The 57,671-nt window shown below is 67.8% G+C and carries 49 protein-coding genes and 1 pseudogene (2 of these 50 cut by a window edge); 20 read left to right on the forward strand and 30 right to left on the reverse strand.

The features are described from left to right. From A5696_RS10600 to A5696_RS10615, 4 genes are all read left to right on the forward strand, one after another. On the forward strand, positions 1-840 hold the 3' portion of the coding sequence (locus A5696_RS10600; protein ID WP_067877537.1) for an NAD(P)/FAD-dependent oxidoreductase. Its footprint begins 357 nt before the window's first position; the window shows 840 of its 1,197 coding nt (coding positions 358-1,197); its start codon lies beyond the left edge, outside the window; it ends in the stop codon at positions 838-840. Then, positions 837-1,739 carry an RNA polymerase sigma-70 factor gene (locus A5696_RS10605; protein WP_067877540.1) on the forward strand — a complete coding sequence of 301 codons (903 nt, stop codon included), beginning with the start codon at positions 837-839 and terminating at the stop codon, positions 1,737-1,739. The genes A5696_RS10600 and A5696_RS10605 overlap by 4 nt, the downstream gene beginning before the upstream one ends. Positions 1,740-1,757: 18 nt before the next feature. After that, positions 1,758-3,011 (forward strand): aminodeoxychorismate synthase component I, encoded by a 1,254-nt coding sequence (locus A5696_RS10610; protein ID WP_067877543.1) that lies wholly within the window; start codon positions 1,758-1,760, stop codon positions 3,009-3,011. 146 nt (positions 3,012-3,157) lie between these two features. Next, positions 3,158-4,120, forward strand: a complete 963-nt coding sequence (locus A5696_RS10615) for a hypothetical protein (protein ID WP_082956673.1) — start codon at positions 3,158-3,160, stop codon at positions 4,118-4,120. On the opposite strand, the pseudogene rsmI reads toward A5696_RS10615, so the two are convergent. After that, positions 4,072-4,970 (reverse strand): annotated as a pseudogene (gene rsmI, locus A5696_RS10620) (16S rRNA (cytidine(1402)-2'-O)-methyltransferase). The gene A5696_RS10615 and the pseudogene rsmI overlap by 49 nt on opposite strands. A 25-nt stretch (positions 4,971-4,995) precedes the next feature. Between rsmI and A5696_RS10625 the strand changes: the two are divergent. Continuing rightward, positions 4,996-6,561 (forward strand): dolichyl-phosphate-mannose--protein mannosyltransferase, encoded by a 1,566-nt coding sequence (locus tag A5696_RS10625; protein WP_067877552.1) that lies wholly within the window; start codon positions 4,996-4,998, stop codon positions 6,559-6,561. A 77-nt stretch (positions 6,562-6,638) separates the two neighbouring features. Here the strand turns inward: A5696_RS10625 and arcA are convergent, their stop codons facing one another. Then, positions 6,639-7,850, reverse strand: coding sequence for an arginine deiminase (arcA, locus tag A5696_RS10630; RefSeq protein WP_067877555.1), 1,212 nt, complete (start codon positions 7,848-7,850; stop codon positions 6,639-6,641). A gap of 58 nt (positions 7,851-7,908) precedes the next feature. Between arcA and A5696_RS10635 the strand changes: the two genes are divergently transcribed. Then, complete coding sequence (locus tag A5696_RS10635; RefSeq protein ID WP_197516939.1) at positions 7,909-8,514, forward strand: alpha-ketoglutarate-dependent dioxygenase AlkB; 606 nt, start codon at positions 7,909-7,911, stop codon at positions 8,512-8,514. On the opposite strand, the gene A5696_RS10640 is transcribed toward A5696_RS10635, so the two are convergent. The 4 genes from A5696_RS10640 to A5696_RS10655 all read right to left on the reverse strand — a co-directional run bounded on the left by A5696_RS10640 (position 8,515) and on the right by A5696_RS10655 (position 12,075). Further along, a complete protein-coding gene (locus A5696_RS10640; protein WP_067877561.1) occupies positions 8,515-9,168 on the reverse strand; it encodes a DUF5642 family protein in 654 nt (217 codons plus the stop codon). Between the two features lie 27 nt (positions 9,169-9,195). Next, a complete protein-coding gene (locus tag A5696_RS10645; RefSeq protein WP_067877564.1) occupies positions 9,196-9,864 on the reverse strand; it encodes a DUF5642 family protein in 669 nt (222 codons plus the stop codon). Positions 9,865-9,870: 6 nt separating this feature from the next. After that, complete coding sequence (locus A5696_RS10650) at positions 9,871-10,815, reverse strand: GNAT family N-acetyltransferase (protein WP_156738338.1); 945 nt, start codon at positions 10,813-10,815, stop codon at positions 9,871-9,873. Positions 10,816-11,112: 297 nt separating this feature from the next. Beyond that, a complete protein-coding gene (locus tag A5696_RS10655; protein ID WP_082956679.1) occupies positions 11,113-12,075 on the reverse strand; it encodes an endonuclease/exonuclease/phosphatase family protein in 963 nt (320 codons plus the stop codon). Between the two features lie 171 nt (positions 12,076-12,246). Between A5696_RS10655 and A5696_RS10660 the strand changes: the two genes are divergently transcribed. The 8 genes from A5696_RS10660 (at position 12,247) to A5696_RS10695 (ending at position 22,535) form a co-directional block, all read left to right on the forward strand. Next, positions 12,247-13,365 (forward strand): glycosyltransferase family 2 protein, encoded by a 1,119-nt coding sequence (locus A5696_RS10660; RefSeq protein ID WP_067877570.1) that lies wholly within the window; start codon positions 12,247-12,249, stop codon positions 13,363-13,365. After that, complete coding sequence (locus tag A5696_RS10665; RefSeq protein ID WP_067877573.1) at positions 13,358-14,920, forward strand: GMC family oxidoreductase; 1,563 nt, start codon at positions 13,358-13,360, stop codon at positions 14,918-14,920. The genes A5696_RS10660 and A5696_RS10665 overlap by 8 nt, the downstream gene beginning before the upstream one ends. Continuing rightward, positions 14,913-15,803, forward strand: a complete 891-nt coding sequence (locus A5696_RS10670) for an NAD(P)-dependent oxidoreductase (protein ID WP_067877576.1) — start codon at positions 14,913-14,915, stop codon at positions 15,801-15,803. The genes A5696_RS10665 and A5696_RS10670 overlap by 8 nt, the downstream gene beginning before the upstream one ends. Positions 15,804-16,009: 206 nt before the next feature. After that, positions 16,010-17,176 carry a low specificity L-threonine aldolase gene (locus tag A5696_RS10675; protein ID WP_082968981.1) on the forward strand — a complete coding sequence of 389 codons (1,167 nt, stop codon included), beginning with the start codon at positions 16,010-16,012 and terminating at the stop codon, positions 17,174-17,176. Next, entirely contained in the window at positions 17,173-18,990 is a 1,818-nt protein-coding gene (locus A5696_RS10680; RefSeq protein ID WP_067877579.1) for an FAD/NAD(P)-binding protein, read from the forward strand. The genes A5696_RS10675 and A5696_RS10680 overlap by 4 nt, the downstream gene beginning before the upstream one ends. Before the next feature lie 4 nt (positions 18,991-18,994). Then, the gene (locus A5696_RS10685; RefSeq protein WP_067877581.1) at positions 18,995-20,278 is read left to right on the forward strand and encodes an acetyl-CoA carboxylase biotin carboxylase subunit family protein; all 1,284 of its coding nucleotides are present in this window, start codon (positions 18,995-18,997) and stop codon (positions 20,276-20,278) included. 3 nt (positions 20,279-20,281) lie between these two features. Then, complete coding sequence (locus A5696_RS10690; RefSeq protein ID WP_067877585.1) at positions 20,282-21,253, forward strand: homoserine O-succinyltransferase; 972 nt, start codon at positions 20,282-20,284, stop codon at positions 21,251-21,253. A 4-nt stretch (positions 21,254-21,257) separates the two neighbouring features. Then, positions 21,258-22,535: an O-acetylhomoserine aminocarboxypropyltransferase/cysteine synthase family protein gene (locus tag A5696_RS10695; protein WP_067877588.1), complete on the forward strand. Its 1,278-nt coding sequence runs from the start codon at positions 21,258-21,260 to the stop codon at positions 22,533-22,535. An 11-nt stretch (positions 22,536-22,546) separates the two neighbouring features. Here A5696_RS10695 and A5696_RS10700 read toward each other — a convergent pair whose 3' ends face one another. The 6 genes from A5696_RS10700 to A5696_RS10725 form a co-directional block, all read right to left on the reverse strand. Next, complete coding sequence (locus tag A5696_RS10700; protein ID WP_156738331.1) at positions 22,547-23,863, reverse strand: phenylacetate--CoA ligase family protein; 1,317 nt, start codon at positions 23,861-23,863, stop codon at positions 22,547-22,549. Positions 23,864-24,013: 150 nt separating this feature from the next. Beyond that, positions 24,014-24,661: an FMN-binding negative transcriptional regulator gene (locus A5696_RS10705; RefSeq protein WP_231964284.1), complete on the reverse strand. Its 648-nt coding sequence runs from the start codon at positions 24,659-24,661 to the stop codon at positions 24,014-24,016. 13 nt (positions 24,662-24,674) lie between these two features. Further along, the gene (locus A5696_RS10710) at positions 24,675-25,412 is read right to left on the reverse strand and encodes a hypothetical protein (RefSeq protein ID WP_067877594.1); all 738 of its coding nucleotides are present in this window, start codon (positions 25,410-25,412) and stop codon (positions 24,675-24,677) included. A 48-nt stretch (positions 25,413-25,460) separates the two neighbouring features. Next, positions 25,461-27,002 carry an amino acid adenylation domain-containing protein gene (locus A5696_RS10715; protein WP_197516940.1) on the reverse strand — a complete coding sequence of 514 codons (1,542 nt, stop codon included), beginning with the start codon at positions 27,000-27,002 and terminating at the stop codon, positions 25,461-25,463. A gap of 22 nt (positions 27,003-27,024) precedes the next feature. Then, positions 27,025-27,783 (reverse strand): GNAT family N-acetyltransferase, encoded by a 759-nt coding sequence (locus A5696_RS10720; RefSeq protein ID WP_067877600.1) that lies wholly within the window; start codon positions 27,781-27,783, stop codon positions 27,025-27,027. Between the two features lie 42 nt (positions 27,784-27,825). Next, positions 27,826-28,758, reverse strand: a complete 933-nt coding sequence (locus A5696_RS10725) for a TIGR03621 family F420-dependent LLM class oxidoreductase (protein ID WP_197516941.1) — start codon at positions 28,756-28,758, stop codon at positions 27,826-27,828. 76 nt (positions 28,759-28,834) lie between these two features. Here A5696_RS10725 and A5696_RS10730 point away from each other — a divergent pair, with 76 nt between their 5' ends. From A5696_RS10730 to A5696_RS10745, 4 genes are read left to right on the forward strand one after another with little or no spacing between them, the layout of a single operon-like run. Further along, positions 28,835-29,758 (forward strand): phytanoyl-CoA dioxygenase family protein, encoded by a 924-nt coding sequence (locus A5696_RS10730; RefSeq protein WP_197516942.1) that lies wholly within the window; start codon positions 28,835-28,837, stop codon positions 29,756-29,758. 34 nt (positions 29,759-29,792) lie between these two features. Continuing rightward, the gene (locus A5696_RS10735) at positions 29,793-30,038 is read left to right on the forward strand and encodes an acyl carrier protein (protein WP_197516943.1); all 246 of its coding nucleotides are present in this window, start codon (positions 29,793-29,795) and stop codon (positions 30,036-30,038) included. After that, complete coding sequence (locus A5696_RS10740) at positions 30,038-30,499, forward strand: holo-ACP synthase (RefSeq protein WP_082956677.1); 462 nt, start codon at positions 30,038-30,040, stop codon at positions 30,497-30,499. Before A5696_RS10735 ends, A5696_RS10740 begins: the two co-directional genes overlap by 1 nt. 7 nt (positions 30,500-30,506) lie before the next feature. Next, positions 30,507-31,211: a hypothetical protein gene (locus A5696_RS10745; RefSeq protein WP_156738332.1), complete on the forward strand. Its 705-nt coding sequence runs from the start codon at positions 30,507-30,509 to the stop codon at positions 31,209-31,211. Positions 31,212-31,243: 32 nt separating this feature from the next. Here the strand turns inward: A5696_RS10745 and A5696_RS10750 are convergent, their stop codons facing one another. The 6 genes from A5696_RS10750 to rfbG (A5696_RS10775) all read right to left on the reverse strand — a co-directional run bounded on the left by A5696_RS10750 (position 31,244) and on the right by rfbG (A5696_RS10775) (position 40,879). Next, positions 31,244-32,470 carry a cytochrome P450 gene (locus tag A5696_RS10750; RefSeq protein ID WP_067877614.1) on the reverse strand — a complete coding sequence of 409 codons (1,227 nt, stop codon included), beginning with the start codon at positions 32,468-32,470 and terminating at the stop codon, positions 31,244-31,246. A gap of 36 nt (positions 32,471-32,506) precedes the next feature. Next, on the reverse strand, positions 32,507-34,294 hold the full coding sequence (locus A5696_RS10755; RefSeq protein WP_067877617.1) for a hypothetical protein: 1,788 nt from the start codon (positions 34,292-34,294) through the stop codon (positions 32,507-32,509). A gap of 101 nt (positions 34,295-34,395) precedes the next feature. After that, positions 34,396-37,017 (reverse strand): amino acid adenylation domain-containing protein, encoded by a 2,622-nt coding sequence (locus A5696_RS10760; RefSeq protein ID WP_197516944.1) that lies wholly within the window; start codon positions 37,015-37,017, stop codon positions 34,396-34,398. A 211-nt stretch (positions 37,018-37,228) separates the two neighbouring features. Further along, the gene (locus A5696_RS10765; protein WP_197516945.1) at positions 37,229-38,200 is read right to left on the reverse strand and encodes a cytochrome D1 domain-containing protein; all 972 of its coding nucleotides are present in this window, start codon (positions 38,198-38,200) and stop codon (positions 37,229-37,231) included. 239 nt (positions 38,201-38,439) lie between these two features. Continuing rightward, positions 38,440-39,699, reverse strand: coding sequence for a glycosyltransferase family 2 protein (locus tag A5696_RS10770; protein ID WP_082956668.1), 1,260 nt, complete (start codon positions 39,697-39,699; stop codon positions 38,440-38,442). Positions 39,700-39,859: 160 nt separating this feature from the next. After that, complete coding sequence (gene rfbG / locus A5696_RS10775) at positions 39,860-40,879, reverse strand: CDP-glucose 4,6-dehydratase (protein ID WP_067877884.1); 1,020 nt, start codon at positions 40,877-40,879, stop codon at positions 39,860-39,862. A 276-nt stretch (positions 40,880-41,155) separates the two neighbouring features. Between rfbG (A5696_RS10775) and rfbF (A5696_RS10780) the strand changes: the two genes are divergently transcribed. Then, entirely contained in the window at positions 41,156-41,932 is a 777-nt protein-coding gene (gene rfbF / locus A5696_RS10780) for a glucose-1-phosphate cytidylyltransferase (protein WP_067877628.1), read from the forward strand. 19 nt (positions 41,933-41,951) lie between these two features. Here rfbF (A5696_RS10780) and A5696_RS10785 read toward each other — a convergent pair whose 3' ends face one another. The 5 genes from A5696_RS10785 to rfbG (A5696_RS10805) form a co-directional block, all read right to left on the reverse strand. Then, entirely contained in the window at positions 41,952-43,532 is a 1,581-nt protein-coding gene (locus A5696_RS10785; RefSeq protein WP_231964287.1) for a GMC oxidoreductase, read from the reverse strand. A gap of 140 nt (positions 43,533-43,672) precedes the next feature. Next, on the reverse strand, positions 43,673-44,662 hold the full coding sequence (locus A5696_RS10790; RefSeq protein ID WP_067877632.1) for a UDP-glucuronic acid decarboxylase family protein: 990 nt from the start codon (positions 44,660-44,662) through the stop codon (positions 43,673-43,675). A gap of 16 nt (positions 44,663-44,678) precedes the next feature. Further along, positions 44,679-45,998, reverse strand: a complete 1,320-nt coding sequence (locus tag A5696_RS10795) for a UDP-glucose/GDP-mannose dehydrogenase family protein (RefSeq protein ID WP_067877636.1) — start codon at positions 45,996-45,998, stop codon at positions 44,679-44,681. Beyond that, a complete protein-coding gene (locus A5696_RS10800; RefSeq protein ID WP_082956667.1) occupies positions 45,995-47,212 on the reverse strand; it encodes a glycosyltransferase family 2 protein in 1,218 nt (405 codons plus the stop codon). The genes A5696_RS10795 and A5696_RS10800 overlap by 4 nt, the downstream gene beginning before the upstream one ends. Positions 47,213-47,372: 160 nt before the next feature. Next, positions 47,373-48,392 (reverse strand): CDP-glucose 4,6-dehydratase, encoded by a 1,020-nt coding sequence (rfbG, locus tag A5696_RS10805; protein ID WP_067877884.1) that lies wholly within the window; start codon positions 48,390-48,392, stop codon positions 47,373-47,375. A gap of 276 nt (positions 48,393-48,668) precedes the next feature. Between rfbG (A5696_RS10805) and rfbF (A5696_RS10810) the strand changes: the two genes are divergently transcribed. Then, positions 48,669-49,445, forward strand: a complete 777-nt coding sequence (rfbF, locus tag A5696_RS10810) for a glucose-1-phosphate cytidylyltransferase (protein ID WP_067877628.1) — start codon at positions 48,669-48,671, stop codon at positions 49,443-49,445. Between the two features lie 62 nt (positions 49,446-49,507). On the opposite strand, the gene A5696_RS10815 is transcribed toward rfbF (A5696_RS10810), so the two are convergent. The 7 genes from A5696_RS10815 to A5696_RS10845 all read right to left on the reverse strand — a co-directional run. Continuing rightward, complete coding sequence (locus A5696_RS10815; RefSeq protein WP_067877893.1) at positions 49,508-51,199, reverse strand: GMC oxidoreductase; 1,692 nt, start codon at positions 51,197-51,199, stop codon at positions 49,508-49,510. After that, positions 51,196-52,203 (reverse strand): aldo/keto reductase, encoded by a 1,008-nt coding sequence (locus tag A5696_RS10820; RefSeq protein WP_067877641.1) that lies wholly within the window; start codon positions 52,201-52,203, stop codon positions 51,196-51,198. Before A5696_RS10820 ends, A5696_RS10815 begins: the two co-directional genes overlap by 4 nt. After that, positions 52,200-53,357 carry a hypothetical protein gene (locus tag A5696_RS10825; RefSeq protein ID WP_067877644.1) on the reverse strand — a complete coding sequence of 386 codons (1,158 nt, stop codon included), beginning with the start codon at positions 53,355-53,357 and terminating at the stop codon, positions 52,200-52,202. Before A5696_RS10825 ends, A5696_RS10820 begins: the two co-directional genes overlap by 4 nt. Before the next feature lie 40 nt (positions 53,358-53,397). Next, a complete protein-coding gene (locus A5696_RS10830) occupies positions 53,398-54,822 on the reverse strand; it encodes a lipopolysaccharide biosynthesis protein (protein ID WP_067877647.1) in 1,425 nt (474 codons plus the stop codon). Beyond that, entirely contained in the window at positions 54,809-55,567 is a 759-nt protein-coding gene (locus A5696_RS10835; RefSeq protein WP_156738334.1) for a hypothetical protein, read from the reverse strand. The genes A5696_RS10830 and A5696_RS10835 overlap by 14 nt, the downstream gene beginning before the upstream one ends. Further along, positions 55,557-57,467 (reverse strand): glycosyltransferase family 39 protein, encoded by a 1,911-nt coding sequence (locus A5696_RS10840; protein ID WP_156738335.1) that lies wholly within the window; start codon positions 57,465-57,467, stop codon positions 55,557-55,559. The genes A5696_RS10835 and A5696_RS10840 overlap by 11 nt, the downstream gene beginning before the upstream one ends. 142 nt (positions 57,468-57,609) lie before the next feature. After that, on the reverse strand, positions 57,610-57,671 hold the final stretch of the coding sequence (locus A5696_RS10845; RefSeq protein ID WP_067877655.1) for a PPE family protein. Its footprint extends 1,375 nt past the window's final position; only the last 62 of its 1,437 coding nucleotides appear in the window; the start codon falls outside the window, past its right edge; the stop codon is at positions 57,610-57,612.

Consider the following 57,671-nt stretch of genomic DNA (forward strand, 5'->3'; position numbering starts at 1 on the left):
GCCGAGTTCGCGCACTCGGTCGCCGACCTGGAGAGCGCGCAGCGGCTGCACCACACGCTCGCCGACCTGCCGCTGAGCGCGCCGATCACGGTCGTAGGCGGCGGGCTGACCGGAATCGAGACGGCCTCCGAGCTGGCCGAGCTGGGCCGCCCGGTGACCCTGGTCTGCGGCGGTGTCCTGGGCCCGTCGCTGAGCGGGCGGGGTCGGCGTTCGGTGGCCAGGCAACTGCGCGGCCTCGAGGTCGACGTGCTCGAATCCGCCGCGGCCGCCGAGGTGCGCCCGGACGCGGTGGTGCTCACCAACGGCGCCGCGCTGCCCAGCGCCGCGACGGTGTGGACGGCCGGGTTCACCGTGCCGGACCTGGCGGCGCGCAGCGGGCTGAGCACCGACGCGGTGGGCCGGCTGCTCACCGATGAGACGCTGACCAGCATCGACGACGGCCGTATCGTCGCCGCCGGCGACGCGGCCGCCCCGTCGGGCCGGCCGCTGCGGATGAGCTGCCAGGCCGCCGGACCGTTGGGCGTCCAGGCCGCCAACACCGTGCTCAGCCGCATCGCCGGAGAGACCCCGGCGTTGCTGAACCAGGCGTTCACGGGCCAGTGCATCAGCGTGGGGCGCTCGCACGCCACCATTCAGCTCGCCCGCAAGGACGACACCCCGGTGGACCTGTACGTCGGCGGGCGCATCGCGGCGTCGGTCAAGGAGACCGTGTGCAAGGCCACGCTGTGGGCGATCCGGCGCGAGGCCGCCAAGCCGGGCTCGTACTTCTGGCTCAAGGGGGGCGCGCGGCCCGCGCAATCCCCGGCCGACGAGCGGGTCGGGCTGCGGGGACCGCGGTGACCCGCTCGTCCGAGCACGCCGACCGGTTCACGTTGCTGCGGCCGCTGCTGTTCACCATCGCCTACGAGATCCTCGGCTCGGCGACCGAGGCCGACGACGTGCTGCAGGACAGCTACCTGCGCTGGGCGGCCGTGGACCTGTCGGCCGTGCGCGACACCAAGTCCTACCTGGCCCAGCTGGTCACCCGGCAGGCGCTCAACGCGCTGCGCGCCGACGCCCGCCGCCGCGAGGAGTACGTGGGGCCCTGGCTGCCCGAGCCGCTGCTGCTCGACGACCAGGATCCCTCGGCGGATGTCGTTCTGGCGGAATCGGTTTCGATGGCGATGCTGGTTCTGCTGGAAACCCTGAGCCCCGACGAACGCGCGGTGTTCGTGCTGCGCGAGGTGTTCGGTTTCGACTACGGCGAGATCGCCGAGGCGGTCGGCAAACCGGCGCCGACCGTCCGCCAGGTCGCCCACCGCGCCCGCGAACACGTGCGGGCGCGACGCAAGCGGTTCGACGCGGCGGATCCCGAGCGCAACGCCGAGATCACCGCCCAGTTCCTGTCCGCGGCGGCCACCGGCGACGTGGAGGCGCTGATGGCGATGCTCGCGCCCGACGCCACCTGGACGGCCGACAGCGGGGGCATCGTCAGCGCCGCGCGCAGGCCGGTCGTCGGCGCCGACCGGGTGGCCCGGGCCATCGCCGGGTTGATGCGCCGGGCCGCGGCCATGGCGGGGGCGCGCGTCGCCATGGTCACCTGCAACAGCGCCCCGGCGGTGCTGCTCTACCTCGGCGAACAGCTGGAAGGGCTGATCACGCTCGAGATCGCCGACGGCAAGATCACCAACTTCTACGTGATGCGCAACCCGCACAAGCTGGCCGCCCTCGCCAGCGCCCGCGACATCAGCCGCGGTTAACTCTGTCAAGCTAGGGCGGTGCGAATCGACCGGCTTGGCGACCTGGGCGCCGCGCCCCGCGTGCTGCGCGCCGTGGGTGCCGCCACCGCGCGGCTCGGCTTGCCGCCGCCGGCCGCGCTGACCGGCGAGTGGTTCGGGTCGCTGGCGCTGATCGCACCCAGCCTGTCGGCGCGGCCGGTGCCCGCGGGCGACGCCTTCGCCGTCCCGCAGTGCCCGTCGGCGCGCGACTCGGCGGCGGTGGGCGGCGGCTGGGTCGGTTACCTGTCCTACCCCGATCCCGGCGCCGACGGGAAGGGGAACCGGATCCCCGAGGCCGCGGGCGGCTGGACCGACTGCGTCCTGCGCCGCGATCGCGACGGGATGTGGTGGTACGAAAGCCTGTCCGGTGCGCCCATGCCCGACTGGCTGACCGCCGCGCTGACGGCCGCGCCGGCGCCGGCGCGCGCCTGCCGGATCCACTGGGGCGCCGCCGACCGGGAAACGCATCGCGGCGGCGTCCTGTCCTGCCTGGCGGCCATCCGCGCCGGCGAGGTGTATCAGGCCTGCGTGTGCACGCATTTCACCGGCACGGTCACCGGCGCCCCGCTGGACTTCTTCACCGACGGCGTCGCGCGAACCGCCCCGGCCCGGGCGGCCTACGTCGCGGGCGCGTGGGGCGCGGTGGCGTCGCTGTCCCCGGAGCTTTTCCTGCGGCGCCGCGGATCGGCCGTGACGTCGAGCCCGATCAAGGGCACGCTGCCGCTGGACGCCTGGCCGTCGGCGTTGCGGGCCTCGGCCAAAGAGGTCGCGGAAAACATCATGATCGTCGACCTGGTCCGCAACGACCTCGGCCGGGTCGCGCTCGTCGGCACCGTCACCGTGCCCGAGCTGCTGGTCGTCCGGCGCGCCCCCGGCGTGTGGCACCTGGTTTCCACGGTGGCCGCGCAGGTCCCCGTCGAACTCCCGACGTCGGCGCTGCTGGACGCCGCCTTCCCGCCTGCCTCGGTCACCGGAACCCCGAAACACCGTGCCCGGCAACTGATTTCACAATGGGAACACAGTCGCCGCGGAATATATTGCGGCACAATCGGTTTGGCTTCGCCGGTCGCCGGCTGTGAGCTGAACGTCGCGATCCGGACCGTCGAGTTCGACGCCCGCGGCAGCGCTGTACTGGGAGTCGGCGGCGGGATCACCGCCGACTCCGATCCCGACGCCGAATGGCAGGAGTGCCTGCACAAAGCCGCGCCGATCGTCGGGCCGCCCCGCGTGGCGGCCGCGGCGTCCGTTGGTTAGCAGGTGGGCCAGCAGAGATCGGTTAGGTGAAACATCAGCGCCGCCGCCGTGAATTTCGGATAATGCCCCACGCCACGCGTCACGTTTGCCTAAGCTTCAGGGATTGACGCGCGCCGATCGCGCGTAGACAGCTTGAGGGGGCCGTCATGAGAATTGCCGTTCTGGGCGCCGCAGCGTCCGCCCTGATGGGCGGGACCCTGGCGGTGACGCCCCTGACCTCGGTCAGCGCGCCGCTGCCCGCCTCGGGGACGTGCGGCCCGGGCGGGGCCGTATGCGAGAAGGTGGCGTCGGTTCTCATGCCCGAGACGCCGAAGCCGTCGGGACCGGGTCCCGCCGCGTCGGCCGGCGGCCCGACAACACCGTTCTCCGAGGCCAGCAACGTGATCGCGCCCGGTGGTCCACCCCAGCCCGGCGGGCCCGCGGCCGCGGCCGCGGTGCCGGGGGTGAGCTCGCCGGGAGCCGGCATCGGCGGCGCACCGAGCGCCGGCGTGGGCGTTCCGGGGGCCGGCCTGGCCGTGCCCGGGGCGCCCGACCTGTCCGGCCTGCCCGACGCCAACCTCGTGCTGCCCGCCCTGGCCGGGCTGCCCGCCGCCGCTGCGATACCCAACGACGCGGCTGTGGCCCTGTCGGTGGTCCAGGGTGTCGTGGGCGTGGGCGGCAGCGTCGTCGGCATCGGAAGCAGCGCCGTGGCCAGCCTGAGCACCGCCGCCATCGCGCTGGTCTACCTCAAGAACGCCGGCCTGCTGCCGGCCAACTTCAGTTTGGGCGTTCCGGGGGTGGGTCTCCCGGCCATCCCGGGGGTGCTGCCCGTCGCGGCTGCCCTCCCGGCAGCGGCGGCGGCCATTCCGGCCGGCCTCCCGGCCGTGGCCCTCCCGGCGGCACCGCCGCTCCCCGCGGCGCCCCCGCTGCCGGCATTGCCCGCGGTCCCCGCGGCCCTGCCCGCCCTGCCGGCCGCTCCACCGCCACTTCCGGCGTTGCCGCCGCTCCCCGCGGGGCCGCCCCCGCTGCCGGCCCTGCCGCCGCCTCCGCCGCTGCCCCCACTCCCGCCGCTGCCGCACCCTCAGGTGTGCACGCCGGGGATCGGCGTCCTGAAGGCCTGCACGCCCTGAGCCGGCCGACCGCTCACTCGCGGCGTGATTGCAGGACCGCGTCGTAGAGCAGTCGCGTACGCACGTCCGGGTGCCCGACGGCCACCTCGCTGCAGGCGTCCTTGACGCGCACCCCTCCGGCGACGAGCCGCTCCACCTCGTCCACCAGGGATTGCAGGTCGGCGCGCGGCGTCGCGCCGGCGAGCACGACGGTGATCTCGCCGAGCACCCCGTCGTCGGCCCACGCCGCCAGCTCGCCGAGCGACCCGCGCACCACTTCCTCGTGCACCTTGGTCAGTTCCCGGCACACCACCGCGCGGCGCTCGCCGCCGAGCTCGTCCGCGGCGTCGCGCAGGCAGGCGGCCAGCCGGCGCGGGGATTCGAAGAACACGCAGGTGCGCCGCTCGTCGGCCAGCGAGGCGAACCAGCTTCGGCGTGCCGCCTTCTTGCGCGGAGCGAATCCCTCGAAGCAGAACCGTTCCGACGGCAGGCCGGAGACGGCGAGCGCGGTCGTCACGGCCGACGGCCCGGGGAGGCAGGTCAGCGGGACCCCGGCGTCGACGCAGGCCGCGACCAGCCGGTAGCCGGGGTCGCTGATCAACGGCATTCCGGCGTCGCTGACCAGGAGCACGGTCGCGCCGGACTTCATCGCGTCGACGAGGCCGGGTACCCGCGCGGCCTCCACCCGGTCGTAGAGGCTGACCAGGCGGCCGGTGATGGCGACGTCGAGCGCCTTGGCCAAGACCCGCACCCGCCGGGTGTCCTCGGCGGCCACCACGTCGGCGCGGGCCAGGGCGTCGATCAGGCGCGGCGAGGCGTCCGCCGGCCGGCCCAGGGGCGTCGCGGCCAGCAATAGTCGGCCAGGAGTCATGACCGACAGCCTACGATCGACACCGATGTCCGCCCCGCCCCGCGAAAGCCCCGTCGTCTTTGAAAACCGGGACGAGCGCGTCGTCCCCGTGGTCAGCCCGGGGCCGCTGGCCCCGGTCGCGGACTTCGGGCCGGCCGACACCATCCGCGGCTGGGTCGTGACCGGCGTGGTCACCCTGCTGGCGACGGTCACCCGGTTCCTCAACCTGGGCTCGCCGACCGACGCCGGCACCCCCGTCTTCGACGAGAAGCACTACGCGCCGCAGGCCTGGCAGGTGCTGCACAACCACGGGGTGGAGGACAACCCCGGGTTCGGGCTGGTGGTCCACCCCCCGGTGGGCAAGCAGCTCATCGCGATCGGCGAGGCGCTCTTCGGTTACAACGGCGTCGGCTGGCGGTTCGCCGGCGCCCTACTCGGCGTCGTCATGGTGGTGCTGGTCATGCGGATCGTCCGGCGGATCAGCCGCTCGACGCTGGTCGGCGCGATCGCCGGCGTGCTGGTCATCTGCGACGGCGTCAGCTTCGTCACCGCGCGCACCGCCCTGCTCGACGGCATCCTGACGTTCTTCGTGGTCGCGGCGTTCGGCGCGCTCATCGTCGACCGCGATCAGGTGCGCCTGCGGCTGCACGTCGCCCTGTCGGAGGGCCGCAGCGCCGAGACCCTGTGGGGCCCGCGGCTGGGTGTGCGCTGGTGGCGTTTCCTGGCCGGCCTCATGCTCGGATTGGCTTGCGGGACAAAGTGGTCCGGCCTGTACTTCGTGGTGTTCTTCGGCGCGATGTCGCTGGCGTTCGACGTGGCGGCGCGCCGCCAGTACCAGGTGACCAGGCCGTGGCTGGGTACGCTTCGACGCGACCTGATCCCCACGGCGTATGCGTTGGCGCTCATCCCGTTCGGGGTCTACCTGGCCAGCTACGCGCCGTGGTTCGCTTCCGAGACCGCGATAGACCGCCACGAGGTGGGCCTGTCGATCGGCCCGCACTCCGTCGTTCCCATGCCCGACGCGATCCGGTCCCTGTGGCACTACACCGCCAAGGCCTTCCAGTTTCACGCGGGCCTGACGAACTCCGCCGGCAACTACCACCCCTGGGAATCCAAACCGTGGAGCTGGCCGATGTCGTTGCGGCCGGTGCTGTATGCGATCGACCAGCAGAACGTGCCCGGCTGCGGGCCGCAGTCGTGCGTCAAGGCGGAGATGCTCGTGGGCACCCCCGCGATGTGGTGGCTCTCCGTTCCGGTGCTGCTGTACGCCCTGTGGCGCATGATGATTCGCCGCGACTGGCGCTACGCGGCCGTGCTGACCGGTTATTGCGCGGGGTGGCTGCCCTGGTTCGCCGACATCGACCGGCAGATGTACTTCTTCTACGCGTCGACGATGGCGCCGTTTCTGGCCATGGGCCTCGCGCTGATCTGCGGCGACATTCTCTACGCGCGCCGGCAGAATCCCGAGAGGCGCACGCTCGGGCTCATCGCGGTCTCGTGCTACGTGGCGTTGGTCGTCACCAACTTCGCCTGGCTGTTCCCGGTACTCACCGGCCTGCCCCTCTCCCAGCAGACCTGGAACATGGAGATCTGGCTGCCCAGCTGGCGCTGACCATCACGCCGAGCAGACGCAAAAGCCCCCAAAACGCCGCGGTTTAGGGGGCTTTTGCGTCTGGTCGCGGTACTGCGCTACAACGGATCCCGCGCGACGGGGCAGGACATGCACCGCGGCCCGCCGCGGCCGGTGCCCAATTCCGACCCCGCAATGGTGAGCACCTCGATGCCCGCGTCCCGCAGCCGGGCGTTGGTCTGCGCGTTGCGTTCGTAGGCGACCACCACGCCGGGCGCCAGGGCCAACGTGTTGTTGCCGTCGTCCCACTGCTCGCGTTCGGCGACAAGCGGATCCAGCCCGGTGTCGATCACCCGCAGCTTGTCGATCCCCATCGCCCTGGCGGCGGCCTCCAAGAACGGCGTCTCGTCGCTGATGGTGATGCCGCCGGGCGTCGGCTGGATCGTGAACGCCGACAGCGCGTCGATGATGTTGGCGTACATCAGCACCGTGTCGGTGTCGACCATCGTGCACACCGTGTCCAGGTGCATCTGCGCGCGCCGCTGCGCGATCGGCACCGCCAGCACCGTGTTCGCGAGGTCGTCGTCAAACAGGCTGCGCGCCAACGCTTCCGCCCCGGCCGGCGTGGTCCGCTCACCCACCCCGACGGCGACCACACCGGGGGCGAGCAGCAGCACGTCGCCGCCCTCGACGGGAGCGGTGCGCGACTCGTAGGCGCGCCGCACCCCGGTGAACCGCGGGTGATGCGCGTAGATCAGATCGCTCAGCGAGGCCTCGCGAACGCGGGCCGGCAGCGCCAGGGTCGGGATCACCACGCGCGGGCCGATCCAGATCGCCGAGTCGCGGGTGAACACCAGGTTGGGCAGCGGGTCGATGACGAAGTCCGCCCCGTGGTGCATCCGAAGGACCAGCGAGACGTCGGCGCGGGTATCCGCCGGCAACTCGTTGAACGTCATCCCGCCCATCAGCACGGTGGCCAACCGCACCGGATCCAGGCCCCGCAGGTAGGCCGAAAGCCGTTGGGCCAGGGGTACTCCGAGCCGACGCGCGTCCACCGCGGCGGCAACGCCCTGCATCCGGGCGGCCCCGCTGTGGCTGAGGGCCTCGGTGAGCAGGTCGGACAGCAGCAGCACCTCGACGCCGCGCGAACGCAGCAGGTCCGCGAACTGGTCGTGCTCCTCCTGTGCCCGCGCCACCCACGGCAGCCCGTCGAACAGCAGCTGGTCGTTGTTGCGCGGGTTGAGGCGCAGCAGCTCGCCGCCGGGGCGGTGCAGGATGACGACCCGCAGCGCGCCCACCTCGGAATTGGTGCCCAGCTCGACAACGGCCACGCAGGAAACGGTAGCCGGTCCCCGCTCGATCGAACGGGTGTGCGATAAACTGGGGGCCGTGGGCATCGCGGTACAGGGCTCGCTGTTCGAGCACACCGAGCGCAGGGAGCTCGGTGACGGCGCCTTCATCGAGATCCGCGCCGGCTGGTTGACCGATGCCGACGGCCTGCTCGTCGAACTGCTGTCGACGGTGCCGTGGCGCGCCGAGCGCCGCCAGATGTACGACCGGGTGGTCGACGTGCCGCGGCTGGTCAGCTTTCACGACCTGACCGTCGAGGACCCTCCGCACCCGCTGCTGGGACGGCTGCGGCGCCGGCTCAACGACATCTACGCGGGCGAGCTGGGCGAGCCCTTCACCACCGTCGGATTGTGTTGCTACCGCGACGGCTCCGACAGCGTCGCCTGGCATGGCGACACCATCGGTCGCAGCAGCTCGCAAGACACCATGGTGGCCATCGTCAGCCTCGGCGCGACGCGCACCTTCGCGATGCGCCGGCGCGACCGGAATCTCGGGGGCCCGTCGCTGCGGCTGCCGCAGGCGCACGGCGACCTGCTGGTGATGGGCGGTTCGTGCCAGCGCACCTGGGAGCATGCGGTGCCCAAGACGTCGGCTCCGACGGGGCCGAGGGTGAGCATCCAGTTCCGTCCCCGCGACGTGCGCTAGCTAGCCGCGGACCGCGGCCACGGCCTTGACGAGAAGGTCGCGGGCGCGCTGGGTGTCGATCTTGGCCACCGGCTGGTCCGGTATGACCAGCGGGTTGGCGATGACGATCACCTGGTAATCGCCGAATTGAGCCGAGTAGTCATACAGCTCCCCGGTGCGGGCAGCCCCGGACACCACCGCCTGCAGCACCCGGTGCACGCCCGTGGTGTGGGCCCCGTCGATGTGCGGCGCGTCGATCACCTCGAGGCCGCCCCGCACCCCGCTGCCGGCGAACGCGACCTTTGCGCAGTCTTTCCCGGGATCGTTGAACGGCAGGGCCTTTGAGGTCTCGATGGCGATGACGACGAACCTGTTCCCGTTACCCTCCGCGGACACGGCGGCCATGTTGCCCTGCAGGTCCGGCGGCATGTCCGGCCCCACCGCAACTTTCGCGCAGCTCGCCGGATCGAAGGTCAGGCCTTCGGGCAGCTTGCGGGCCGAAAGCAGCTTGGGGTCGATCGCCCGTTCGGAGATGTCGGTGACCTTGTACTCGGGCCCGAAGCTCGACTTGACTTCGGCCACCTTGCCGATGTCGGCCTTGACAGCCGGATCACCACCCGATGAGCAGCCGGCGAGCACGCAGACGGATGCGGCCGCGAGCAACACCTTGGACACCGTGGCCAATCTACCCAACGCCGGCGCTCAGCCGCGCAATGTGGACACCGTTTTGACGAGCAGATCGGCGGCGAATTGGGGCGGCAACGCGGGCAGCGCCGAACCCGGGTCCGTGGTCAGTGTGGTGAAGGCGTAATAGTTGCCCAGGTAGGCGATGAAGGTGTATGTGCGCGAATCGATTTCGGTGCCCGACTCGACGGATGACCTGGTGTCGGCCACCATGCCGAGGGTTTCGGCGTGGTCGATGTGCGGGGCGTCGACGAGGCCGACGTCGGCCGTGGTGTGCCCGTCGCTCATGGTCCACCGCGCGCACGCCGCCACGATGCCCGGGTCGAGGTCAACCGGGCCGGGCAAAGTCACCACGACCGTGTCGACGATGCCGCCGGCGCCCGAGGCGGAGAAGCCCTGTGCGCTTTGGTCGCGCCCGCCGCCGGGGTCGGCGAGCGCAACGCATTGCGGCGGACGGGTCCGCGCGTCGGCCCCCAGGCTCCAGATCACCCGCGGGGAGGCCGCGCCGGGGACGCCGGTGGCCACCTCGTAGCCGGGCGGCAGCTCGCGCACGACCCGCTTGATGTTGGCGGGATTGACCGCGGTGTCGCGGGTGGTCGTCGTTGCAGGCTTCGGCGGCGTGGACACGGGCGACTGCGCGCATGCGGCCAGCAGCACCGCGATGACGCCAATTGCCAACGGACGCATGCCCGTTCAGCCGACCGCTTCGATCACCTGACGGGCGACGCGTTTGATCTGATCGGCCATGTGACGGCTGAAGGCCGGCCGGCGCGGCACATCGATGACGGTCGTGATGACGCCGACGTCCTCGCGCTGCCAGACCGCGCCGTGGTGGTCCATGATCGCGCGCATCGGCATGTTGTCGGAAAGCATTCGCGCGGAGAATCTTTCGACACCGTCGACCCTGGCCGCGATCGACAGCGCGTCGATCAGAAAGCTGCCGATCCCCCGGCCCTGATAGGCGTCGGCGACGGTGAAGGCGATCTCGGCGACCGTCGGGTCGTTCTCGTCCCGAACAAAGCGGCCATCGGCGACCGGGTAGTCCCCGTCGGTCACCACCCACACGAAGTGGTCGACGTAGTCGACCTCGGAGAGGTAGTGCAACAACGCCGGGGTCGGGATGCGGGCCGTCATGAACCGCCGATACAGCGTCTCGCTGGAGAATTGGATATGGCCGTGAACGGTCCGCTCGTCGTCGCCGGGCAGGACCGGGCGCAGCATCAGGTGGGTCCCGTCGCGGACGCGTATCGGGATCGGCGTGATGTATGCGGCCAGACGCTGGCGCACCGTGCGCAGCAGTCGCGGCATCACGCCGGGCAGATGCAGCATCCGGGTGAAGGCCTCGTTGTCGCCGATCCAGCCGGTCAGCGGTTCGGCCGTGGTGACCGTGGCGATGCGCGGGATGTCCCGCAACAGCGCGATCTCGCCCACGATCATGCCCGGCGACACCTGCCCGGAGATGATCGTGCCGTCGCGATCGATGCGGCGGATCTCGGCTTTCCCCGACGAAATGAGCAGGAACGACACGGCCCGCTCGCCCTGCTGCATCAGCACTTGGCCCGCAGCGGCGCGTAGCGGTTGAAGGCGGGCCGCCAGGGGCACCAGGTCCTCGATACGGCAGCCCTCGAAGACGTCCATCGTCGCGAGCTCTTCAGCTCGCGCCCCGGTCAGTTCGGCCACCGCGATGCCCCGCCGATCGTTCAGCCGTCTACCGCGTCAGGTCGGACACCCCGCGGTCGGATGTTGCCCAGGTTATGGGGTGTGTTCCGGACGCGGCAAGGATGCGGGCAAAGCGTCCACCCACGGCTCGGCCGATGCCGGGCCCGGTCAGCCTGTTGCGGGGCCCGCGGGCAGAAGCGTGCCATCGCCACCGAATTTCACCGCCGGCCTTCCCACTGCGCGCGGTGGACCGTTTTCGCCTCGTGCGGGGTGGGGTCAGGGCCGCGCCGACGACTTCGGAATGGCTATCGTCACGAGAAGGCCGCGGTGGTCCGACCCCGGAATCGTGAGCGTGCGCAGCGAGGTTGCCGCGCAATTGCGGGTGAGTATGTGGTCGATGGCGATGAACGGCGGCAGCCACGAATCGGCCGGGAAGGTCGGCTTGAAGCCCGTTCCGGATTGCTCGGCGGCGTCGGAGTAGCCGTGGCCCAGCAGAGCGCGGAAGGGTCGCATGTCGGTTGTGCTGTTCATGTCGGCGGCGACGATCACCGAACCCGCGCCGGCATGCTCGCCGACTTCCGACAAGGTGCTCGGCAACCGACTCATGTCGCGGCGCCAGTCGTCGATGGGCACCGGCCAGGGACCGGCCATGTGCGCCACGACGACGGTGGGGGCTACCGAGACACCCGCCACCCGTATCCGCGCGGTGAGGAACGCGAAGGTGTAACCGCCGATGCGCTCGGGTGCGTCTATCGCAAACCGACTCCACACGCCGGCTCCCCCGGGGCCGTCGCGCGGTTCAAGCCACCGATAGGGAAACGTTGCGTCCAGCCCGGCGCCGGCAAGCCGATCGGCTTCGTCCTGGGTGAGTTCCTGGAATGCGATGACGTCCGCCTGCTCGCGAGCCAGCCTCACGACATCGCCGGGATCGGCCTGGCCCAGGCGGAGGTTCGCCGAGATGACTCGAAGCCCCAGACTCGCAGGTCCAGCGGCGTTCGAGCCGCGGTACAAGGGCAGCTGGACCGCCAGCATCGCCATGGCCAAGCCCACGGCGACGATCGCGAGAGTCCAGCGTCGCCCCCAGAGAAGCAATGCCGCCGACACCGGCGCGCAGAGCATCAGGTATGGCGACAGCGCCGCCGTGATCAAGGTGGCATGGCAGGTGATCGACAAATAGCGTGAGGCGAAGGCGCAGCCGGCAACGACGAGCGCGACGAGGCCGATAGCTGTCTGGGGCATCCTGTGAATCTTCACCGGTGCCGTTCGGCGTCTGGACTCAACCCTCGATCGGATACCACAAGCATAGTCAAAGGCTTATCATCATCCTTTGAGTATGTATAATCGGGTCTGCAGTGTAGTATCGGTTCGGCCTCGTCGCCGGTCCGGTTCTTTTTAGGGAGAAGAAGCCCCGTGTCGTTCATAAGCAGCCAACCCGACGCCGTGATGACCCCGATGACCCCGGCCGGGCCCGCCGGCGCGACCGCGCTGCGCGCGGACGTTGTCATCTGCACCTACACCCTGGATCGGTGGGAGCTGCTGGTGCGGGCGGTCGAGTCAGCGCTCGCCCAGAGCGTGGCGCCACAGCGGCTGATCATCGTCGTCGGTCACAGCGCACCCGGCGCGGAAAACATCAATCATGAGTTGCTCGCCCGCTGCCGGCAGGAATGGGGCGCTGATCGCGCCGGCTCGCCCACCGAGATCCTCATCGTCCCAAGGCGGTTCGGAGGCACGAAGGGCTCGTCGCTCAACACCGCGCTGCTGCTCACCCGCTCCGAGATCGTCGCCTTCCTCGACGACGACGCCGAAGCGGCGCCGGACTGGCTGGAGCGGAAGCTTGCCGTGTACGCGACCCACCCGAAAGTTGCTGCCGTCGGCGGTGCGCCACGGCCGGACTACGCGGCGCCCCGGCCGTCCTGGTTCCCGCCCGATTTCGACTGGGTGTTCGGCTGCCACTACCGCTCCCTGCCGGACCGGCTCGCCCCCATACCCCACCTGATCGGCACGAGCATGAGCGCACGTCGCGACGCCATCCTCGCTGTCGGCGGTTTCCACGCCGACTGGCACGACGACATGGACCTCTCGCACCGGATCGGCCACGCCTACGGCCCCGCGGCCGTCTGCTACGAACCGTTGGCCGAGGTGCGTCACCACGTACCGGCGGAGAGATTGACGTGGTCCTACTTCTGGCGGCGCTGCTTCTACGTCAACCGCAGCAAGGTCAGCGCGTTCGCCGACATGGGCGAGGCCGGCAACATCGGCGCCGAACTGCGCTTCGCGGTGAACACGCTGCTGGGGATCGGGCCGGCGCTGGTCGCGGTCGTGGCCGGTCGGCCCGAGCGACTGCTCCAGGCACTGGTGGCACTGTTGGGAGTCGCGCTGGCCGGGTGCGGATACGTCGCCGGCAGGGTCCAGCTCGCGCGGGGTCACCGGTCGGAGGTCCTGACAAACGGCCTCAGCGCGGCTGACGTGCGCGAAGCCCGCGCCGCCGTCCCCGCGACCGCGGGCGTCTTCGCGATCAGCGATGCATAACCTCATCGTCGGGACGGGCCCGGCCGCGGCAGCGGCCGTCCTCGCCCTCGCCGACGACCCGTCCGAGCAGATCACCGTCGTCGACATCGGCGAACGGCTGGCCGGCGACACGGCCGCGGCGCTCGACCGGATGAGCGTGCTGGCGCCGGCGCAGTGGGCCCGCGCCGACCGCGAGCTGGTCACCGTACAGCCGGCGGGGCTCACCGGATCGGCGCTCCCGGAGAAGCGCGCGTACGGCTCGAATCACATGTTCGTCGACCGCGGCCAGCAGCGCGGGCTCACGATGCCCGACCGCGGCAATCACGCGGCGGTCTCCGGGGCGGTGGGCGGCTTCTCGACGGTCTGGGGCGCGCAGATCATGCCGTTCTCCCGGGCCACGTTCCACCGGTGGCCGTTCGGGTGGGACGAGATCGAACCGCACTACCGCGCCGTGCTGAACGAGGTGCCGCTGGCGGGCGAGGACGACGACTACGCCGAGGACTTCCCCTTGCTCTCGGCGCGTGCGCAGCTGCCACCGGTGTCCGCACGCACCGCCGACGTGCTCGACCGGTACCAGCGCCATCGCGACGCCATCCGGGCGGCGGGCATCGTCGTCGGTAAGGCACGCCTCGCACTGGCGGCGAACTCGTGCGTGAACTGCGGGCTCTGCATGACGGGTTGCCCCTACTCGCTGATCTACTCCGCGCGACAGACGGTCGACCGGTTCGTCGCACGCGGTCGGGTGCGGCACATATCGGGCGTGCTGGTCACCGCGGTCGATCAGCCGGTCGGATGCGCGCCATCCATCCGGGGGACCGACCTCGCCAGCGGGCGCGAGGTGCGCCTCGAGGCCGACCGCGTCTTCGTGGGCGCCGGTGGGCTGGGCAGCACGCGGATCGCGCTCAACTCGCTGCCCCTGCCGCCGAGCCAGGTGGCGCTGCAGGAGTCCGTACAGTTCCTGGTGCCTTTCGTATCCCGCCGCTCCACCGGCGATCCCCGCGGACAGCACGACTTCACGCTCAACCAGTTCAACCTGCTGCTCAAGTACGACGATGAGGCGTACACGACGTCCCAGGTGCACTGCTATCCGTACAACCCGGCGATTGCCGAGGCGCTCCCGGGCTGGCTGCCTCCGTCGTTGAGCGGCGCCGTGCTCGGCCGCGTCACCGCCGGGCTCGGATACCTGCCCTCCTGGCGATCGCCGCAGCTCCGAGTCGCCTTGCGCGCCCGGCACGAGGGCGCTCTGCCCGACATCGAGGTGCGGGTGGTGTCCGACCGGCGCCCGGCGATGCTCGCCTCGGTGCTGCGCCGGCTGAGCGCGCTGGGGCCCAAGCTCGACCTCTTCCCGGTACTGCCGATGGTGCGGCTCTCCGGCCCGGGCAAGAGCTACCACTTCGGCTCCACGTTCCCGCACGGCGGCGGCCCCAATGGCTCGGATGCGCTCGGTCGCATCGGTGATTTCCGCAACGTGCATCTCATCGACGGCTCGGTCCTGCCTTCGGTGCCGTCGACCACGTTCACGCTCACGGTGATGGCCAACGCCCACCGAATCGTGTCGGCGAGCCGGCATGTCTGACGCGGGCTCCCGGGCCGTCGCGATCACCGGCGCGAACGGGTATGTCGGCAGCACACTGTGCGCCGCCTTCGCCGCAGCGGGCTACCACGTGATCGCGCTGCAGCGGTCGGCTCCCGTGGACAAGGCATGGGAGCACGTGCCCTACACCCTCGAGAACGGACCCGCGGCGGCGCTGCCCGAGGGCCTGGAAGCGGTCGTCCATTGCGCCTACGACCTGCGCGCGCGCGACCGCGCCGAGATCGAACGCATCAACCTGCGCGGAACTGAAAAGCTGATAACCGCCGTCGGTGACGTCCCGATCGTCTTCATCTCGTCGATGTCGGCATACTCGGGCACGCGGCAGATCTACGGCATGACCAAGCTGGCCTGCGAGGACCTCGTCGCCGCGCACGGCGGGACGTCACTTCGCCTCGGACTCGTCCACGGCTGCGGCGACGGCGGCATGATCGGCGCGTTGCGCAAAGTGGCCGCGCTCCCCGTCGTGCCGATCTTGCGCCCCGACTCCTACCAGTACGCCATCCACGCTGAAGACATGGCGAACTGCGTGCTCGCGACCGTCAAGCAGCCTCCGCCGCACCGCGTCCTCGGTGTGGCCGCGCCGCGACGGGTGCCGTTCAGCGAGATCATTCGCACCCTGCGGGCGGCGGCCACGTCGAAGCCCGTCCGTCCTGTCCCGGTGTCCTCCGCGCTGCTTTACCGGACATTGCGCGCGGGCGAGGCGGTTGGCCTGCGAATCGGTTTTCGCGCCGACTCGCTGCTCGGGCTCATGCATCCCGCGCCGGACGTCCCGCACGTCGGCTACTGGGCGGAGCGGAGCGTCACGTTGCGGGACTTCTCGAACGACGCCGCGGATCTCCGGCATGTCGAGCGAGGGGCCGGCTGACGAGACCGTCCGGTCTGTTGATAGCCCGCCTACCGTTTTCGACGACGCTTTCAACCAGCTATGCGAAACTGTTTGTCGGTTATAACCTTCCATTGTCGTCTAATAGTATGTAAGATGGCATTCAGGTGCACCATCGGTATAGGCATACCTCGCACTCAAGTGTCGGCGTAGCAGCCCGCGTCGGGCCGCTTCCGTTAGGAGAGCACATGTCGTTGGTGACCACGCAGCCAGAAACGCTCGTGTCGACGGCCGGTGATTTCACCAGCGACAACACGGCCGGCGGCGCGCCCGAGATCGTCGCCGCCGTCGCAGCGGCAGCCTCGGGGCAGGCACCGCCCTACGGCGCCGACAGTTGGACTTCGAGCGCACGACGGCGCTTGAGCGAGATCTTTGATTGCGACGTCGATCTGCTTCCCGTGTCGACCGGCTCGGCCGCAAACGCCTTGAGCCTCGCCGCCCTGACCCCACCGTGGGGCAGCGTGTTATGCCACCGCGACAGCCACGTCAACAACGACGAGTGCGGTGCGCCGGAGTTCTTCACCGGGGGCGCGAAACTCGTTGCGCTCGAAGGGGAAAACGCCAAGATCGACGCCGACGAGCTGCGGGCGGCGGTGGGCCGCAAGGTCGGAGACGTGCACAGCGTGCAACCCTCCGTGTTGAGCCTGACCCAGGCAACCGAGGCCGGTGCGGTGTACACCCCCGCCGAGATCGGATACCTGGCCTCCATCGCGAAGCACGCGGGCCTGCGCGTTCACCTGGACGGCGCCCGCCTCGCCAACGCCGTCGCCGCGCTGGGCTGCCACCCCGCCGAGCTGACCTGGCGCGCCGGCGTGGACGTGCTGTCCTTCGGCGCGATCAAGAACGGGAGCATCACCGCCGACGCGATCGTCGTCTTCGACCGTTCCGTGACCACCGAGCTGAGCTTCCGGGCCAAGCGCGCCGGGCAACTCGCCGCCAAGATGCGTTTCGCCGCCGCCCAACTCGACGCCTACCTCGCCGACGATCTGTGGCTGCGCAACGCCCGGCACGCCAACGCCATGACCGACCGGCTCGAAAAGGGGCTGAAGTCCATTCCCGGCGTTCGCATCGTCGGCAGCCCGGAGGCCAACATCGTCTTCTGCCACCTGCCCCAGCACGTCGTCTACGGGCTTCTGGACCGGGGCTACGGCTTTTACCACCGCCGCTGGGAGCCGGGTGTCGTCCGTTTCGTCACCTCCTTCGCCACCACGACCCACGAGGTCGACGACCTGGTGTGCGCGGTCCGCCGCCTCAGCGCGGGTGCGATCGAGGAAAGCCGGCCCAAACGGGCTCGAAGGCACAGATCAGTCCGCCCCCGCCGATCCGACGGGGCGTGCATGGGAGGCGTCCGATGATCGAGATGGCCATCGTGGGGCTCGGCTCGTGGGGCCTGTGCGTCCTGGAGCGGACGGTGAACCGGGCCCGGCAGCTGGGGACGCCGGTGCGGGTACACCTGATCGAGCCGTCTCAGCTCGGCGGTGGGGTTTATTCCGCCGAGCAGCCCGACTTCCTCGTGCTCAACAACGCCTGCGGTCAGCTCTCCCTCTACGTCGCCCCCGACGGGGACACCCTGCCGCCCTACGCCGTGGGACTGCATCCGTGGGCGGTGGTCCGCGGCTACCGCTGGGTGGGTCATGAGTGCCGCATCGGCGCCGGGGGTGACCCCATCCTGCCCACCGACTACCTGCCCCGGCGGTTGATGGGCGAGTACCTGGTCTGGTTCTACGACACCCTGGTGTCCTATGCCCCGCCCAACCTCGAGATCGTCCGGCACTACGCGGCGGCCGTCGACATCTCGCAGGCCCTGCAGGGGCGCGAGGCGGTGCTGCTCGACAACGGCACCACCCTGACGGTCGACCACGTGGTGCTGACCTCGGGGCACACCTGGAATCACGAGCGCGGGGCCGACGGGGGCGTGCGCTACCTGCCGCCCTACCCCGTCGAGTGCCTCGACCAGAGCGCCCCGGCCGGATCGTCGCTGGCCGTGGCCGGCATGGGCCTGGTCTGCTTCGACGTCCTGACCGCCCTCACCATCGGACGCGGCGGGACCTTCGTCGACCGGTGCGATCGGGCCGACCGGTTGCGGTACGTGCCCTCGGGCCGGGAGCCGACCATCACCCTCTATTCGCGCTCGGGAGCGCCGTACTGTGCCAAGTCGGCCACCGGCGTCGACCCCTACGGCCAGTACGAGCCGGTGGTGTGCACCCCCGAGGAGTTCGCGGCGCTGACCAACCCGGGCGGGTCGCCGGTGCGGCGACACGTGGACTTCCGGGCCGAGCTGCTGCCGCTCATCTTCGCCGAGATGCAGGCGCGCTACTACATCCAAGCCGCCCTGCTCGGCGGGGGCGACGTGGAGTCGAAGGAGGTCCGCACCGTCCTCCGCCAAGGCTGGGTCGACGGGCACTACGAGAAGGTCGTCGACGGTCTCGAGCCGCGGTACGGGCGCTTCGACCCGGCCACCCACCTCTTCGCCGGGTCGGACCGCCACTACACGTCGGCCGCCGACTACCAGGGCCAGGTCTACGACATGATCGAGGACGACCTCACCGAGGCCCTGCGGCCCGGGGGGAGCCCGGTCAAGGCGGCGCAGGAGGTGCTGCGCATCCTTCGCGACCAGCTGCGCTCGGTCATCGAGTTCGGCGGTCTGTCGCTCGACTCCTACGTCGAGTTCCAGTCGAACGTCCGCGGCCGCATCAATCGCCTGGAAGCGGGCGTGCCACCCATGCGGTCCCAGCAGCTGCTGGGGCTGCTCGACGCCGGGGTGGTGCGCATCCCGCTCGGACCTGACCCGGAGTTGACGGCCGGTCCCGACGGCGTCCGCCTGCGCTCCACGGCGCTCGACGAGCCGGCGACCGTCACCGCCGACGGGGTGCTGCGGGGCTATCTCGACATGCCGTCGCTGGCCCGGTCGGGCTCCCCCCTACTCAACCGTCTCTATGCCAAGGGAAGGCTGACCCAGCTCAGCTACGGTGACACGCCCGTGGGCAGCGTGGCCATCAACGAGGACTTCCACCCCTACGACACCGAGGGCCGGCTCCAGCCCAACATCTCCCTGCTGGGCGTCCTCACCGAGGGAGTGCGCTACTTCACCCACTACCTGCCCTCGCCCCGCAGCCGCCTGCGGGCCGTCTACGACGCCCAGGACTGCGTCGAGGCCGTGATCGGCTGAGCCCATGACGGATACGGATTCTTCAGCGACCGGACGGGCGCGGCCGCTGGTGGCGGTCGGCTACGGGCCGCGCTGCGTTCCGGTGATGCAGCTGGCCGAGGCGGCCGCCGGCCTCTGCGACCTGCTGTGGCTGATCGACACGGGCGTGCCGGGGATGGGCGAGATGGCCGATCTTCTCAACCGCTTCGGCCCCGTCGTCGACCTCGCGGGCATGAGCGCCGAGCAGGCGGTCAGGACCCTGGCCGACTGGGAGCCCGACGGCATGACCACCTACCTCGACGCCGGGATGGTCGAGCTGGCCCGGATGGCCGAGAAACTGGGCCTTCCCTTCCACAGCCCGGCCACCGCCGCCGCCCTCACCGACAAGGCCCGCCAGCGCCGGGCCCTGGCCGACGGCGGCGTCGACATCCCCCCGTGCCACCTCATCCGCCCCCACCAGTCCGAGCCCGAGCTGTCGGCCGTCGAGGCCCAGGTCGGATGGCCCGCCATCCTCAAGCCCCGCTCGGCGCAGGGCAGCCGCTGCACCTTCCTGGTCCGCGACCGTGCCGAGCTCGAGAAGCTGCTCGGCGCCCTCGGCCCGGGCCGGCCCGACATGGTCCTCGAGGGTTACCTGGCCGACGACCCGGCCCGCGCCGGTGGCCCCTACGCCGGCTACGTGTCGGTCGAGAGCGTGGTGGCCGAGGGCAACATCAGCCACCTGGCCCTGACCGGCCGCTTCCCGCCGGCCGAAAACTTCCGTGAGACCGGGTTCTTCATCCCCGCCGCCCTCGATGCCGAGAGCCGCTCGGCGGTCCTGGACCTGGCCACCCGGGCCATCGACGCCCTGGGGGTGCGCACCGGGTGCCTGCACACCGAGGTCAAGTTCACCCCCGACGGGCCCCGCATCATCGAGGTCAACGGACGCGTGGGCGGCGGCGTGCCCGAGATGCTGGAGCGAGCCGCCGGCGTCAGCCTGCTCGATCTCACCTTGCGGGTGGCCTTGGGCGAGCCGGTGTCCCTCGACGGGCCGCTGGCGACACAACGCATCGGCTATCGCTTCTTTCTCCAGCCGCCGACCGTGTCGGCCACGGTGACGGCGATCGAGGGCATCAACGACTTCACCGACCGCGCCGAGGTGGACACGGTCAGCGTCCACCAGGGCCCGGGGGCCGCCCTCGACTGGCGGGACGGCTCCGGCAACCACATCGTGGCCGTGGTCGGCTCGACCGAGGACGAGCAGCAGTTGCAGGCGGCCTACCGGCTCCTCCACCAGGAGGTCACGGTCACCTACACCGACGTGAGGCATTGAGCGGTGAGCGTCCAACTGTCCTTCGACCTCGACCTGGCGGCGCCGGACCGGGCCGACGAATCGACGCCGGTGCGGTGCGCCCTGGTCAACAACATGCCCGACGCCGCCTTCGGCGCCACCGAGCGGCAGTTCGTGGGCCTGCTGGAGGCCGGCAGCGAGGCGGTCGCCGTCACCCGTCACACCATGACCGGAGTGCCGCGGGGCGAGCGGATCCGGGCCCGGATCGCCGACGAGTACCGTCCGCTCGACGACCTCATCTCGGACCCGCCCGACCTGCTGGTGGTGACCGGCTGCAACCCGGTCGAGTCCCGCCTCGAGGACGAGCCCTACTGGTCCGATCTGTGCGGCCTGCTGCGGTGGGGTACCGCGAACGTGCCGGTCATGGTGCTGTCCTGCCTGGCGGCCCACGCGGCCCTCGCCGTCTTCGACGGCGTCGGTCGGACCACCCTGCCGGTCAAGTGCACCGGCGTCTTCGCCCAGGAGGCCGACCCGACCCACCCCCTGACCGCCGGTTTCGCCGAATTCCGCGGTCCCGTCGTCCTGCCGCACTCGCGGCTCAACACCGTGCCCGTGGCAGCGGTGGCCGCCGCCGGCTACGCGGTCGCCCTGCAGTCCGACGAGGTCGGATGGAGCGTGGTCACGAAGAAGCTGGGCCGGTCCGAGGTCGTGTTGGTCCAGGGTCATCCCGAGTACGACCCCTCGAGCCTGGTGCGCGAGTACCACCGGGACGTGCGGCGCTATGCCAGCCACGAGAGCGACGTTCCGCCCTGCCTCCCCCGGGACTGCGTGGCAGGCCCGGACTGGGACGGGCTGCGCGTGCTGCACGAGCGGGTGCTGGGCGGCGAGCGGGACCCGGCCCTGGTGACCGCCTTCCCCTTCGACGAGGTAGGGGCCCGCGCACCCTGGCCGTGGCGGGACGCGGCCCAGCGTCTGTACGCCAACCTGCTGAGCACGATCCCGAAGAGGAGCGCCTGAGGCCATGCACGACGAGACCATCGCCATTCACGGTGGCTACACACCCGACGGAACGCGGGCTGTCGCCGTGCCCATCTACCAGACGGTCGCCCACGACTTCATCAACGCCGCCCACGCCGGCGCCGTGCTCGACCTGGAGACGCCCGGCTTCCACTACAACCGGCTCAACAACCCGACGTTGGACGTCCTCGAGCAGCGCATCTGCGCCCTCGAAGGGGGAACGGCGGCGTTGGTCGTGGCCTCCGGCATGGCCGCCGTCAGCTATGCGATCCTGACGGTGGCCAGCGCGGGCACCAACTTCGTGGTGGCCCCCCAGCTCTACGGGGCCACCTTCACATACTTCGCCCACGTGCTGCCCACGCTGGGCATCGAGGCCCGCTTCGCCGCCGACGACCGGGCCGAGTCCATCGCCCCCCTCATCGACGAGAACACCCGCGCCGTGTTCTGCGAGACCATCGGCAACCCGGCCGGCAACATCGTGGACCTCGAGGCCGTGGCCGCCGTGGCCCACGCGGCCGGCGTGCCCCTCATCGTCGACAACACGGTGGCCACACCGCTGGTGCTCAAGCCGTTCGAGCACGGGGCCGATGTTGTCGTGCACTCGCTGACCAAATTCGTGGGCGGCCACGGCACCACCCTGGGTGGGGCCATCGTGGACGGCGGCCGGTTCCCGTGGGCCGACCATCCCGACCGCTTCCCCATGTTCAACGAGCCCGAACCCGCCTTCCACGGCGTCGTCTTCGCCCGCGACTTCCCCGAGCGGCCCTTCACCGTGCGGGCCCGGTCCACCCAGCTGCGCAACAGCGGCGCCACCCTCTCCCCCTTCAACGCCTTCCTGCTGCTGCAGGGCCTCGAGACGATGGCCCTGCGGCTCGAGCGCCACGAGGCCAACGCGCGGGCCGTGGCCGCCTACCTGGCCGCCGACCCGCGGGTGGCCTGGGTGAGCTTCGCCGGTTTTCCCGACCATCCCTACCACCGCCTGGTCGACCGTTACCTGCACGGGCGCGTGCCGTCGATCGTCACCTTCGGTGTCGCGGGCGGCTACGACGCCGGACTGGCCTTCTTCGATGCGCTCCAGCTCGTCAAGCGGCTGCTCAATCTGGGGGACGCCAAGACCCTGGCGATCCACCCCGCCTCCACCACCCACCGCCAGCTGTCCGACGAGGAGCTGGTGAAGGCCGGCATCCGGCCGGAGACGATCCGGCTGTCCATCGGGATCGAGCACATCGACGACATCATCGACGACATCGACCAGGCCCTGGACAAGGCCACGACCGTCTAGGACGGTCCGGCTCAGCTCGCGTCGAACTGCCTGCACTTACCCCGCGACAGGCGCTCTATGGAGGCGACCTCGTGCACGCTGACGTCCGACACCGGACCCCCGTGCCGGCGCAGCACGTCGACCAGCTCGGCCTGCAGGCGCGGCAGATCGGATGAGCCGTCGGTCACGACGGACACGTCGAGACCACCCTGCGTCTTGCCGACCGAGAAGTTGACGAGGCCGGGGGTGGCGACGACGGCCTGCTCGACGGCGGCGCGCGGCACGCGGGCACCGCCGTCGTACTCGAAGGCGCCGTTGATCCGACCGTTGACCGAGAGGATGCGGCGATGAGCGCAGCCGCACGGACAGGGCTCGTCCGACATCGTCACCGCGTCGACGAGGTCATAGCGGATCAGCGGCTGGTCCAGGTTGAACAGGTTGGTGAGCAGCATCCGATCCGCGGGTTGCCCATACGGCACCAGGTTGCCGTCGGCGTCGGCCGGCTCGAGAATGACGAGATCGTCGGCGACGTGCATGCCTTCCCCGACGCCGCACGGAAAGGCGTAGGTCCCCTCCGAGCAGCCCCAGAACTCCGACGCCTCGATCCCCCACGCGGCCCGAACCGCTTCTCGCACGGGCGGTCTGCACAGCTCTCCCGCGACGCTCACCCAGGTCGGTTTGATGGTGAGTCGTCCCCGCATCGCCTCCTGAGCAAGCTCCCAGATCAGGCTCGGCCATCCCTGCAGCGCCTGCACCGCGGGGCGGGCGTTGTTGAGACGTTCGACAACCGTGTCCAACGGGAGCGTGGCATCGACACAGTGCGAGGTGGGGCCTCCGCTCTCGAAGGTGCTGAAGGCGTAGAAGATTCCCGATTCGTGCTTGGGACTGCAGCTGAAGCACTGCGCCAGCACCGCGTCCGGGTCCTCGCCGCGTCGTCCGGTCCAGCGCGAGCCCTGCATCACGAAGGTGACGAACGCGTCCCAGCCGTAGACATGCAATGACGGGCGTCCGACGTATCCGGACGTGATGATGGCGCGGTACTCGTCGTCGAGGTAGCCGTCGCCGCTCAACTGATCGAGGTGCTGTTCGACCCGGGAACGTGTCAACCCGGGAACGGTGACCAGCCGGTCGAACTCCTCCATCATCTCGGGCTTGGTCAGGACCGGCAGGGACGGCAGGTCCGCTTCGGTGAAATTCGCCAGATCGTGGCCCGCCAGCCTTTCGCGCCAGAACGGGGAGCGGTCGGCTGCGTGCACCAGCAACTCCCGCAGACGCCGTTGGCGTTCCGCGGCGAGGCGCTCTGCGTCCCATCGCAGCCGGCGCACGCCCTGCATGTAGGTGTCTTGCAATTGAGCACGCTGGCGCCGGACTAACTGCTCGTAATGTCCCCCCGACGCAGGGGCGGTTGCCCTCTCTTGCACCCGGCGATCGTAGCCCAGGCACCGCGCCGCGACAGTGTCCGCCGCAAATTGCGTGTCAAACGCCAAGCGATGCCGATGTCATGCCGTTCGGGCTCGTTGCACCGCTTGGGCAACGTCTTCGTGTCCGTCGGTGATCAATCCCGAAATCACGCCATCGATGTCGGCGGCCGGTCGATTCTGGCTGAGCTTGAACTTGGCCTCGATGCGGGTGATCAGCAGTTCCACCCCGACGATGGCGCGCAGTTGACCCTCGATGAATTCTCGCGGCGCGTCGTCGACGGACCACGGCCGCGGTCGCCCGGCCTCATGGCGTCCGGTCAGGTCACGCACGTTCTGTTCGACCCAGGCCCGGTCATCGTGCACCGCGAGCCGCCCGTAAACGTGGGCGGTGACGTAGTTCCACGTGGGCACCACCCGTCCGTGTTCGGCCTTGCTCGGATACCAGGCCGGGGAAACATACGCATCCGGTCCGCGCACGATGACCAGGGCCTCGCCGACCGCCGGGCGCCGCCACTGGTCATTGCTGCGGGCGAGATGCCCGCGCAGGGTCCTCGCGCCCGGGTCATAGACGAACGGCAGCATGGTGGCGACCACGCCTTCGGCTGTCGCCGTGATCAATTCGGCGGCGCCGTGGTGAGTGAGCAGGTCATCGACGGCCCGCTCGTCGGCGGCGAAATGGGCGGGGATGTACACGGTGTCCAGTATGTCGGCCCGGTAGATGGGCACTACGGCTCATCGGCTATTCACCTATCGAGTCGACTCGGTGGGTGACCACCAGACCCAGCGCGAACGGCGTGGCGGCGACGGACTCGCAACCGATCGACGGCAGGATCATCTCGTCCAGGACGCGTCGTTCGTCGCGGTCCACCGCTTCGTCGAGGTAGATGACGTCCCCGGGTCGGAGGTGGGCACTGACCGCTTCCCAGGCGAAGACCGTGGGCTCGTAGAGGTCCAGGTCGAAGAGCACCAGCCACTGCGCGTCGCGCGCGGTGGCCAGGTCCACGGCCCCGAGGGTGTCCTCGACGTCGCCGACGTGCCAACGTACGCGGGCATCGTCGATCGCCGGCGGCTTGCCGCCGGCATCGAACGCGCCTTGCTCGTATTCGCGCCAGGCGCGGGGCAGTCCCGTGAAACGGTCGAACCCGTGCCAGACCACGTCACGCCCGCCCAGTCGACGCAGCCACCAGTTGGTCGCATAGCCCCAGGCGACGCCGAACTCCAGCACCACGAGGGGGCGATCCGGATCGAGCCGCTGCACCAGCCGTTCCCACAGCCGTTCGCGCCGCCCGAGAATCGTTGGCCGAGCACCGAACACACGCTGTTGCCAATCGACGAAGTCGGCGAGCTGGCCGGCGTTGATCGTCTTGGTGCGAAGCATCGAGAAGGCGCCGAACAGGCGCGCAACGCTCGGCTGCAGCTTGATCCACAAGTTGTCTTTGCTCGCATCGGGGAAGGCGGATGAAGCCGGGCTTCGCATCCGCGATGCCCTTCCGGAAGGCACAGTCGACATTTGCCGCTCCAACGCTCAGGCCCCTTCGTTCGGCGGAGACAAGCCGGCCTCCTGCAGCAGCCGTCGCTCGTCGACCTTGCTGGAAGACGTCAAGGGCAGGTCGGCCACCAGGACGAATTGATCGGGCAGCATGGTTTCGGGGAGCCGTTCGCCGGCGGCCCGGCGGATCGCGACAGGGGTGGCCTCGCCGTCGGGCACCACGAACGCGACGACTCCCAGGTCGCCCTCCCGGTCGAAGGTCGTGCACGCCGCCGACGCGACCCCCTCGAGCCCGCCCAGCGCCTCGGTCACCTCGACCAGCGACATCCTCACACCGTGTCGCTTGATGACCCGGTCCGACCGCCCGATGTACACATAGTTGCCTCGGTCGTCGCGAAAGACGAGGTCACCGGTGCGGTAGACGGTGGCTCCTTCGACGATGTCCGTCCGCAGCACGGCTGCGCTCAGCGCCGGGTCGTTCAGGTATCCGGCCATGAGCTGCCGTCCGCCGATGTGCAACTCGCCGACCACGCCCGGGCGTTCCACCAGCCCCCCGTGCTCGTCGACGAGGTGGAACGAGCTCCCGGGATGAGGATGACCGATCGGTACCGGCCCCGCGTCGAGCAAGTCGGGCGTCAGTGCCAGGTGGGCGACGGCGATGGTGGTCTCGGTCGGGCCGTATCGGTTCACCACCCGCAGTCCCGGACTGGCGGCCCACACCGCCCTGATATCGGCCGTGGACGGCGCTTCGCCGCCAAGGGCCAGCACTCTCAACGGGGTGTCAGCCAACCGCGCCAGACGGCCGCTGGACCGGAGCAACCGGAGATAGCTGGGAGAGAAGCTGGTCGCCGTGATCCCCTCGCCGGCGACGATCGAGAAGAACCTGCGTGGGAACAGGAGGGCTTCCCGGTCGGGGATGACCAGGGGAACGCCGCGCACGAGGGGAGGAAAGATGGCGGAGAAGGACCCGTCGAAATGCACCGGCGACACGCACAGGGCCCGGTCGTCCGCGGTGAGACCCACGGCGTCCGCGCATGCCTGGACCGCCGCGAAGAAGGCCGCCGGGGAAATCTGGACCCCCTTGGGGATGCCCGTCGTCCCGGACGTGTAGATGATGTACGAGATGGGGCCCGGTGCGGGTGGTGGTGTGCGCCCGTCTGCGGCGCTCAACGCCGAAAGGCAGGTCCAGGCGGTGCCGGCCGGAAGTCCCGACGGCGCCGTTTGATCGGAGCCCGCGGTGACCACCAGCGCGGGCCGGCAGTCATTCACGATCTGCGCGCGGCGGAGATCCGGGTCGGTGATCGCCAACGGAACGAACGTGGCCCCCGCCCACAGACAGCCCAGTGCCGCCACCACGAAGTCGACGGAGTTGCCGATCAGCAGCGCCACCCGATCCCCCGGCTCGACGCCGTTCTGCAGCAAGCCGGCGGCGACTCGGCCGGCCGCGCCGCGCAACTCGCCCCGGGTCAACGCGCGATCCAGGTCCTTGACGGCGGGCCGATCCGGCGCCCGGTCGGCATGCTCCAGTACCGCGCCGAGGACACCGTGGTCCGTCACGACTTCTCGCAGGTGCTGCACGCTCACTCTTCTCGCTCGCGGATCAGGCGCGCCCCATGGCCCAGCGGGGCCGGGACCACAGCTGCCAGTACTCGACGACCTCATAGCCCAGCCCGAGGTAGAGGTGCTCGGCCCTCGCCGACGACTGGAGCAGTGAGCCCTCGGCCCCCGCTTCGAACCGGGACCGCAGGGCGGTAGCCAGCAGCCGCCGCCCGTAGCCCTTCTTCTGGTCGTGCCGCCCGGTGACCATGGACCACACGACCACCAGCCCGTCCACGGTGGCCGCGGTGAACGAGGCCACCATGCGGTTGTCGTCGAACAGACCCCACACACCGAGATCGGGGGTCTCGACGGCTGCCAGGGGGACGGCCGCCGCGGCGGCCTCGTCGGACATGTTGTAGGTGTCTGCCAGCAGGGCGCGGGCCTCGGGCAGGTCCTCTTCGGTGAGGGCCCGCACACCGGCCCCGTCCGCGGCGGGCAGGTCCGAACTGTCGAGCGCCATGAGGGGCACGGCGCCGACGACAACCCAACCGGAGTCGGCCAGCTTCTGGCCGGTGGCCAGGCCGGGTCCGGCCAGCATGATGATGCCGGGCTTCTCGAGGTCCAGCAGCGGCTGGATGCAGTGCTCGACAAGCACGTCGTTGTCGGACGACAGGCAGCACGCCACGTTGTAATCGACTCGCGGCGCGCAGCTGAAGGCGGTCCACCACTCCGGTTCCACGGCGTGATGACCCGGTGCGGACCACAGGCGGGCGCCCGCACCGAGGTCCCGACGCAACTCCATCGGGGTGCGCCCGATCATGGCGTGGGACCGATCGAGACCGGCGTCGAAACGCGCCGCACGCTAGGTGCCCGAGAGTTCGGCGACCACAGGTGCGAAGGACTCCATCGCATCGCTCTGCACCACGATGTTGTTGAAGCCCCATCTCTCACGGCGCTTGAGAAGTTGTTCACACAATTCGTCCGTCGTGCCGAGCAGGACGATCGGAAGCTCGAGCGCGTCCTCGCCCGGAAGTCCGAGCATGGTTGCGGTGCGCGCCGCCAGGCGGCGGCTGGCGACGACTTTGGTGGCGAAGGAGGCGACCTGGAGCTCGATCGAACCGAAGCGGTCACCGGCCCCCGCGCGCACCCACGCCAAGCAGCGATCGAAGTGGTCGAAGGTGGCTTGGCCCGCCAGGTCGCCACCTTTCACGCCCGAGGCCAGGCTGGTATTCACCCCGACGGTATCGGCGTGTTCGGCGGCAACCATGAGTATCCGCCTACTCCCACCCCCGACCATGACGCGAGGCGGCGAAGCCGGGCGAGGATCGCAGCGGGCGTCGCGCACCGTGTAATACCGCCCCGCGACCGTCGCCTCCCCGTCGCTCCACAGCCTCTTCATGATCGCCAGGCTCTCGGCCAGCCGGTCGACGCGGACGGCCGGTTCGTCGAGTTCGATCCCCGCTTGCTCGTAATCGCTGCGGAGCCAGCCCGCTCCGAGGCCGACCTCGACCCGCCCCTCGGCCGCCAAACCGAGCGTCGCGATCTGCTTGGCCAGGACCACGGGGTTGCGGAAGTCGTTGTTCAACACGCCGGACCCCACATTCAGGGTGGAGGTCGCTTCGGCGGCCACGGTCATGGCGACCAGAGGCTCGAACTGGGCGTCAAGGTGGTCAGGGACGTACAGGGTGGAGTACCCGAGATCCTCGGCCATCCGGGCCTGGTCACGCCACGCCGCCATGGTCGGTGCGACCGCGGCCTGCACGCCAAATCGGAACGGGAGCATCTGTCGTGCCACCTCCATCATGAAAGTCGGGATCTAACAAACCGATAGTCATTGAATCATCCTTATATCATCCCGTATAGTACTGGACATGCCAATAGCTGTACGGTCAGTTTGTGCCGATTCCTCGCCGACGGACATCGCGAAGGTCCTCAACGAGGACGGGTGCGTGGTCATCGCCAACCTCGCATCAGGGGAAACGATGGATCAGATACGGGGCGAGCTCGAGCCGTACCTCGCCGCCACCAGCGGTGGCAACACCGACTTCCTGGGCGCAACCACCCGGCGCACCGGCGCCCTGATCGCGCGTTCGCCGACCGCCCGCACACTCATGACCCACCCGACGATCATCGAAACGCTCGACCTCGTGTTGGGCGACCACGCGAGCACCTTCCAGATCGATCTGACCCAGCTCGTCACCATCGGACCCGGTGAGCCGGCGCAGATGATCCACCGGGACCAGTGGTCGTTCGATCGCTACCGCTTTCCGACGGGCTTCGAAGCCGAAGTCGGCACCATGTGGGCCGTGACCGACTTCACCGAAGAGATGGGCGCGACACGAATGGTGGTGGGCAGCCACCGATGGGAGGACGATCCCGACGAGGTGGACCCCGCCCTGTCCTCCCCGGCGGTCATGACCAAGGGTTCGGTCCTCATGTACACGGGCTCGGTATTCCACGGCGGAGGCGCCAACACCACCCAGACCAGCCGGATCGGGATGAACGTGGGCTACTCCGTCGGGTGGCTGCGCCAAGAGGAGAACCAATACCTCGCCTGCCCGCCCGAGATCGCCCGCACCCTCCCCGAGGGGCTGCTCAGGCTGATGGGCTACCAGCGCGGCGCCTACTCGATCGGCTACGTGGACGACATGCGAGAACCCCTGGACTGGCTGTACGGCAGCCGGGCGTATATCTCGGACTTCTACGGTTACCGCCGCGCCGCTCGTAAGCGGCTCAGGGCCACCGGGAGCTACGTTCCGCCAGAAATGCTTAGCCCGGAAATACCGGCTAATTGAGTCGAGCTACGACACAGATATGAGGGAAGGCGCAATGCAGAATCGAATTCGTGAGGTTTTAGCTGCCCATGGCCGGATGGCGGTCGATCCACGGGAGGTGGACGATCAGGCCGACCTCTACGACCTGGGCATGACGTCGCACGCGTCGGTCGACGTCATGCTTGCGCTCGAGGACGCTTTCGACATCGAGTTCCCCGAGGAAGTGCTCAAGAAGTCCACCTTCGCGTCGGTACGCAATATCGAGCAGGTGGTCGAAAGCCTGGTCACGTCGGCTGCGTGATGCCAGGCGCGGTAGCAGTCGATCCGCACTCGGCCCCGTGGATCACGGTGCCGGGTGGAGTTGTCGGCCACCGCGTGCGCATCGGTTGCGATGTCGTGGCCATCGAGGATGTCGAGGGCTCGTTGGCGGCGTTCGGGGACGCCTACCTGGACAAGGTTTTTACGGCGGGCGAAATCGACGACTGCCGAGGCCGCAACCAGGTGCAGCGCTTGGCGGCCCGGTTCGCGGCCAAGGAGGCGGTGATCAAGGCGTTCGCGGAACCCGACCCCGACGTCCCATATCCCTGGCGCGAGATCGAGGTGACACGAGACGGTCCGCTGCCCGTGCTTCGGCTACGCGGAACGCTCGCCGAGCGGGCACGGCGCCAAGGTTGGCTCAGCTCGTCGTTGTCCCTGTCGCATACCGACTGCCACGCGATGGCTGTCGTTCTCGTGGTCTGTGCTCCGCACGAATTCGAGTAGGCGCGCGATGTCTCGCAGACATGATCCGGCATGGGTCTGGATGGTCGGGGCGTTCGGCGGCGCGCTCACGCTTGCGGCGGCAATTCTGGCCGGTTACGGCACCGGTCCCGATGGCCTCAGGCTGGCGGTGCGCTCGACGGCGCGCTGGTCGTTTCTTTTCTTCTGGCTTTCGTATGCCGGTGGCGCGATGGCCATCCTGCTCGGCCCGGCCCTCGCCGGCCTGACACGCAGAGCACGAGCTTTCGGACTGGCCTTCGCCGCCGCGCTCCAGGTTCACGTCGGATTGGTCGTCTGGCTGGGCGTCGCCATCGGCCAGATTCCGCTGCACGGCGGGTTGTTGTGGTTCTTCGTGGTCGCGCTGTTCTTCACCTACGCGCTGGTGCTGCTGTCCTTCGGAATCGGGACGCGCAACCTGGGGCGTCTGTGGCGGCCACTGCTCCTGGTGGGCACGACGTACATTCTGGTCGCCTTCGGCCGCGACTTTGTGCTGGGCGCGGTCGACCCGAAGACCCGGCACTGGCTCTACGCCGCCGAATACGTGCCGTTCGCCCTGTTGAGCCTCGTCGCAGTCCCGCTGCGCGTTGCCGCGTTTGTTTGCCGGCGCTTCGACCGGTCGGCGACGTCACCGGGGGCGGACGGGTCGAAGCACAGCTCCGTCGCCCACGCCGACCACCTCTCGCTCTCGCAGGACCCGGCAAAGACCTCGCTATAGCCGCCGAACGCAAGGAACTGTCGCGTCGTCCGTCACGCCCCCATACGTCGAGCCGGCGTGAAGCGGACCGGCATCGAGTGGATGTTGTTGATCAATGTCGACGGCATGCGCTCGACCGGACCCGCCAACTCCAGATTCTTCATCCGGGACAGCACCTCGGAGACGAGGGCGGCCGCCTCCACTCGGGCCAGGTTCGCACCGAGGCAGAAATGGGTGCCTCCGCCGCCGAATGCCAGGTGCGGGTTGGGCTTTCGAGCCACGTCGAATCGGTCGGGATCGACGAAGTGGCCCTCGTCCCGATTGGCCGACGGGTAGAACATCGCCACGCGGTCGCCCTCCCGCACGGGCACCCCGCGTAGTTCGGTGTCCTTCGTGGCCGTGCGGAAGAACGCGATGAACGTGGCGACGTAGCGAAGCATTTCTTCAACCGCAGTCGGCAGCAGCGACGGGTCCGCCTCCAGCTTGGCCCGCTCCTCCGGATGGTCCATCAGCACGCCCGTGCCTCCGGCGACGAGGTTGCGGGTGGTGTCGCCGCCGGCATTGATCAGCAGCATGAAAAAGAAGTTGAACTCGCTTTCGGTGAGGCGCTGTCCGTCGACCTCGGCATGCAGCAGCGATGTCGCGATGTCATCGCGAGGATCCGCACGCTTGCTGGCCACGAGTTCCGTTGAGTATTTGAACATCTCGGCGCCGGCTTTCATGGCGCGCTTGTCGCCTATCTGACCGGTGTTCATGATTTCGGTCAGCTCGTAAAGCCGGTAGCCGTCTTCCAGTGGAATGCCGAGCAGTTCGGCGATGACGTATGAGGGCAGCGCCCCGGCGACGTCGGTGACGAAGTCGCACTCGCCCCGCTCGATGACGCTGTCGACCACATCGCGCGCCATCTCCGCGATGCGTGCGTTGAGCTTCGCGACCTGCCGCGGCGTGAAACCCTTGCTGACCAGAGCGCGCAGCGCGGTGTGTCGCGGCGGGTCCATCGTCAACATCAGCACGCCCCGCTGGTCGGCGATGTCGTCGGGGCGGGGCACGTCGAAGTACACCCCCGTCGCCTCCGACGACCACGTGGCGCTGTCGCGCGACACGGCGTAGACCTCGTCGTAGCCGGTGAGCGCGAGGAACCCGGGCCCATCCTTGTACGGGTGCCATGCCACGGGCGCGCACTCACGGAGCTTCCGGAAGGCATCGAAGGGGATTCCCGACACGTATGTGTTCGGATCGGCGAGGTCGACACCACCGATGCTGATCGCGTCTTCGGCCATGCCCCACCTCCTCTCTGGTGATGATCGCGCTCAGGACTAGACGGCGTGGCCGGTCGAGAGTACGGCCGACACGGGCGGGCGCCCCGACGGGCGAGCGGCGGCGACCGGCAAGACCGTGGTGCGGATCGCCGCCAATATCGCCGGGTGATGGGCGGAATGATCGCCGGTGGGTACCGCGATCAGGCGGGGCGGCCGCAACGTCCCTTGCAGCCGGTCAAGGGCCGCCCGGCCGCCTCTGGCACTGAACTGCTCCGCATCCTCGGGCGAGGCGATCAGTGTCACGCCGGTTCCACGGCGGGCAAGCGTTGCCAGTACGTTCTCCGGCAGGAACACCAAGCCGACCCAGCTCAACACCCGCAAGAGATATCGCGGGAAATGGTTGTGCACAAATCTTTTCGACCGCTTTCTACCCGAGCGGACAAGTGCCCCCAGCCGCGCTGTCCAGCCGGAACCAAAGGAGCCGCCAGCGGCTTCTCGGGCCGCGTTGGCGTTGTGCGCCTGGTTCCGGAAGTACAACTGCTCCGCCAGGGTCGGGGTGACTCGCCAGTTCCACACCACCAGGTTGACCAGGATCACCGACTGAGCACCGATGCTGCGGGCGGCCTGAGCGGCGTACCAAGACCCTGAGCAGATACCGACGAGCTCGAGTTCCCCGGCGTCTCGGCGCGCGTGTCTGGCCACCGCAATCGAGTCGGTGACGTCCGCCTGGGTATAAACCCTTTGCCAAGGTGCCCAACGAATTCGGCCGGACAAGCCCTCCCCCAGCTTGTCCCAGCGCACCGCCTGTGACCCGCCCGCTGCGATGCGACGTGACAATTCGACCCACTCGCGGACGGGTCCCACATGCAGGTCGTGAGACGTCGTGAAGAACAGTACGGTCTTCGTGGGTGCGGAACTACGGCGTCGAGGCAGCGTGCGGATGGCGAACAGCCCGCTCGGCCCGATCCGTTCGATTTTCTCGAAAACGTCTGCCCCGTCCGGCCCTTCGGCCGGCATCGTCACCGTTGTCAGGTATCGGGGCGCGGCACGATGGGTGCGGGCGGGGACGTTTCCGTCAATCCAGTCGACGATCGAATCGACCGCGGCGAAAGGGATCGGCAACGGCACCGGCAACGGATGGGCGCATTCAGGCAGTCCGCCGGCGACGACCGCGTCGACCCCCTCTGCCGCCGCGAGGGCAGTGATGCGCTTGTCGGTCTCGGCTGGGCGTCCCACCAGCAGTAGGTTGTCGACGCCATAGGCGCCGACTGGATCGGCGCCCAGCCTCAGCGCCGAGAATTCCGCGGCGGCGCGGTCGCTGAACCGCGCGCCCATGATTGACACCTCGCCGGCCGTAACGGCGTCCTCGCCCACCGACAACCGGTACAGCGCAACGTGTTCCCGAAGGTAGCGCCTGCCCGTTCCGGGGGGATCGAGGTAGACCGCGCGGTTGACTCTGCGGGATTGCGACAGGTACTCGTCGAGGATCAGGCATCCGGCACGGACGCCGATGGCGGTCGCCGACTCGGCGCCGATCAGGTTGAGGTAGTCGAGCGCGTGGCCCACGCTTGCCACCCAGTCGGCCAGCGCGTCATCGCGGCCCTGAGCGTAGGCGGAATCACCCGTGCCCAGGTAGTCGAAACGCAACACGCCGAAACCGCGGCGCGCCAGGCTGTCGCCCAGGATCCGGTGCAGTCGAACGCTGTCCATCCCCTCCTTGCCGAGCGAGCCGCAGATCACCACCCCACCCCTGATCTGGTTGCCGACCGGCAGGTGGAGCACGCCGAACAATGGCGAAACCGACGGTCCGAAAAAAGTCGGCACCTCCGTCGTCGCCGGCGGCATGGTGCGCCGGTCCCACGGCCGGCTTCCGCCGCCGGCGGATAGGCGTGCTCTCGGGTGGCGGGCGTCGCGCGGCCGGATCGGTCGCGCTCCCGCGGTCGTCGTCAAGCGGTGCCACATGTTCGTGAGCGCTCCCGTCGGGTGGGGTTCTCCGGGGTCGTTGCGGGCAACGCGGCGGTTGTCGGCGATGCCTTCGCTGTGCCGAGCGACTCGAGCATCATCCGCGCGAGCCGCTCCACGTCGGGCAGGTCGAGCAGGGTGCCGTGGTCACCGGCAACACGATGCACCGTCAAGGTTCCGTTGTGGAATTCGTCCCAGCCCAACAGGTCTGCGTCCGCAACCGCCGCGGAGGCCTCGCTGACGAACAGGTGCATCGGCACCTCGTGACCGGGCTGCTGATAGCGGCATACGATCTCGGTGGCTCCGCGATAGTCGAAGTCGATCTGTGGCCACAGCGCGCGGGGGCCGCCCCGAAGCACCCGAAGCGCGACCTCGGCGCATTTGGCCCACCGCTGACGCGCCGGCTGTTCGCGTAACTGACGGAGCTGCCAGCGCAGCGTCAGCTGCGCCCGCAGCAGCTGCGCCATCGATGGCGCCTCGGTGTCGAGGATGGCCAGCCACTCGACCTGCTGGCCGGAATCGACGGCCTGGCGGGCAACTTCGTATGCGACGAGCCCCCCGATCGAGTAGCCGACCAGCGCAAGCGGGCCATCCGGCTGCCGCTCGCGGATCGCCGAAAGGGCCTGGCTGGCATGCTCTTCGATGCTCAGGGATCGGTCAAACCGCCCACCTGGCTGTTCGGGTATCACCGCGTGCACCGGCTGGGCGGCTCCCCAAATCGCCGTGAAATGTCTCAGGCTCATGGCTGACGGATCGTCCGCGAAGATGAAGTGCAGCGGTGGGCGGGAGGTCACTTGACCGGTGCGGCCCGGGCTTTCGGCGCTCAGTAACTCGGCAAGTCCCGCAATGGTCCTGCCGCTGTCGAGGAACGCCTCGAGCGGCAGTGGCACTCCCCATGTCCGACGAATCTTCGCGATCAGCCGGTGCGCCAGCAACGAGTGGCCCCCCACATCAAAAAAGTCGGAGTTGACGTCAGCCACCGGCACGCCGAGCACGTCGGCCCACAACTTGGCGACGCTTCTTTCCAGTTCGTTACGGGGCCGCACAGCCTCGGGCTGCCCGGCTCCCGGCGGCGGCGGCGCGGGTAGCGCGGCCTTGTCGAGTTTCCCGCTCGGGGTCATCGGGAACGCGCTCAGATGCACGAACGCGCTCGGGACCATGTAATCGGGCAGCCGGTCGCGTAGCCATCGACGGGCTTCGGCATCGCTCGGCACACCCGGCTTGCCGATGATGTACGCAACCAACTGCCGTCCCCCGCTGGGCGCCTCACGAGCGACGACGGCGCAGGGGCCCACGTCCGGGTGCTCGGCCAGCGTTGACGCGATCTCGTCCGGCTCGACGCGAATCCCGCGGATCTTCACCTGGTCGTCGTAGCGACCCAGGAATTGAATTCGGCCGTCGGGCAGCAGCCGGCCACGATCGCCCGTCCGATAGATCCGCCCGCCGGCGTGGAATGGATCGTCTCCGAATCGGCGCGCCTGCTCGTCAGGACGGTTGAGATATCCACGAGCCACACCGACGCCGCCGATCACGATCTCCCCGGGAACGCCGACCGGTTGCATCCGTCCGCGTGAATCCATAACGTAGACAAGAACATTCGGAAGTGGTCTGCCAACCGTCACCATGTCCCCCCGGGCGACCCGGGAGAAGTTCGAGCCTATCGTGGCCTCCGTGGGGCCGTAGCCGTTCCAGACCGCCCGGCAGCGGTGCAACAGCGCTTCGGCGAGCGCCTCGGTCAGCGTTTCGCCGACGGACACCACCGTTAAGTCAGCCTTTCCGTTCCAGCCGCCGGCGATGAGCGCTTCCCAAAGAGTCGGTGTGGCCATCATGTACGTCGCGCCGGTGCCCGCGATAAGCCGGCTCAGCGCATCCGGATTCGTCGCCTGCTCAACGGTGGCCAGCACTAGTCGCGCCCCGCACGCCAGCGCACAGAAGACGTCGGCGAGCCCGGCGTCGAAGCTGAAGGAAGACGACGACAATACGGTGTCGCAAGCGGTGACACCGAACTCGGCAAACATCGTCAGCATCACGTTGGCCAGGCCGCGATGTTCGACGAGCACCCCCTTGGGGCGGCCGGTGGAGCCAGACGTGTAGGTCACGTAGGCGAGGTCGCCGGGGGACACCTCGACAAACGGATCGGAGTTCAGTGCCGGGCGCAGCGGCCACGGATCGTCGAGATTGATCACCTTGGCCGTCGACGATGCTCCGCCGGTCGGCTGCTGACGATCGGTGAGAATGACGGCCGCACCGGCGTCATTGACGCTGAAGGCGTTGCGGTGACCCGGTTGGCGGGGATCCAGCGCCAGGAATGCCGCGCCGGACTTGAGGATTCCGAGAAGCGCCGCCACCAGATCGAGCTTGCGGTCAAGCAGCACGGCCACCACCGTGCCACGCCCGGCGCCCGCGGCCCGCAGTCGCGCGGCGATGTGTTCGGCGCGGTCGTCGAGTTGGCGATAGGTCAGTGCCTCGTGGCCGAGCTCGACGGCTACCGAGTCGGGCGTTCGTTCGGTCTGCGCCCGGATTAGCTCGTGGACACAGAGTGACGAAACATTCGGCGGCACTGGCGGATTCCAGCCCAGCTGACGACGACGGGCCGGCCTTCTCACCAGGTCATGTTGAGCCATCGGTAGGTCGGGCGCTGCTGCCACGGCTGTGTGCTCCTCCTAACGGAGGCCGTCCCGGAGGCGGCCGCGGTAACCGCGCCGCTCGGTACGCCCTTGAGATACCGATAATCGACCTAAACCAGCTCTATACATACTTTTAGCATAGAATGACGACAATATCTAACCCTTCGGTTTTCTTGCGGATTGTGGCTGACTATCGCGCCGCGAGCACTGACAGCATGTGGTCGGCGTAGTTGGTGACGTAGACGGTGCGGCTGTCCGGATCCAGCGCCACCGCGTCCGGGTTGTTGCCGACGGGCACGGTTTCGGTGACGGCGTGCGTCGAGCCGTCAATCACCGACAGCGTGCTGTCAGCGAAGTTGGTGACGTAGACGGTGTGGGTGTCTCGATCCACCGCCACCCCGAACGGGTTGTTGCCGACGCGGATGCTGTCGATGACGATGCGCCTGGAGGCGTCGATCACCGACACGGTGGGGTGGCCGTAGTTGGCGACGTACACGGTGTGGGTGTCGGGGTCCACCGCCACCCCGCCGGCGGTGTTGCCAAGGGGCACGGTGTCGGTGACGGCGTACGTCAACCCGTCGATCACGGAGACCGTGTGGTCACCGGAATTGGTGGCGTAGACAACGTGGGTGGCCGGATCCACCGCTATCCCGAACGGGCCGTTGCCCACGGGCACGGTGGCGATGACCGTGTGCGTCGACCCGTCGATCACCGACACCGTGGGGTGGCCGTAGTTGGCGACGAAGACGGTGTGGGTGCCCGGATCCACCGCCACCCCGAACGGGGTGTTGCCGACGGGCACGGTGGCTGTGACCTTGCGGGTCAACCCGTCGATCACCGACACGGTGTGGGAGTCGGAGTTGGCCACGTAGACCGTGTGGGTGCCCGGATCCACCGCCACGCCGTCCGGGTGGTGGCCGACCGGCACGGTGGCGATGACCGCGCGTTTCGACCCGTCGATCACCGACATCGTCTCGGTGAGGTTGTTGGTGACATAGACGGTATTGGTGACCGGGTCCACCGCCACCGCGTTCGGGGCCGTGCCGACGAACACGGCGTTCGTGTGCACAGGCCGGTTGACCAAATTGATCATGCCGAACAGGCCGGCGACGAAGACCGCGAGTACGAGCCCCATCATCGCCTCGAGTTGGGCAGGATGCATGGCGGCCAGTCGCGCGCGCGGGGGTTTCGGGGTCCGCTTCGGCTTCTCGGCGGCTTTTTGCCGTTGCCGCGACGGTTTGGGCGCGCGCGGACCGGCCGGCGGGCGGGGTTCGTATCGGGTCGGACTGGCCGGCGGGCGAGTCCTGTGTTCGGTCCAGGTCAGCACGCCATCGTGGAACGACGGAGATATTCGCGCCCGGTCCGCGTCCTGTGCCACTACGTTGCCTGCGATCATTCCTGCTATCCGGCCAGCCGACTGTCACGTGATTGCGCCGGCCACCGAACTCCACGGGCCGGTTCGGTGCGGCGTTGATGGCGGGTTTCTTGGAGGTAGAGCCAGGCGCCTTGCAGGAGGCCCTTTCTGCCGGCCCGCAGGAGGTTTTCCGGGACGCCCCCGGTCAGCTCGGGCTGTCCGGAGCCGCGGTTGGCCAGCATGCGTTTGAGGCCGCGCGGGACGAACCGCAGGATCCGCCACAGATAGTGCGGGGAGGTCAAGATCATGCTCATGTAGAACGCGGTCAGGCCCGCCGAGTACCCGAAGAACTGCTTTTCCAGGGCTTCGTCGGTGCGGCGGTGGTAGTGCCAGGTGATGGCCGGCGGCCAGTGCAGGATCGTCGAGCCGTTCTCGAGCAGCAGCGACAACGCCCGCGTCTCCTCCCCACCATGGGTGAGGGTCCCGGCGCCGAGTCGATTGTCGAAGCCGCCGATGGCGCGCAGCGTGTCGGTCCGAAAGGCCATATTGCCCCCGGCGCCGAAATTGGGCAGCGGATAAAGCGGATCCCAGACCGACGCGGTGCCCGCACGCAGCACCACCGGCTCCACGCCACGGCCCTTGTTGAACCCCCCGTAGCGTTCGAAATTGACCTGGGCGTCGGTCTCCAACTCCGCCGGCAGCATCAACCCCACCACCGCATCGGGACGCTCGGGACACCCAAACCCCCGCTTGATCCAGGCCACCCAGTCCGGATCGGCCACCTCGTCATCGTCGATCCAGGCGACGAACTCACTGCCCACCTCGGCCAGCGCGCGGTTACGGGCCCGCGACAAACCCGGCGCCGGCTCATGACAACACCGCAGCCGCAGACCCTCGAACTCACCCAACGTGCGCGCCACCGCACCCTCACCCGAATTGTCGACCACCAACACCTCAAAACCCGGATCGGACTGCCGGGCCAAGCTGGCCAACGTCTGCACCAAACCCGCACGCCGATCACGCGTGCAGATCACCACCGTCAGCGACACCGCACCACCGTCGAACACCTCCACCGGCCGCGGCAGCCTCAGCGCGCCAAAACGATCCCGCAACTCGGCCAACACGATCGACGACTCGCCCGCCAAGTCCAAAAACCGCGTCGCCACCGGAACACCGTCCCTGCGCACCAAACACCACGCCGCCGCAAACCGCCCCACATCGACGACCTCATCCCCATACCCACGCCCCAACTCAACGTCGACCACCCACGCCGGCGCCCGCAACCCACCCCGCCCGACCTCACGCACAGCGCAACCATCGACTCGGCAAAAACGCGATGCCCACCATGATCCCTCTACGCGATGACCGCGTTGAATGCTCGGGCCACCGGGAACGCAACGGGCCCGTCGTGAACGGGCCGGATCGGCAGCCCCGGCGGCACCGATTCGGGGGGCGGGTCGAAGTCGCTCACTGCAGGCTTTCGAACGCGTCGATCTGCTCGCGGGTCACCGTGAGCACGTCGGCCCCCGCGTGCACGCGCCGCTCCCAGTCGATCGTCCATGCCACGGCATCGCGGAAGCTGAGCCGGCCGTGCCAGCCCAGTTCGCGCTGTGTCTTGGAGGTATCGAGAGCGAGCAGGTTCGCCTCGTGCGGGTGATTGTCACCGTCGAGGTCCCAGTGCGCGCCGCCGCCCCAAAGCTCGGCCGCCAGCGTGGCCACTTCGCCGACCTCGACGAAGCTGTCGGGGCCCGGCCCGATGTTCCACTGTCCCAGGCCGGAACCGGCCAGCAGCGCATCGGCGACGGTGAGGTAGCCGTTGAGGCAATCCAGCACGTGCTGCCACGGCCGCACCGCGTGCGGAAACCGTAACCGAGGCGCCTCGCCGCGCGCGAAGGCGGCCGTCAGGTCTGGCAGGAGCCGGTCTCGACTGGAGTCGCCGCCGCCGATGACGTTGCCGGCGCGGGCAATAGCGGTGGGAACGCCGGGGAAGCTGCGGGTCCAGGACTGGACCAGCAGATCGGCCATCGCCTTCGACGCGCTGTAAGGATCGTCGCCACCGAGAGGGTCGGTTTCGACGTAACCGGCCTTCTGGTTGTTGTTGCGGTAGACCTTGTCGGTGGTCACCACGACGTGCGCACGCACCGACGGCGTGGCCGCGACGGCCTCCAGCACGCTGAGCGTGCCCATGGCGTTGATCTCGTAGGTGTCCCGCGGCTTGCGGTACGACTCCCGGACCAACGGCTGGGCGGCCATGTGCACCACGACATCCGGAGCCGCCGCCGACAACGCCGCCGCGGTCTCCTCCGCGTCACGGATGTCCAGCCGGAAGTCGCAGGCAAGCTGGTCCGCGAGCGCCGCCCGCTTGAACAGGCCGCCCTCGGGCGGCTCCACAGCGGCCACACCGGATACCCGGTGCCCGCGGCTGAGCAGGAGCAGCGTAAGCCAGGACCCTTTGAACCCGGTGTGTCCGGTGACCAGGTAGTGCACAGGGATCTCCTCACGTGTGTGGCTGACTTTCACATAGTAAACCAGAAGTTGCTCAAATGAGCCCTATACATCCATAAAGTACGTGATAACCTAGTCCAGGAGGGTACACGATATGACAATCCCGGGCATTACCGCAGAGCAGCAGGATACTGCGCCCTACAACCACCACCCGGTCTCCGCCGCCGCGCGCACCGCCGGCCCACCCACAGATAGGCAGCCCACCATGACCACCCCACCGACACCGACACCGACACCGACACCACGGAACCACCAGTCATGAAAGCCGTACTGCTGGCCGGCGGCCTGGGCACCCGCATGCGCGAAGAAACCGAATTCCGCCCCAAACCCATGGTCGAAGTCGGCGGCCGACCCGTGCTCTGGCACATCATGAAAATCCTTGGCCACCACGGCATCAACGACTTCATCGTGTGCACCGGCTACAAAAGCGAACACATCAAAAGCTACTTCGCCAACTACGGCGTAGCCAACCTCGACTTCACCATCACCCTCGGCGACCAATCCAGCATCCGCCACCACGGCTCACACGACGAATTCAACTGGCAAGTCACCGTCGCCGACACCGGCCTGACCACCATGACCGGCGGCCGCATCAAACGCATCCACAAATACGTCGGCAACGAAACCTTCCTATGCACCTACGGCGACGGCATCGCCGACGTCAACATCAACGCCCTCCTCGAATTCCACCGCAACCACGGCAAACTCGCCACCGTCACCGCCACCCAACCCATGAGCCGATTCGGCGTCATCGACCTCCACCAAGACGGCGTCGTCGCCACCTTCCGCGAAAAACCCAAAACCGAAGACTGGATCAACATCGGCTACTTCATCTTCGAACCCGAAATCTTCGACTACCTCGACGGCGACGACACCGTCCTCGAAGACCAACCACTCCTCCGACTCGCCAAAGACGGCCAAATCGCCGCCTACGCCCACCACGGATTCTGGCAACCCATGGACACCTACCGCGAATCCCAAGCCCTCAACAACCTCTGGAACACCGGCAACCCACCCTGGAAAATCTGGAACTAACCCAACCCCACCAACCCAATCACCCCGCAAAATGCACTTGGTCGACGTATGCGGCCACCCGCAACGCGTTGGCAGCGACCGTCAGACTGGGGTTCAAACCTGCGCTGGAGGGGAAGAACGAGCTGTCCACCACGTAGAGGTTGTCGACTTCGTGCGCCCGGTTGTGGGGGTCCAGCACGCTGGTTTTCGGATCGGTGCCGAAGCGGCACGTCCCGCAGACGTGGCCCAGGTTCGAGTTGCCCTCGCCGCTCACCAGCGACATCGTCCGAAACGGTTGCAGCACCTCTTTGAGTTGGCGCAAAAACGCCGCGCGGCGCCGGATCTCACTGGGGTGTAAGCGGTACTGAAAGCGCAGTCGTTGGCGCCCGTCCGGGCTGGGCCGGTCGCACGGCAGGACTCGGTTGTCCAGATAGGGCAGGTCTTCGGTCATCGCGACCAGCACCAGTCCGCCGGTCAAGATTCTCTGGTAGATCTGGCGCACCGCAGGGCTCGCGAGGCGCAGCGCCCTGCTTCGCCAGTCTGGCCGATTGGTCAGCCATTCCATCGGCGGCAGCGGCCCGAAGGATTGCACGGTGCCGTATTTCTGCCCCTCCCAGAAATAGAAGTCGTTGAGCCCGATCTCTTTGTTTGCCGCTGTGGTCTTGTAGTCGCGGTGTGGCCAGATCTCGATCGGGTCCAACAGATGGCGCATCAAATTGCGCCCCACCCAGTCCGACCCATTGGCCAGTCCACGCGGCCAATCACCCGACCGGGAATTGAGCAACAGCACCGGGCTGGCCAGCGCGCCGGCGGCCAGCACCACAACCTTCGCCTTCAGGGCCAGCAGATCGGAGCGATGCCGGCAGATCACCCGCCGCACCCGGGCGGAGTCCGCCTCCAGACGCACCACCCGGCATTCGGTCAGCAGCTGGGCGCCGTACTCGGCGACGGCGGGCAGCACCCCGTTGCGGCCGGCGTCGTTTTTGCACAACTTCTCGCACAGATGGTCCTGACAGGTGGCACACCCGTCGGTGTAGTCGCAGGCCATCGGCAGGCGGTAGGGATGCAGGCCGCGGCCTGCCAAATGGTTGACCAGCGGCTCGTTGTCGGGTGAAAACGGCGGCGCCGCAGGCAATCCGATCTCGGCGGCTTCCGGGCGCAGTGGATCGGGCTGGCCGCGCACCCCCAGCAGCTTTTCGGCCTCGGCGTACCAGGGCCGCAGCTCGTCGTAGCTGATCGGCCAGGCCTCGGGCACGGTGGAATCGCCGGGGTCGGTGAAGTCTTGCCGGGGCGTGAAATCGCGGACGAAAAAGCGTTCGCAGACCATACCGTAGAGGGCCGAGGACCCGCCGGTGCCGCTGCCGATGAACGGCACGAACCGCTTCGGGCGCCGCCCGCTGATGTCTTCGACCTCGTCGGTGGAGCGCCCGGACCGGGCCAGGGCGTCGAAATAGGTTGCGGCGGAACGGTAGGCGCGCGGCTCGGCAAGTTCGGGAATCGCGGAGCGAATCGTTCCCGGTGTTCCGGGCAGCGTCGAGCGTCCTTTCTCGACGAACAGCACCTTGCGGCCCGCGCGGGCCAGCCAATGGCCCAGCATCCCGCCCCCCATGCCGGTACCCACGACGATAACGTCCCACTCGATGCGCTCGGCCTCGCGCGGACTCAGGTCGCCGTCAGCCAGAACCGAACCCCTCAGCGCAGGATGGCCCGAAGCCTGGCCCCGGCCGGGCGACGATGACGAACACGATCCGGGCGTCGTCGTCACAGTCCCGTGCCTGCGGTCACTGTGGGCAGTACGCAGCGCTCCATCCCGCTGGTGCCACTGAAGTATTCGATAGTTCGCGCGACCCCCTGCTCGAAAGGGACTTGGGGACGCCAACCGAGCCTGGATTCGGCGAGGCTGATGTCGGGCTTCCGTTGCTTGGGGTCGTCCTGCCGCAGGGCCGTGAAGACGATCGCCGAGCGGGATCCGGTCATCCCCTTGATGATGTTCGCGGCCGCCAGGGCGGTGAATTCCGCCGTGCCGCCAAGGTTGACGGGTCCGATGAACGACGGTGCGCTCGCGGCCATCCTGACCAGTCCGTCGACCAGGTCGTCGACGTAGCAGAAGGAGCGGGTCTGGTTGCCGTCCCCGAACACCGTGATCGGTTCATCCCGCAGCGCCTGGGCGATGAAGGTGCCGATGATGCGGCCGTCCTCCGGATCCATTCTCGGGCCGTAGGTGTTGAAGATGCGGACGACTTTGATTCGGACCCGGTAGCGGTGGGCGTATTCCAGCATCAGCGTCTCGGCGATCCGCTTGCCCTCGTCATAACAACTCCGCACACCGAAACAGTTGACGTTGCCCCAGTAGCTCTCGACCTGGGGATGAACCGTGGGATCCCCATAGACCTCGCTGGTCGAGGATTGGAGCATGATCGCGTCCTTGTCGCGGGCCAGTTCGAGGAGGTTCTTGACCCCGGCATAGTTCGTCTCGAGGGTGAACAGGGGATCGCGCTGGTATGTGAGCGGCGCCGCCGGGCAGGCCATGTTGAAGATGACGTCCAGCGGGCCGGCCGCCGGCGCGTCCAACGGTCGTGTGATGTCGTGCTCGAGGAAGCCGAAGCCCGGGTCGTTCTCGAGGTGACTGAGGTTTTCCCGGCTGCCGCTGTAGAAGTTGTCGAGCCCGAGAACCTCGACACCGTCGCGGCGCAGACGGTCGCAGAGGTGGGATCCCAGGAAACCTGCGGCGCCCGCGACGAGGGCTCTCATGTGCTTCTCCTCAGTCCTAGTTCCGGCCCATGCCGTAGTAGTCAAATCCCTCGGCCCGCACGCGCTTTGGCTCGTAGATGTTTCGGCCGTCGAACACGACGAAACCGCGCATCACCGATTTGAGGCGCTGCCAGGATGGCCGCTGGAACTGCTTCCACTCGGTGACCAGGAGCAGCGCATCGGCGCCGTCGACGGCCTCGTACATGCTCCCGGCGTACTCGATCGAATCCCCCAGCGCCCTCTTCGCCTGCACGGCCGCTTCGGGATCGTAGGCCCGCACGGTGGCACCGAGCTCGACCAGCCTGCGCGCGGTGACGACGGACGGCGCTTCGCGCATATCGTCGGTCTGGGGCTTGAAACTGAGGCCCCAGAGCCCGAAGCGCAGGCCGTCCAGATTCGTCGCGGGACCGTGGCGGTCCCCGAAGTGGGAAAGGATCTTTGATACCAGGGCGACCTTCTGCCCTCTGTTGACGTGGTCGACCGCACGCAGCAAACGCATGTCCGCGCCCAGGCCGGCGCCGGTATGTATCAGGGCCTGAACGTCTTTCGGCAAGCAGGAGCCGCCGTAGCCCACGCCGGGGAACAGGAACTCATAGCGGATGCGCTTGTCCGCCCCGATGGCCTCGCGCACGGCCGAGATATCAGCGCCGGCCCGCTCACACAGGTTCGAGATCTCGTTGATGAAGGAGATCTTGGTCGCCAGAAAGCAGTTGGCCGCGTATTTGGCCATCTCGGCGCTCCGGACGTCCATCGTGATCAACGGATTGAAAGTGCGCAGGTACGGCTCGTAGAGCTCGCGCATGATGTCGAGGGCGCGCTTGGAGTCGCAGCCGATCACCACGCGGTCGGGCTTCATGAAGTCGGCAATAGCCGTGCCTTCCTTCAGGAATTCGGGATTCGACACGACGTCGAACTCGTGCTTCGCGTTCTTGTCGATGATCGCCCGAACCTCGTCGGCCGTGCCCACCGGGACGGTCGACTTGTCGACCACGACCTTGTAGCGATCCATGTGCGAGCCGATGTCATCGGCCACGGAATAGACGTGGGAGAGGTCGGCCGCGCCGCTGCGACCCATGGGCGTCGCGACGGCGATGAATATCACGTCCCCGTGTTCGACCCCGCGCCGCGTATCGGTGGTGAAGTCGATGGATCCGTTCTCGCGGTTCCTGTCGATCAGCTCGGCCAGGCCGGGCTCGTAGATGGGCACCCTTCCCGAACGGAGCTGGTCGATCTTGGCGTGGTCGATGTCGACGCAGACGACGTCATTGCCGCTGTCGGCGAGGCAGGCGCCCGTGACGAGGCCGACGTAGCCGGAGCCGATCACCGAGATCTTCACCGGACACCGGATTCGGTGCGGTGTTGATGGCGGGTTTCTTGGAGGTAGAGCCAGGCGCCTTGCAGGAGGCCCTTTCTGCCGGCCCGCAGGAGGTTTTCCGGGACGCCCCCGGTCAGCTCGGGCTGTCCGGAGCCGCGGTTGGCCAGCATGCGTTTGAGGCCGCGCGGGACGAACCGCAGGATCCGCCACAGATAGTGCGGGGAGGTCAAGATCATGCTCATGTAGAACGCGGTCAGGCCCGCCGAGTACCCGAAGAACTGCTTTTCCAGGGCTTCGTCGGTGCGGCGGTGGTAGTGCCAGGTGATGGCCGGCGGCCAGTGCAGGATCGTCGAGCCGTTCTCGAGCAGCAGCGACAACGCCCGCGTCTCCTCCCCACCATGGGTGAGGGTCCCGGCGCCGAGTCGATTGTCGAAGCCGCCGATGGCGCGCAGCGTGTCGGTCCGAAAGGCCATATTGCCCCCGGCGCCGAAATTGGGCAGCGGATAAAGCGGATCCCAGACCGACGCGGTGCCCGCACGCAGCACCACCGGCTCCACGCCACGGCCCTTGTTGAACCCCCCGTAGCGTTCGAAATTGACCTGGGCGTCGGTCTCCAACTCCGCCGGCAGCATCAACCCCACCACCGCATCGGGACGCTCGGGACACCCAAACCCCCGCTTGATCCAGGCCACCCAGTCCGGATCGGCCACCTCGTCATCGTCGATCCAGGCGACGAACTCACTGCCCACCTCGGCCAGCGCGCGGTTACGGGCCCGCGACAAACCCGGCGCCGGCTCATGACAACACCGCAGCCGCAGACCCTCGAACTCACCCAACGTGCGCGCCACCGCACCCTCACCCGAATTGTCGACCACCAACACCTCAAAACCCGGATCGGACTGCCGGGCCAAGCTGGCCAACGTCTGCACCAAACCCGCACGCCGATCACGCGTGCAGATCACCACCGTCAGCGACACCGCACCACCGTCGAACACCTCCACCGGCCGCGGCAGCCTCAGCGCGCCAAAACGATCCCGCAACTCGGCCAACACGATCGACGACTCGCCCGCCAAGTCCAAAAACCGCGTCGCCACCGGAACACCGTCCCTGCGCACCAAACACCACGCCGCCGCAAACCGCCCCACATCGACGACCTCATCCCCATACCCACGCCCCAACTCAACGTCGACCACCCACGCCGGCGCCCGCAACCCACCCCGCCCGACCTCACGCACAGCGCAACCATCGACTCGGCAAAAACGCGATGCCCACCATGATCCCTCTACGCGATGACCGCGTTGAATGCTCGGGCCACCGGGAACGCAACGGGCCCGTCGTGAACGGGCCGGATCGGCAGCCCCGGCGGCACCGATTCGGGGGGCGGGTCGAAGTCGCTCACTGCAGGCTTTCGAACGCGTCGATCTGCTCGCGGGTCACCGTGAGCACGTCGGCCCCCGCGTGCACGCGCCGCTCCCAGTCGATCGTCCATGCCACGGCATCGCGGAAGCTGAGCCGGCCGTGCCAGCCCAGTTCGCGCTGTGTCTTGGAGGTATCGAGAGCGAGCAGGTTCGCCTCGTGCGGGTGATTGTCACCGTCGAGGTCCCAGTGCGCGCCGCCGCCCCAAAGCTCGGCCGCCAGCGTGGCCACTTCGCCGACCTCGACGAAGCTGTCGGGGCCCGGCCCGATGTTCCACTGTCCCAGGCCGGAACCGGCCAGCAGCGCATCGGCGACGGTGAGGTAGCCGTTGAGGCAATCCAGCACGTGCTGCCACGGCCGCACCGCGTGCGGAAACCGTAACCGAGGCGCCTCGCCGCGCGCGAAGGCGGCCGTCAGGTCTGGCAGGAGCCGGTCTCGACTGGAGTCGCCGCCGCCGATGACGTTGCCGGCGCGGGCAATAGCGGTGGGAACGCCGGGGAAGCTGCGGGTCCAGGACTGGACCAGCAGATCGGCCATCGCCTTCGACGCGCTGTAAGGATCGTCGCCACCGAGAGGGTCGGTTTCGACGTAACCGGCCTTCTGGTTGTTGTTGCGGTAGACCTTGTCGGTGGTCACCACGACGTGCGCACGCACCGACGGCGTGGCCGCGACGGCCTCCAGCACGCTGAGCGTGCCCATGGCGTTGATCTCGTAGGTGTCCCGCGGCTTGCGGTACGACTCCCGGACCAACGGCTGGGCGGCCATGTGCACCACGACATCCGGAGCCGCCGCCGACAACGCCGCCGCGGTCTCCTCCGCGTCACGGATGTCCAGCCGGAAGTCGCAGGCAAGCTGGTCCGCGAGCGCCGCCCGCTTGAACAGGCCGCCCTCGGGCGGCTCCACAGCGGCCACACCGGATACCCGGTGCCCGCGGCTGAGCAGGAGCAGCGTAAGCCAGGACCCTTTGAACCCGGTGTGTCCGGTGACCAGGTAGTGCACAGGGATCTCCTCACGTGTGTGGCTGACTTTCACATAGTAAACCAGAAGTTGCTCAAATGAGCCCTATACATCCATAAAGTACGTGATAACCTAGTCCAGGAGGGTACACGATATGACAATCCCGGGCATTACCGCAGAGCAGCAGGATACTGCGCCCTACAACCACCACCCGGTCTCCGCCGCCGCGCGCACCGCCGGCCCACCCACAGATAGGCAGCCCACCATGACCACCCCACCGACACCGACACCGACACCGACACCACGGAACCACCAGTCATGAAAGCCGTACTGCTGGCCGGCGGCCTGGGCACCCGCATGCGCGAAGAAACCGAATTCCGCCCCAAACCCATGGTCGAAGTCGGCGGCCGACCCGTGCTCTGGCACATCATGAAAATCCTTGGCCACCACGGCATCAACGACTTCATCGTGTGCACCGGCTACAAAAGCGAACACATCAAAAGCTACTTCGCCAACTACGGCGTAGCCAACCTCGACTTCACCATCACCCTCGGCGACCAATCCAGCATCCGCCACCACGGCTCACACGACGAATTCAACTGGCAAGTCACCGTCGCCGACACCGGCCTGACCACCATGACCGGCGGCCGCATCAAACGCATCCACAAATACGTCGGCAACGAAACCTTCCTATGCACCTACGGCGACGGCATCGCCGACGTCAACATCAACGCCCTCCTCGAATTCCACCGCAACCACGGCAAACTCGCCACCGTCACCGCCACCCAACCCATGAGCCGATTCGGCGTCATCGACCTCCACCAAGACGGCGTCGTCGCCACCTTCCGCGAAAAACCCAAAACCGAAGACTGGATCAACATCGGCTACTTCATCTTCGAACCCGAAATCTTCGACTACCTCGACGGCGACGACACCGTCCTCGAAGACCAACCACTCCTCCGACTCGCCAAAGACGGCCAAATCGCCGCCTACGCCCACCACGGATTCTGGCAACCCATGGACACCTACCGCGAATCCCAAGCCCTCAACAACCTCTGGAACACCGGCAACCCACCCTGGAAAATCTGGAACTAACCCCACCCCACCAACCCACTCACCCCGCAAAATGGGGAATGGGGTGGGGCCGGGCCGACGATCTAGCGGGCTCCGTACAACCGTTCGATGAGGCGAAGGGCGAGTACGACAATCATGAAGGTGGAGTTGGCCTGGCCGGATGTCACGAACACCGAGCTGCTCACAACGTGGACATTCGGGACACCGTGGACGGCGAGATTTTCGTCGACCACGCCCTTCTCCGGATCCTTTGACATGCGGGTGGTTCCGACCTGGTGGAAACCGCCGCCGGTACGCGCGCGCACCGCCGCGGCGAGGTCGTCCGCCAGATACTCGAGCCGCCCGACGCCGCTGGCGCGCAGGTAATCGTCCCAGTGCCTGTGCGCCGCCAGTACGCCTTGGATGTCTTCGTCCGTGAATCGGATATCGATGTCGAGTTTCGGCATGCCGAGGTCATCAACGTCATCGGCGAGCGTTACGCAACTCTCGTAGTGCGGCAGATGTTCGGCGTGGTACTGAAAGGGGTAGCGGTTCGCGGCGTTGCCGACGAAGAAGCCCGGCGGCTTGCGGCCCCTGGCGAACACCCGCTTGATGCCGAAGTCGACGAAGAACTTTATCGTTTGGATCGGTTGCCGCAGCACATTACCAAGATGCGCCCACACCGACGATCGCGTTGCCATCCCGTACGGCGTCCCCGGGATGTTGGAACCGGTCAGTGAAAGCCGTTGCGCGGTAGGTGCGAACAAGAATCCCAGGGGCGAGATCAGCGCCAGATACGTCAACGACAGGTGCGCATTGCGGTGCGACGCGTCGGCCAGCTCCGGATTGGCGATCCATCCCGAGATATTCGGTAAGCCGTGTTCGAGCAGATAGCTTTCGGTGAAACTGAATCTGCGCCGGACGTAAGAACCGTCGACATCGCGCTCGTACCAATAGATCGTGTCGTCGACGGGCGTCGTCAACACCAGATCTGCGATCACACCCTCGAGATGGGCCATGTACCAGTGACCCAGCTGACCGGAATGGTCACCGATGCTTCGGCCTCCCCGGCCCGGCGAGCACATCAGCAATCGGGCACTTTCCAATCCGCCCGCCGCCACGATCACGTTCTCGGCGGCGACGGTGAACGAGCGCCCCCAAAGCGTCTTGCATTCAATGTCTTTGGCACGATCTTCGTCGTCATCGAGGTTGATCCGCACACAGGTCGCGTCGGTAATGACCTTGAGGCCGGCCGCATCGCGGAGATCGTCGAAGTACACCTTGCCGAAATTGGTTGGAAGCGACCAGCGTTCGAGCGACGACGTGCAAACTTCGCCGTCCTCGAGACCCGCGATCATGTGCCGGGGCAGGTGGTCGAGCTCGCTGACGTTGAAGATCGAGCGACCGCAGAGCATCCATTGGCAGGCCGGTTCGAAATAGCACTGCAGGTCCTCGTAGGTGACGGGCCAGGTAGAGCCCGGCACGATGTCGCGCTCGGCGAAGTCGATGCGGTCATAGGGAACGCACCGCCCACCCCAGATCGAAGACGTACCGCCGAGCTGGCGGCTGATCGCCAGCTCGACCGGTGCATGCACGTCGGGGTGCCGTCGATGAGCAACCGACAGCTTCTGATACTCGGGGCTTGGTTTGCTGTTCCCGGTCTCGAGGAGGACAACGTCGACACCCCTCCTCGCCGCCTCGAGCGCACAGACGATGCCCGCCGGCCCTGCCCCGATCACGACCAGGCCCGCTTCCAGGCACCCGCCGTCCGGAATCTCTCTCGCGGAGACGATCATCGCGCCGCCCGGGTACCGAGGCATTCATTGCGGATCATGCACGCCACCTGGGCCTCGTTGCGGAGGGGGACATGCGCGCTCGCGTAAGCCATTTCGAGGTGTTTGATCTTGGTCGACGAGAGCAGCACCGTTCCGCCCCGGTTGTGCCTCACCGCGTCACGCACGAGCAGCCTGAGCACGCTTTGCGGATCCGCAAGGTCCGCATCGAGCAGCTCGCTGCACTGCTGCCGGAACTCCGGCTCGCGACGCAGAACACCCTGTACGCGCGGTAGCGTTCCGGAAAGGAAGCCGAAAGTTATCAGTGGCCGAGTCTGCTCCGGCGGCGGTCCCCAATATCCGGCGATCAGATCGTAAGGAAACTGAAGCGCGGACGCCCGCGCGCTCAGGTCGGCCAACAACGCGTCGTCCCCGCGTGACAGGTCACCGGCCGGTCCCCAGTATCTGATCACGCCCCGGCTGCGTTCAGTCTCCAAGTAGTCGACGACCTCGTTGTAGTCATGGCCCAGCACGCCGGCCGGTTCGTGCAGCAGGAAGTAGTCGATTCGCTCGACGCGCAGGGCCCGCAGGCTCGACACGAGCGCGCGCCGGGCGGTCGTCACCGAGTAATTCCGGCGGGTGTAGAGAACGCGGCCGACAGCGCCGGCTTCGGGCGCGGCACCGGATTGCTTGACTTTGGATTTCACCGCGGAGGACGTCTGCAGTATTCGGCGGATCGGGGGCTGGACCAAACCGGCGAGGTGGCCGATCACCGTCGGCCTCATGCCGAACTTCGTCGCGATCCGGATATCGGGATGCGTTTGGGCAAAATCCGCCAACTCGGTTTCCGCCAGGCCGAGGCCGTAGATGGGCGCCACGTCGAAATGTCTGATCCCGAGGTCGTAGGCAGATTCCAAGACCGCACGGCGCTCCCGCCTTCCGGGCAGGCCGTACAGGCTTGCGCAGCCGAATCCGACCGCATGGCCCCGCGACGCGGTCGACGGTTCGGTCGAGGGAGAATCGGTCATTGTTCTGGTCCTGCCCAATTGCGCATCCCGGCAGGGGGCCGCGGTGTGTTCTTGGCCGATGAGCCGCAGATGTGGGGGGCACCCCCGTCCCCGGATGCGTCCGCCTCACACGTCTTGGCGGTTCCCCGATACGGGACCGAAGCCCACCAATTCCGCAGAACCGATTCGGCGAGCTTTCCCCGTAACGCGTGATCAAGCGGGCCGTAAATCCCATTGTCTGTCCACCACGACCACCAGAATGCCCCGGCCCACCAGGGCTGGCCGCTGAACGTCGAGAGCAACGCCTCATAAGCGGCGGCCTGCTCCGGCTGGGAGGGTGTTGTGCTGTATTCGTTGTTCCAGGGCTCCACCGCCGCACCCACCAGGCTGGGATAGCCCGCCTCGGTGAACAGGATCGGGCGCCCGACTTGGACGGCGAACGCCGACATTTGGTCCCGAATCGGAATCCACGCCGCCTCCAGCGCCGAGACATCCGTCGTCGGCCTGGTGCTCAACGGGAAATAGGCGTCGACCCCAACGAGATTGAGCTGATCCCAAAATGACACGTTGCGGTATTCGTCGACGGTGGCCGCATAGACGAGCGGACCGCTGTACAAGGCTTTCACGGCCTTGATGACCGTCAGCCACGCGCTCTGATCCGCGGAACCCGTCATGGTGGCCAGCTCGCAGCCCACCGAGAACTCGTCGATGCCTTTCTGCTGGGCGATAGCGGCGTAGTGGGTGATCATCGATTGGTAGGAGCTGAACCAGGCCGCGCGGTCAGACGGTTTGATCGCCCAGCGGTTTGTGCCGTCCTGGGGGTCGACATGCGGCTTCAACAAGATCTTCAGGCCTTTGCTGCGGGCGAGGTCGATCTCTGTCAGCAAAGCGGCGTCGGTGACGCTGTACGCAACGTCGACATTGCTCGACGTCGCTGTGGCCATCCGCCATGTCGGGGTGAACTGAATCCAGGTGGCGCCGAGGCCGGCGATGTCGCCGGTCGCTTGCGTCGCGGCCGGCCCCTCATAGCCTTGAACTTTCCATGTCGGCAACACCACCCCGCGCTGTTCGAACGCCCCGCTCCGCTCGCCGACTGTCACCATAACCGCATCGGCAAACGGCAGCGCAAGCGCAGCGATGACGAAACCGGCGATGATCGGGCGCAGGTGCGGCACGTTCCATCGGCGGCGTGGAGAGCGAGCGCGATGCTTTCCCTTAGGCACCGTAATTCCCAAGGGCACAGACTATCTCAGGGATCTCTGGTTGTTGGCCGGGGCGACTTTGCTCCGCGTCCGCGGCCTGCCGATCCGACGACTTCCGCGCCTTCTGGATGGTCGGCCAGAAGCATGCCGCCTCCAGCAGCGTCGCCACGCCGAACGCGATGCCGAGGCCGGTCACGGCACCAAGCTTGAGTCCGAGCTCGGCACCGCCGAGTTCCAGGACCGCGCCGAGGGTCACCGCCAGGGCGGCCTTGCCCAGGGCACCCTGCGCCCGGCGTACGGGGATGTAGATGAACTTGATTGCGAGGGGGAACGTGCAAGCCGCGAGGGCGATAAAGCAATCGCGGGCCTGTGCGTACCCGGGACCGAAGATTGCCAGGAGCGGACCTGCCAAGGCGGCAGCTCCCGCGGCAGCGAGAACGGATACCACCCCTGACAGCCGCAGCGCGGTGCCGAGCCCACGCCCGAAGTGGTCGCTGTTGCCATGGTCGAGGGTCAACATGGCGGTGGACAGATGGCACGGAACGATCCAGACGACGCTCACCAAGAGAAGAGCCGCATAAAAACCCGCGTTGACGTCGGCGCCCAGCTGGGCGGTGACCATGATCGGCAGAACGAGCGCCGGGGTGTGGGTGGCGACGTTGATCCAGTGATAACCCGCCCCCGAACGCCACAGCGGGAAGAATCCCCGCAGGGACGGCGCCGTCTTCAGCCATTCTTGCGGAGCCTTGGTTCGCAGCCCGAGGGCCAGCAACGAGACGAGGTTTCCCAGCAGCCAGACCGAGAACACGATTTGCGGCGACAGGCCGACGGCAAAAGCCGCGATGGGCAGCGCGACGAGTTTGACGAGTGAGAACACCAGATTGCGTGACGTCTGCCGCCCGGCTCGTTGGACTCCGACCAGCGCGCCATCCAGGATGATCGTCACCGTCGTCAGGGCTGTGCCGACACCGAAGAGCGCTATGCCGCCCGGCGTGGCGTAGAGCCATTCACCGGTCTTGGTCGCGACGTGATTGACGACGGCGTATGCCGCCGCGATCGCGAACGCCAAAGCGCCGGCGATTCCCAGGCTGGTGACGACCAGACGCTTCACCTCGGCACCGTCGCGCCTCGGAAGTTCGGCGATCAGCAGGATGTGAAAGCCCAGCGTGCAGAAGGTTCCGATGAGCTGCATCGCAGAGAGCACTGCGGACGCGCGGCCGACGACCTCGGTGGTGGTGATGTGGGCTGCGAGGGCCCAGAACGCGAAGCCCAGTCCCGCGGTCAAGACGGTCGTGCTGAAGAGCGCCAGCGCAATCGAGATGACGCGATGTCCACCGGACTTCGAAGCGTTGCCACGCTCGAGCAGAGGACCAAGCCACCGCTTGTGTGGGATCTGCGCCGCGCGACGGAGCGCGCCCACGCCGTCACCGCCGGACAAACCACACCGTCCTGTACGGAGGGTCGGCCACGCGGCCTCGATACACGGTGGCCAGTGGTTTCTCGCCGCCCACGGAGAAGTCCCGGGTCCACGTCTGGTTCGGAGCGAGCGTGACGTGATGCGTCGTCACCTGCAAACCGGTGTTGACGACGACGACGAATTCCTCACTCGAGGTCTCATGACTTTTCATACCAAGCACAGCACCGGTCGCACCAACCGGAGAATGTTCGGGGCCGTCGGGGAGGAACCACACCTCGGTGAAAGGCGTTTGCCCGTGATGCGAACTGCTGATCGACACGACGACAGCCGCGCCCAGCGCGACCACCGAAGCGCAAACTTTGACGGCCGAGGCCCGGCTCAGGCTCAGGCTCGGAAAATCGCCGGGCTTCCACTCCAGCGGACCGCCTGCGCCACGCACACGCGCCACCGCATAGGCGATGAGCGTAGTTGCGAATGCGTACGTGAGCCAATTGAACCGCACCAGCCCTGAGGGAAGGATATTGATGATCAGGCCACCGACGATCCCCGTCCCCAACGAGCAGGCGACGATGGCGGTCAATCGCGCGACGCCGTTCACCCGGCTAGGCAAGATCGCGCTCGCGCCGGCGACCCCGGTCAGAATGAAACACAGAACTGTGCCCGCCGCATTCGAAAATTCACGAGGAATGAATGGCAACACGGACACGCCGTAGCACACCAGCGCCCCCAACAGGACGCAGTCGATCTTACGCAATTTAGTGTCCATAAATATTCTGCATCGCTCGTAGGTCGTAGAAATGGTCGTAGCCCGAATCATAGATTCGAGATATTCCGGCAAGATTGTCGAACTTGGCCAGATTGCCCGCGTATAGGGGCGATTCCCTCGTTCCGGCCATGACATCCGATTTGAACAGGTATCGAGTAACAGGAGCCTGTTGGGCCATTCGCGTGTCCACGTCCAGGTACGTGGCCAGGAGGCCACCGATAAGCGCAGAGTCCTCCGGGGTGAGGCGGGTGGTGTCATAAAGCGAGCCCGGGCCGGCGATGGGATCCAGCTCGGACAATGAGGACACCAGAACAAGCGACGTGACGTCGCCGAAGTAACGGGCACCTGCCGGCAGATTCTTTGCCGCCCATTCGCCCCTGGCCGTGCCGACGCTGTCTATTCCACTTACGTAACCGTCGACCAGGAACGGACCCGGAAGCCGCTGCCACCACTGCGGCAGGCCGGTGGTGATCGAGTGCAGCAGCAGCACGATGGCAATCGCCGTTGCGGTTACCTGGCCGCTCGGCATCGGCACTGACCTACCGCGGCGGGTGGCCGCAGTTGTGACGAGACGGTCCAAAACCACGGCCACCGCCAGGGCGGTGAAGATCGAAAAGTACGTGAGCGAACGGATCGCCAGCTCGGCGCCGTCCGGGTGCTCTCCGTTGGGCGGGGAACCGACAAAGAGGCGTATCACAATCATCAGCGCATACAAACCGGGCGCCAAGCAGATGAATAGCCGCTGCAACGGCGGCAGGGGGCGCGCAAGACGAACGCTCACCGCGAGCAGTACCAGCATCAGCGCGACGCCGCCCGGGTTGCACAGGCGGTCGACGAGCGGGATCGCGAGGCTTGTCGGCAGCTTGCTCTTTCCGTCGGCCTTCCCGAGCTGCGCCAGGCCATTGAGGATTTGCGGCCCCGCATCCCCGAGGTAGTCGGCGGTGGCGGGTGCGACGAAGAACATCCAGCATCCAACGACGAGCGCCCCCGCCCCGGCAGAGACCGCAAGACGCCGTGCCAGGTCGCGGGTACTGGCGAACAGCGATGTCGCCAGTGCAATGCCGGCCAGAATGGCGACCGTTGCCAGCGCCGTCGCGTGATGCGTCATCACGGCGATCGCGACGCAAGCCAACATGCCGGCGAGGCTCTGATGGCGTCGGCGCTCATGCGCCGCGAAACGGATTGCAAAGAAAATCGACAGGGCCAGGAACGGCAACGCCACATTTTCGTAGATGAATGATGTGTCGAAATAGTGGATCTGCGGGCTGAGCAAATACAGTATTACGCCGATGCACGCCACGCGCGACGACCGAGAAACCTCGCGAAAGAGAAGTAGGACAGCCGCTGCGAGCAATACGTGCGAAGCACTGGCGATGACGACACCGGCGACGAATGTGCTTGCCGACGACACCTGGACCAGCTCGGCAGTGACATTCTCCATGCCCGGGTACCAAGGGCTGATCGGCAGGTCATGATTCGTGTGGAAGAGATGATGCGTCCGCAGGGCGTTGAGAAGCGATCCCAAATGCTGCAGCTCATCGCACCACTGGAACATCACTGGGCTGTATGCCCACCTGATCGCGGACTGGGCACCGGCGTACAGGAGCACCAAGACTTCGCGCTCGCGAGCCGACGTAGACGCTTTCAGTACGCGATAGACGACGAAAGCGAATATGAGCACCTGGCCGGTCCAGAACAAGGGGGTGCCAAAACTGGAACTCGTCCTCGAGCGGGCATAGGCCAGAGCTACGAGGAAGACGCCGATCGAAACGACAAGCAGGGCGTCGGGGATGCCGTTGCGGGCCTCTTTGCGGCCCGGGTCCAATGGGCTTCCGCCGGGCCGAAGGACATCAACATCACCGGCACCAGGGGGAGGCCCGGCCAGCTCGATGCTCGCCATCAAGCCGTCACTTGTTGCTCGGCGGCGAGATCGCTCACACCAGGAACGCGATCGCACTCGTAGCTACACATCTCGAGAGTTTTCAATCCGCTTGTCGCGCAAGGCCGATAGACATCCGGTACATTGACGCGTCCCCTGCGTGTCACGCGTCGGCCGGCGCGTGCCCGTTGGTCGGCACGTAGATGACGGCCGCCTGGTATCCGG

This window comes from Mycobacterium sp. E2699 (assembly GCF_001666745.1).
Lineage (GTDB): Bacteria > Actinomycetota > Actinomycetes > Mycobacteriales > Mycobacteriaceae > Mycobacterium.

Coding starts and splice junctions, on each gene's coding strand:
- A5696_RS10710 (WP_067877594.1), bottom strand. CDS start 25,412: ATGCGAAGCCCGGCTTCATCCGCCTTCCCCGATGCGAGCAAAGACAAC.
- A5696_RS10765 (WP_197516945.1), bottom strand. CDS start 38,200: ATGCATCCTGCCCAACTCGAGGCGATGATGGGGCTCGTACTCGCGGTC.
- A5696_RS10815 (WP_067877893.1), bottom strand. CDS start 51,199: ATGATCGTCTCCGCGAGAGAGATTCCGGACGGCGGGTGCCTGGAAGCG.
- A5696_RS10750 (WP_067877614.1), bottom strand. CDS start 32,470: ATGGCCGAAGACGCGATCAGCATCGGTGGTGTCGACCTCGCCGATCCG.
- A5696_RS10735 (WP_197516943.1), top strand. CDS start 29,793: ATGCAGAATCGAATTCGTGAGGTTTTAGCTGCCCATGGCCGGATGGCG.
- A5696_RS10650 (WP_156738338.1), bottom strand. CDS start 10,815: ATGGACGTCTTCGAGGGCTGCCGTATCGAGGACCTGGTGCCCCTGGCG.
- A5696_RS10680 (WP_067877579.1), top strand. CDS start 17,173: ATGATCGAGATGGCCATCGTGGGGCTCGGCTCGTGGGGCCTGTGCGTC.
- A5696_RS10665 (WP_067877573.1), top strand. CDS start 13,358: ATGCATAACCTCATCGTCGGGACGGGCCCGGCCGCGGCAGCGGCCGTC.
- A5696_RS10745 (WP_156738332.1), top strand. CDS start 30,507: ATGTCTCGCAGACATGATCCGGCATGGGTCTGGATGGTCGGGGCGTTC.
- A5696_RS10790 (WP_067877632.1), bottom strand. CDS start 44,662: ATGAGAGCCCTCGTCGCGGGCGCCGCAGGTTTCCTGGGATCCCACCTC.
- rfbF (WP_067877628.1), top strand. CDS start 41,156: ATGAAAGCCGTACTGCTGGCCGGCGGCCTGGGCACCCGCATGCGCGAA.
- A5696_RS10670 (WP_067877576.1), top strand. CDS start 14,913: ATGTCTGACGCGGGCTCCCGGGCCGTCGCGATCACCGGCGCGAACGGG.
- A5696_RS10615 (WP_082956673.1), top strand. CDS start 3,158: ATGAGAATTGCCGTTCTGGGCGCCGCAGCGTCCGCCCTGATGGGCGGG.
- A5696_RS10655 (WP_082956679.1), bottom strand. CDS start 12,075: ATGCCCCAGACAGCTATCGGCCTCGTCGCGCTCGTCGTTGCCGGCTGC.
- A5696_RS10625 (WP_067877552.1), top strand. CDS start 4,996: ATGTCCGCCCCGCCCCGCGAAAGCCCCGTCGTCTTTGAAAACCGGGAC.
- A5696_RS10840 (WP_156738335.1), bottom strand. CDS start 57,467: ATGGCGAGCATCGAGCTGGCCGGGCCTCCCCCTGGTGCCGGTGATGTT.
- A5696_RS10695 (WP_067877588.1), top strand. CDS start 21,258: ATGCACGACGAGACCATCGCCATTCACGGTGGCTACACACCCGACGGA.
- A5696_RS10835 (WP_156738334.1), bottom strand. CDS start 55,567: ATGGACACTAAATTGCGTAAGATCGACTGCGTCCTGTTGGGGGCGCTG.
- A5696_RS10730 (WP_197516942.1), top strand. CDS start 28,835: ATGCCAATAGCTGTACGGTCAGTTTGTGCCGATTCCTCGCCGACGGAC.
- A5696_RS10720 (WP_067877600.1), bottom strand. CDS start 27,783: ATGATCGGGCGCACCCCGATGGAGTTGCGTCGGGACCTCGGTGCGGGC.
- A5696_RS10740 (WP_082956677.1), top strand. CDS start 30,038: ATGCCAGGCGCGGTAGCAGTCGATCCGCACTCGGCCCCGTGGATCACG.
- A5696_RS10755 (WP_067877617.1), bottom strand. CDS start 34,294: ATGCCGCCGGCGACGACGGAGGTGCCGACTTTTTTCGGACCGTCGGTT.
- A5696_RS10820 (WP_067877641.1), bottom strand. CDS start 52,203: ATGACCGATTCTCCCTCGACCGAACCGTCGACCGCGTCGCGGGGCCAT.
- A5696_RS10675 (WP_082968981.1), top strand. CDS start 16,010: ATGTCGTTGGTGACCACGCAGCCAGAAACGCTCGTGTCGACGGCCGGT.
- rfbF (WP_067877628.1), top strand. CDS start 48,669: ATGAAAGCCGTACTGCTGGCCGGCGGCCTGGGCACCCGCATGCGCGAA.
- A5696_RS10685 (WP_067877581.1), top strand. CDS start 18,995: ATGACGGATACGGATTCTTCAGCGACCGGACGGGCGCGGCCGCTGGTG.
- A5696_RS10645 (WP_067877564.1), bottom strand. CDS start 9,864: ATGCGTCCGTTGGCAATTGGCGTCATCGCGGTGCTGCTGGCCGCATGC.